Raw genomic sequence first — 55709 nt, 5'->3', positions numbered from 1 at the left:
GATCCGCGCCACCCCGTACGCGAGACCGCCGCCCCGCCCGGACCCACCGGGCGGGGCGGCGTCGTGTCACCAGGTGTACTCGGGGTTGACCTCCATGCAGCTGTCCTCGGAGCCGGACAGGATGTTCTCCTGGTCCACGGCGTCACCGCCGCCCGCGTCGTCCGAGGAGGAACCGGAGTCCGTCTCCCCGCCGGCGGATCCGGAGTCCCCGCCGCCCGAGGACGTGTCGTCGGAGGCCGGCTCGGTGAAGGTCGTGCCCTCGCGCCAGTCGGCGCCGACGACGACCGTCACCTGGTCCACGGTCGTGCCGATCCGGACGGTGCTCGCGGGGAGGCCGAGCGCCTCGGCGACCGCCTCGGCGTTCGCCCGGTCCTCCTCGGCGCCGTACAGCACGCGGGAGGTCGACTCGCTCGCCGTGGTCGCGTCCGTGACCGCCTGGGTGAAGCCGGCGGTCTGGAGCGCCTCGGTGATCTCGGTCGCGCGGCCGTCGACCGGGAGCAGACCGTCGGCGCCCGTGCCGTTGCGGACGGCGACGGGGATCTCGTCGGCGGGATCGGCGCTCTCCGCGGACTCGGACGCGTCCGCGTCGGGCGCCGCGTCCTGGTCGTCCAGCGGGATGTCCTGGCGGACCAGGGAGAACAGCGGCTCGGCCTCCTCCGTGTCGGGGACGACGCGGTTCTCGTCCTCGGGGTCGGGGAGCGTGGGCAGCGTGATGCTGTTCATCCGGTCGCCCGGTATGGACCGGAGGTCCTGGCCCAGGTCGTAGAGCGCCTGGACGCTGCCGAGGGCGTTGTCGACGGTGAGGGCGCTGGTGGCCGCCTCCGCGAGGTCCATCAGCTCGCCCGCGTTGGTCAGGGACGCGCTCTCCTGCAGCTCGTCGACCATGTTGCTCAGGTACATCTGCTGCGCCTTGGTCCGGCCGACGTCGCTGCCGTTGCCGAAGCCGTGGCGCGTCCGCAGCCACTGGAGGGCCTGCTCGCCCTGCACGATGTTGTCGCCGGCTTCGAGGCGCAGGTGGGAGTAGGGGTCGTCCACGTTGGCGTCGACGCAGACGGGGACGCCGCCGATCGCGTCGGCCATGTCCACGACGCCGGCGAAGTCGATCATCATGAAGTGGTCGATGGGGATGCCGGTCATCTCCTCCCACGTGGCCACGACGCAGCCGGGGCCGCCGTGGTCGAGCGCGGAGTTGATCATGGCCTTCTCGGACGCCTCGTAGACCGTGCCCGTGTCGGGGTCGGTGCACTCGGGGATCTCGACCATCGTGTCGCGCGGGACGCTGATGAGCGTCACATTGCTGCGGTCGGCCGAGGCGTGCATCAGGATCTGGACATCGGCGCGGTGGCCGCCCTCGCTGCCGCCGCCGAGGGACTGGTTCTCCTCGCCGTCGCGGGAGTCGGAACCGAGGAGGAGGATGTTCAGCGGGACCTGGCCGTCGGCGTTCGGCTGGGAGCGTTCGAGCTGGTTGCCGCCGAGGTTCAGCTCGTCCTTCTCCAGGTTGCCGTTGAGGTGCTGGATGTAGAGGTACGCGGCCGCGGCGACCGCGACGATCACGAACGCCAGGGACCCGCTGGTCCACACGAGCACGCGCCGCCAGCGCGGCGTCTCCTTCTTGCGGCGGCGCTGCCCCTTGCGGGCGGCGGCTCGCGCCGCCGCGCGGCCGCCGGGACGGACACCGTCCTGTGAGGCGCGCTGGAGCGGAATGGTCCCCGGACCGCCGTCGTCCCGTGCGCCGTCCGCGCGGACGCCGCCACCGGCGGCCCCGTCGTCATCCTCGCCGCGTATACCGCTCCTCCGCACGGGAACCCCCACTCGTCTCTGATCGTCGGTGCCGGTCCGCGCGGGCGGACGTCCTACTCGGCGCACACATCTTCGTCGTCCGCCTGAATGCTCGTGACATCGTCGGGAATCTCGGCCGGGACCTCGATGGGCTCCCCCGCGCCACGGAAGTCGTTGCCGAGAACGAGGACCATGGCCTCCCCCTCGGCGCTGTCACCCGGCTGCTCCTTGAGCGCCGAGTCCGGCAGGCCCATGATCTCGGCGAGGGTCGCGGCCTGGGCTGCCTGGTCGGCACGGTACTCCAGCGTAGTGGTCTCCTGGGACTCCGGGGCATTCCCCCGGTTGCTGGCCAGGGGCATGCCCTCGTCGACCTGGAGCCACTGGAGCGTGTCCTGGGCGGCCCCGATGACGTCACCGCCGTTGTAGATGTCCACGCGCACGTCCTCGGGGGCGGCGGACCCGGCGCCGGCGGAGTCGCCGCCGGCACCGGGCTCTTCCTCCTCCGTCTCCTCGGCCGCGTCGGGATCGATGTCCTCGCGCAGCATCCGGAAGATGGGTTCGGCGCGGTCCTCGTCCACGACGACGGTGGCACGGCGGTCGGCGGGCTCGTCCGGGTTGTCGCGCACCGGGAGTGTGACGAAGTTGACATCGGACATGGGGATGCGGCCCACGTCGGAGGCGAGGTCGTAGAGCTTCTCGATGCTGCCGATGCCCGTGTCGACGGTCAGGGCCTTGGTCGCGGTGTCCGCGAGGTCCCAGAAGTCGGTGAGGCTGGAGAGCATGTCGCCGCCGGTGATCTCGCGGGCCATCGAGGCGAGGAACTGCTGCTGGAGGTGGATCCGGTCGAGGTCGCTGCCGTTCCCGACGCCGTGGCGGGTGCGGACGAACGCGAGGGCGTCCTCGCCCTGGAGTTCGTGGCGGCCCGGCTCCAGATCGAGGCCGGACTTCTCGTCGTGGATCGGTTCGGAGACGCACACCGGGACGCCGCCGACGGCCGTGGACAGGTCCTTCACGGCGTTGAAGTCGGCCATCATGAAGTGGTTGATCTCGACGCCGGTCAGCTCCTGCACCGTGCGCCAGACACAGCCGGGATCACGGCCGAGGGCGCCCATGCTCTGGTTGAAACGGACGCCGTACGAGGCGGGGACGGTCTCCTGGGTGCCGTCCTCGTGGGTGACCTCGCACTCGGGTATGTCGGTGATGAGGTCGCGCGGGATGCTCAGCGCCGTGGCGTGCTCGCGGTTCTTGGAGAAGTGGACGAGGATCGTGGTGTCGTTGCCCTCGCTCGCGTCGCCGCCGTAGGAGTCGTTGCCGTCGCCGGTGCGGGTGTCGGTGCCGATGAGGAGGATGTTGACGGCCTCGTCGTGGGAGAAGCCGTTGTCGAAGCCGGTGTCGACCTTGGTGATGTTGCCGTTGAGGCGTTGGTAGGCGTACCAGGCGGCACCCGCCCCGACCACCAGCAGGAAGGCGAGGCCGCCGCCCGTCCACACCAGGCCCTTGCGCAGCCGGGAGCGTTTCGGCTTCGCCTTGCGGCGGCCGCGCGGGGGGCGGGCCTCCGGGCGCGGGGCGTCGCCCGAGCCGGTGCCGCGGGTGGTGGGGCCGCCCGGCGGGTCCCCGTGCGGATCGCCGCGCCGGGGTGACGGGACGTGCCGGGGCCGCGGCGCGGCGTGCTCGCTGGGGTCCGGTCTCCGGGCTCCCGGGAGGCGGAGTTCATACGTGCCGGTCTCCGGGTTGAACACCCACTGGTCCGCGGGATCGATACCGCCCGCGTCCCCACGTCCCTGCGATTCCACGAAGCCGTGAGCCCTCCGTCGTGCCCGTCGAGAAGTCGGACGGCCACACTAGCGGGCGGGTTCCGGGGTGGGCGATCGCGGTGACGCATTCCACCTTTTCGGGGACGGCGGAACGTTTCCGCCCCGCCTCGCGGGTGGTGTCGCCGGCGGGACGGGGCGCGGATCAGCCGGTGGGTCCGGCCGAGGCGCACAGCCCGGTGTCGCCGGACGCGGGGCCGCCCGTCGTGTCACCGCCCCAGTCGGGATCGACCTCGGTGTCCTCGCGGAGGGCCGCGAAGAGGTGGTTCGCGTCGGGCTGGCGGAGGCCGCCGTCCGCCAGCGGCACGGTCAGGAACGCCATGGCGTCCCGGGGCACGGCCCGGATCGTGCCGATGAGCTGCCACAGCTCGGCGAGCGAGTCGAGCTCGGCGTCGGTGGTGATGGAGGCGGACAGGGCGTTCAGCACGGGGAGGAGGCGGGCCGGGTTGAGGAGGACGCCGCTGCTCGACACCTTCCTGGCCAGGGCGTCCAGGGTGCACGGTTCGACGCCGCCGACGGCGTCGGCGACCTCCCGCAGGGCCTCCACATCGATGATCAGGTGGTGGTCGACGCGGACGCCGGTGAGCCGTTCCAGGGTGCGGATGGCGCAGGCCGCGCCGCCGCTGCCGTAGGCGGCCGCGAGGGAGCCCTCGCGGGGGTCGAGGGCGGTCCCGTCCGTGCCGGCGCAGGCGGGGATGCGTGTCTCCAGGGTGCGCGGGATGCCGAGGGCGGTGGCACTGCTGCCGTCGCCGGCGAGATGGAGGAGGACGAGGCCCTCGGCCCCGGCCGCGCCGTCGGCGGTGTCGTCCCCGTCGCCCGCGGCCGCGGCGTCGGAGCGGATGAGCAGGATGTTGCGGGCCTTCCCCGGGGCGGGGGCGGGACGTTCCTCCCGGTGACGGGCCAGCTCGCGCGCGGTCGCGGTGTCCGTGGTGAGTCCGGTGTCGAGACCGCGCAGCCAGAGCCAGCCGCCCAGGGAGCCGGCGAGGACGAGGACCGTGGAGATCAGCGCGAACCAGCGCAGACCGCGCGCGCGGCGCCGCCGCCGCTCGGGCGGGCCGGCCGGCTCGGCGGGCGGACCTGTGGGCGGGTGGTAGGCAGGCTGTCGCGGCACCCTCATGCGGTCGATCCTGGGGGTGCCGCGGACAGGCGGCCACTGTCAGTCGGCGAAGTGGGTGACGCGCTCACTCTCCCGGCGCGCGGCGAGGGCCGCCGGGTCGAGGTGGCCGCTGTTGCGGCACAGGACGACGGAGGCGCCGGCGGCCAGCGGGGCGAAGAGGCCGGCGGACAGGCCGGGCCAGCCCGCGTAGTCGGCGGTGGACAGCAGCCGGCTGTCGCCGTCCAGGCCGCGTTCGGCGGCATCGGCGCGGGCCAGGGCGATGACCTGGGCGCCGGTGAGGTCGCGGCCGCCGACGCCGATGGCGACGTCGTCCGGACCCGGCGGGTCGTAGGCGTCGAACGTGTCGGGCTGGCCGGGGACGGCGACGGCGTAGTCGGTGAACCCGGCCGGCGGCTCGGGGAAGCGGGCACCGAGAGGACGCAGGCTCAGGGCGACGCGCTCACCGGCGCAGGCGCGGGCCTCGGCGAGCTGGTCGGGACCCGCGACGACGAGGTCGGCGTCGCGGGGGTCGCCGCCCACGTCGGCCACGACGCCGGTGGCGGCGCAGGCGAGGAGCCAGGCGGCGGTCTGCCAGTGGGCGGGGAGGAGGAGGGCGAGGCGGTCGCCGCGCCCCGCGGACAGCTCGTCCTGCAGGAGGTTCGCCGTCTTGGCGACCCAGTTGGCCAGGGTGGCGGCGGACAGCTCGACGCGCTCGCCGGTGGCGTCGTCGTAGTACGTCAGCAGGGGCCGCGCGGGGTCGGCGGCGAGAGCGGCACGCAGGAGGTCGGCCGGGACGCCGGGTTTCGATGTCATCGCGGCCAGCGTAGCCCCGGCCACCGACAGCCGGTCGGGGCGGTGGCGAACCCCGATCGGGCGATCCGGAGAGAAGGGCCTTGACCTGGGCCGGGACCCTGTGGTTACTCTGTGTAGTCAAGTGGGTACGCCATGAATGGACAGGAGTGTTCCGGTATGTCAAAGATCAGTGTTATGCGTGCATTCATTGCTTCCACCGTCGGGGCCGCGTGCTCGGTCGCGCTGGCGTTCCCCCTCGTCCTGGTGCCCGGTGGCACCGCCCACGCGGCCGGTGTCTCCGCCGGCGGGACGCAGTCCCTGCCGCTGCGGCCGCTCGGCGCGCTCCAGCCGCTCGACGCCGATGGCGGGGGCGGCGGGGACGGCACGGCCGAGGCGGGCGGCCAGGGGCTGCCCGCCACGACCACCGAGCCCTTCTCCCTGCTCGGCATCGTCTGGTCCGACGCCGACGCCGAGCTGAACGGCCAGGCCCAGGTCCGCGCCCGCTCGGTCGACGGCGACTGGTCCGGCTGGCAGGACCTCACGGCCGATCCGGCGCACACGCCCGACCCGGACTCGGCGGAGGCGACGGCGCCCGGCGTCCGCGGCGGGACGGCACCCCTGTGGGTCGGCCCCTCCGACGGCGTCCAGGTCCGGGTCCTGCCGGACGACGGCTCGGCCGCCACCGAGGGGCTGCCCGACGGCCTGTCCCTCGAACTGATCGACAGCGGCCCCGATCCCGATCCGGCCGCGGTCACCGAGCCGCAGGAGGTCATCGAGCCAGCCGCGGCGCCGTCGGCGCACGAGGGGCCGCGCCCGCCGATCGTCATCCGTTCCAAGTGGGGCGCGGACGAGAGCCTGCGGGAGAGCGGCTTCGTCTACACCGACTCGGTGAAGACCGTCTTCGTCCACCACACCGCCGGCACCAACGACTACGCCTGCTCGGAGGCGCCGGCGCTCATCCGGGGCATCTACCGCTACCACGTGGAGAGCCAGGGCTGGCGCGACGTCGGGTACAACTTCTTCGTCGACCGCTGCGGCACCATCTACGAGGGCCGGGCGGGCGGCGTCGCCGAACCGGTGCAGGGCGCCCACACCCTCGGTTTCAACCACAACAGCATGGGCGTCGCGGTCCTCGGCACCTACTCCTCCACCGCGCCGAACCGCGACATCACCGACGGCCTCTCGCTGCTCACCGCATGGAAGCTCGGCCTGCACGGCGGCGACCCCGAGGGGACGCGCAACCGCACCTCCAGCGGAGGCAAGTGGGCATCGGGGACCACGGTCCGCATGGACAACGTGTCGGGCCACCGGGACGCCTACAGCACCGACTGCCCCGGCGGCGAGCTGTACGCGGAGCTCGACACCGTCCGCTCCACCGCCGCCCGCCTCCAGGGGAGGTGACGCGCACCGCTAGCCTTCCGGACGTGCCGGACCGCGTATGGGCACCGCCCGAACCGTACGACCTGCACCGCAGCCTGCTGGTGCTGCGGCGCGGGCCGTACGACCCCGCGTTCAGGATCGCCGGGGACGGGGCCGTCTGGCGGGCCACCCGCACCCCCGAGGGGCCGGCGACGCTGCGGCTGCTGCCGGGCCCGCCGGTGCGGGCCACCGCCTGGGGGCCGGGGGCGGACTGGGTCATCGACGGTCTGCCCGCGCTGCTCGGCGCCGAGGACGACCCCGGCGCGTTCACGGCGCACCACCGGGTGGTCGCGCAGGCGCACCGGCGGCACGGCGGGCTCCGGCTCGCGCGGACCGGCCTCGTGTTCGAGTCCCTGGTCCCGGCGGTGCTGGAGCAGCGCGTGACGGCGGAGGAGGCCTACCGGGCGTGGCGGCTGCTGCTGCGGCGCTTCGGCGAGCCCGCCCCCGGTCCCGGTGCGGGCGCCGGCCTGTGGGTGATGCCGGAGCCGAGGACGTTCGCGCTGCTCCCGTCCTGGGAGTGGCACCGGGCGGGCGTGGACCCGAAGCGGTCGGCCGCGGTCGTCCGCGCGGCGCGGCTGGCCCGGCGCATGGAGGAGGCGGCCCGCATGCCGCTGCCCGAGGCGCTGGCCCGGCTCCGCGCCGTCCCCGGCATCGGCCCGTGGACGGCCGCCGAGACCCTGCAGCGGAGCAATGGCGCGCCCGACGCCATCACGGTCGGCGACCTGCACCTGCCGGGGACCGTCGGCTACGCGCTGACCGGGCTGCGCGGCGCGGACGACGACCGGATGCTGGAGCTGCTCGCGCCGTACGCGGGGCAGCGGCACCGGGCGGCCCGGCTGATCCTGCTGTCCGGTGTGGCGCCGGCACGGCGGGCGCCGCGCCAGCGGCACGCGCGGATCGAGCGGCTGTGACCCGCGGCGGCCCGGTCGGGCGCGGGCTCAGGAGGGGGCGCGGCCAGCGCGCAGCTCGGTGATCTCGCGGCGCCTGGCGAGGCGGTGGGTGCGGCGGATCTGCGCCTCCTTGAACCGCCGCCTGTCCCGTTCGCTCTCCGGCAGCACCGGGGGCACGGGGCGCGGCCTGCCCTGTTCGTCCACGGCCGCGAAGACGAGGTAGGCGGTCGCGACGCGGGTGGCCGGGGTCGCCTCGTTCCACCGCTCGGCGAGGACCTTGACACCGATCTCCATGGAGGTGCGGCCGGTCCAGTTGCACTGGGCGCGGACATGGACGAGGTCGCCGACCTTCACCGGTTCGACGAAGACCATCTCGTCCATGGCGGCGGTGACGGCCGGGCCGCCCGAGTGCCGCCCGGCGACGGCGCCCGCGGCGTCGTCCACCAGTTTCATGATCACGCCCCCGTGGACGGTGCCCAGGAGGTTCACGTCGTTCTGGGTCATGATGTGCGACAGCGTGGTGCGCGAGGCGGCGGTGGGCTTGCCCGGTGGCGGCCCGGGCGGCAGTTCGGTCATGGGGCCAGGGTAGGCAGGAGCCTTGTGCATCAGGTTCGCCACAGTCGGTGCACCGGGTTTCCGCTGGGCCCCCGCGGGACGGCACACTGCGGAGGTATGAACGACTGGCCCAACGGATGGACAGACGACCGGGACGACCGCAGCGCGTACGGGCGGGGCAGCGCCGACGCACGGCCCGAGGGCGCCCGGGTCATGCCGCACGTCCAGCCGCCCCGTGCGCCGCGCCCGCCGCGGCAGCGCGGTCCGTACGACGGCGGCGGCGGGGCCGACGCGTACGACTCCGGCTGGAGCGACGGCCAGGTCTACCGGGGTTCCGGCCAGCGGCAGGAGCCCCCGCCGCCGCCCGGGACGGCGCCGCCGGACGGCGGTGCGCCGCGGCCGCGGCCCCGGCGCCGCTGGGGCCGGATCATAGGTTTCTCGACGCTGGCGCTGGCGTTCGTCCTGCTGGTCACCGGCGTCGCGACGTACTTCTGGGCCGACGGCAAGCTGAACCGCGAGGTGGACCTGTCGGCGCTCGAGGACCGCCCGGAGGCCGGCGAGGGCACGAATTACCTGATCGTCGGCTCGGACAGCCGCGAGGGGCTCACGGACGACCAGAAGGACGACCTGCACACCGGTGACGCCGAGGGCGGGCGCACCGACACCATGATCCTCCTGCACGTGGGCGACAACGGCAGCACGATGATCAGCCTGCCGCGTGACTCGTGGGTGACGATCCCCGAGTTCACCGGCTCCGAGTCGGGCCGGCGCATACCCGAGCAGGAGCGGAAGCTGAACGCCGCCTACACGATCGAGGGGCCGTGGCTCCTGGCCCGGACCGTCGAGGCCAATCTGGACATCCGCATCGACCACTACGTGGAGATCGGATTCGGCGGCTTCGCGAACGTCGTGGACGCGCTCGGCGGCGTCGAGATGTGCCTGGACGAGCCCATCCAGGACAAGAACTCGGGCGCCGACTTCGAGGCCGGCTGCCAGCGCATGAACGGCACCGAGGCCCTCGCCTACAACCGGCAGCGCTACCAGGAGGCCATGGGCGACCTGGGACGCACGCAGAACCAGCAGGAGTTCCTGAGCACCCTGGCCGACCAGGCCGCATCGTGGTCGACGGTGCTGAACCCGTTCAAGGTCTACCCGGTGCTCGGTTCCGTCCTGGACGCGCTGATCGTGGACAAGGACATGTCGCTGTGGGACCTGCGCTCCATGTTCTGGGCCATGCGCAGCGCCGAGCGGATGAACATGCCGGTCTCCGACCCGGGCTACGAGACGTCCGAGGGATCGGCGGTCCTGTGGGACACCGAGCAGGTCGACGCGCTGATGGACCAGATCAGGAACGACGAGAAGGTCACGGTCAACGTCTCGGAGGAGTGACCCGTCGGCCGAGCCGCGTGCCGCGCCCCGGCCGACGGGGGCGCGGCTCGCGGCTCAGTCGCGGACGCGGCACAGGCAGAACGGATGCCCCGCCGGGTCCGCGTACACCCGGAAGCCGCGTTGTCCGCCGTCGTCGCCCTGCAGGAGGCGCGCGCCGAGCGTGAGGACGTCCCGCTCGGCCTCGTCGAGGCGTGACTCGGGGACGTCCAGGTCGATGTGCATCTGCTGGGGGTGCTCCGTCCCGGGCCACTCCGGCGGCCGGTACCCCTCGGAGAGCTGGAACGCGAACCGCTCCGCCGGCGCCCCGCCGCGGATCTCGACCCAGCCGTCGTCGCTGTGCTCCTCGTCGATCGGCCAGCCGAGGACGTCGGAGTAGAAGGCCGCGAGCGCCCGCGGGTCCGGACAGTCGAGCACGGTGACGCTGAAGCGGGCGAGAGACACGACGGCACCAACTCCTCGCTCATGCGGCCCGGCACCTGAGCCGGGCCGGTGCCCCGACGAGTACCCGGGCCGCCCGGACCTCAACCCGCGCCGCCGGCGGGGGTGTCCGTCCCACGGCCGCGCGCCGCCTCCCGGGCGGCCCGGCGCGCCAGCACCCGGTCCCGCAGCGCGCCCATCTCGCGGACGGCGGCCTTGCGCTCCCGCGCGGCGAGGCGGTCGACGTACAGGCGGCCGTGGAGGTGGTCGGTCTCGTGCTGGAGGCAGCGGGCGAAGTAGCCCCGCCCTTCGATGACCAGCGGCTCGCCCGCGATGTCCACGCCGCGCACGACGGCGTGGTCGGGGCGGGCCAGCGGGACGTAGGGACCCGGCACGGACAGGCAGCCCTCGGGCTCCTCCAGCAGGGTGCGGCTGGCGGCGGGCACTTCGTCGAGCACCGGGTTCGCGATGTGGCCCACGTGCCGGACGCCCCACTCGTCGGTCATGTCCCAGACGAAGAGCTGGAGGTCGACGCCGATCTGGTTGGCGGCGAGCCCCGCGCCCTCGGCGACGTGCAGCGTGGCGAACATGTCGTCGACGAGCCGGGCGAGGTCCGGGTCGCCGAATCCGGTGACCGGCCGCAGGCGGCGGTGCAGGACGTCCTCACCGATCACGGTGATGCGGTGCGGTGTCCCCCGGACGGCCTCCGGTGTGGGGTGCGGGTGGTCGTCGGCGGCGGGCCGGCCCTGGACGAGTACGGGCATCGCGTGCTCTCCTCTCCCGATCGCGCGGGTACTTGACCCGGGAGTTTGCAAAGTACCAGACTTTGCAAAGTGATTGGAGGCGCGATGACCGAGGACGAACTGCGGGACGACGGCGTGCGGGCCGGCCATCCCGTACGGGCCGCCCTGCTCGACCTGCTCGCCGAACGGGGCACGCTCACCTCGGCGGAGGCGGCGCGCCGGCTCGGGCGGAGTTCGGGTGTGTGCTCGTTCCACCTGCGCCAACTGGCGCGCCACGGCCTTGTGGAGGAGGCGCCGCGCGCGGCGGGCGCCGGTCGCGTACGGCCGTGGCGGCTCCGCGCCGACGCCGGGCCGGCCGCGGCGGTGAGCCCGGAGGAGGAGGTCTTCGGGCAGCTGAACCGGGCGCTCGAGGACGAGAGTCACCGGCGCTGGCTGGAGCGGCGCGACGAGGCACCCGCCCCCTGGCGGCACGACGAGGCGTTCAGCGCGGTCGTGCATCTGACGCCCGGTGAGCTGACCGAGGTCGCCGACGCCGTCCGCGCCGTCCTCGCGCCGTACCTCGACCGCCGCGGCCGGCCGGCCGACGCGGCGCCGGTCGCCGCCGTGGTGCGCCTGTTCCCGCTGCTGGCCGGGGAGCCGCCGCGTGAGTGCTGAGGAACCCGCGCTGCTGCCCCTCCCGGACGCCGGAAGGCGGCCGGCCGTCACCTGCCGGCTGTGCGGCCGCAGGCTGTACGGGCGGGAGGCCCGCCTGTGGGGCCTCGGCCCCGAGTGCCGCGCGAAGCTGGCCGTCCGCGTCGCACCGCGACCGCCGGAGCGCCCGGTCGAGCAGGACACCCTGCCCGGCGTCTGACAGGGCGTGGGAGCATCTGCGGATGACCATACGATCAACGCCCGCCGTTGTCCGGTCGCGCGCGGCCCGTTCCCGGGCGGCGGCCGCCGTCGCGGTCTGCGTCCTCACTGCCGCGGCCCTCGGCGCCTGCGGTACCGAGCGGGCCTCCGGGGACGGCGACGGCGGGGCGGTGGTGGATCCGGCGGCCGTCGTCCCCACGCCGACGACCCCGCCCTGTCCGCCCGAGGGGATCAGCGTCTCCCCCGGCCTGATCGACGCGGCCATGGGCCTGCGTGCCGGGAACCTCGACGTCACCAACTGCGGCGACGAGCCCGTCACTCTGAACGGCTATCCGGAGCTGACGGTGCTCGACGCGGACGGCGAGCCGCTCGACATCGAGGTGACGCACCGGGGCGCGGACGTCGCGACGGTCGAGGGCTTCGACGACCCGCCCGCCGACGTCACCATCGCGCCGGGCGAGCGGGCACGGGCCGGCCTGCTGTGGCGCAACACCTACACGGACACCACCCGGGACCCCGACCTCGGCGTGACAGTGCTGGTCGTCCCGGCCGCGGGCGCGTCCGAACAGTCGGTGACGCCCGACGGCGGCATCGACCTGGGCTCGACGGGACTGCTCGCGGTGAGCCCCTGGCGGGCGGTGGAGTGAGCGGCCCCGGGAGCGCGGAACGGCCGGCGTCACCACAGCGCCGGTGAAGTAGCTCGATGGGATGATGATCGGTTCCCTGACGGCTGCCCCGGGCCGTCCGGGGTAGCTCCGGTGCGGATCTTTTCCCGAGAGCGAGAGGAGCGCAGCGCCATGAGCACTGCGGTCACGTCCGGTTCCTGGCCGTCCGTCACGGCCGACGCGTCCACATTCAGCGGCCTGGGCACGGACCACGTCAGGTGGGGGAACGTCGCGGACGACGCGAAGAGCGGTTATGTCTTCAGCGGCGGAAGCGTGCCGGTGAAGCTGGACGGCACCGAGTTCACGCTGGGCACCTTCACCCACCGGAACTTCCCCGTCCCCGCCCTGCCGCAGCCGCAGTTCGACGTCGACCTGTCGGTGAAGGTGGTGTTCGAGGACGGCACCGAGAGCGCCTTCTCCTTCCGCTTCCACCACAACGAGACGCCGAACGACGGCCCGGCGCCCGAGGACCTGGTCGACCTGCCGAGCTTCGTCTCGCCGGAGGAGGTCACCGTCGACGGCCGGAAGTACAAGGTCGTCATCAGCGGGTTCAAGCAGAACGGCCAGATCGTCCGGCAGTTCGTGAGCGCCGAGGGCGGGGCGAACAGCGCCGACGTCGTCGCGCTCTTCGCCCCCGCCGGCGAGCCCGACGTGGTGCTGACCGACGTCCGCTTCCGCGGCACGGCGAAGAACCAGGCGGACGAATACGTCGAGATCATGAACCGCGGCAGCGAGCCGGCCGACATCTCCGGCTGGCAGCTCGGCGCCGACGACGCCGGCCAGGACTTCGTCTTCCCCGCCGGCACCGTCATCCAGCCGGGCCAGCGGATCCGGGTCTACACCAACGAGGTGCACCCGGAGTGGGGCGGCCACTCCTACGGCATCAACCGCCCCATCTGGAACAACAAGGGTGACAACGCCCTGCTGCAGAACACCGCGGGGAAGACCGTCTCGGAGTTCCCGTACGGCGACAAGGTCAAGGTCGCCGCGCCCTGATCCCCGAGGACGGGAGCCCGCCCCTGCGCCGGGGCGGGCTCCCGTCCGGCGGGCGGCCGGCACCTCACCCGGCGGGCGGCGGCGCGGAGTCGTCCTTCTCCCGCCGGCCGCCCCGCCCGCGCAGCACGCGGTCGGCCACCCACACGCAGGCCCACAGCCCGATGCCGATCAGCATCAGCCAGCCCGCCACCCGGTAGTCGTCGCCGGACCGCCCGGACAGCGGCGTCGCGAGGTACGCGCAGAGCACGGCGCCGATCACCGGCAGCGCGGTCGGCGCCCGGAAGTGCCGGTGCTCCACCGTGTCGCGGCGCAGCACGAGCACGGCGACGTTGACCACGGTGAAGACGCACAGGAGCAGCAGCGACGTGGTGCCGCCGAGCGCGGTCAGGTCCGCGTAGCCGATGAGGAGGAACGCGAGCAGCGTCGTGAAGACGACCGCGACCCACGGGGTGCGGCGGCGCGGGAGGATACGGCCCAGCGGTGCCGGCAGGACGTGCTCGCGGGACATCCCGTACAGCAGGCGGCTGGCCATCAGCATGTTGATGAGGGCCGAGTTGGACACGGCGAACATCGTGATCCACGCGAACAGGTCGATCGGGAAGCCCGGCGCGCCCGCCTGGACCACCTTCAGCAGCGGTGTGTCCCCCTCGCTCAGCTCGGCCGGGGAGACGAGGGCGATGCTCGCGATCGCCACCAGGACGTAGATCACGCCGGTGACGCACAGGCCGATGAGCATCATCCGGGGAAAAGTGCGCGCGGGATTCTTCGTCTCCTCCGCCATGTTGACGGAATCCTCGAATCCCACCATGGCGAAGAACGCGAGAGCCGTCGCCGCGCTCACGGCGCCGAATGCCGTCTCACCCGACGCAGTATGGAATTCGGTCACACGCCCGAATTCCCCGTCGCCCTGGACGATGGCCCACGCGCCGACGCCGATGACAATGACGAGTCCGGACAGTTCCACCGCGGTGAGGACGACGTTCGCCTTGACGCTCTCGCCGACACCGCGCAGGTTCACCAGGGCGATGAGCGCCATGAACGCGATCGCGATCGTCATCGTGACCCGGCCGTGCTCGCCGTCGGCGTTCAGCGCGGACAGCAGGTTGGCCGCGAACGCCTTGGACGCGCTGGACGCCGAGGTGAGGCCCGAGCACATGACGGCGTAGGTGATGAGGAAGGTGAGGAAGTGGACGGCGAACGCCCGGTGGGTGAACGCCGCGGCGCCGCCCGCCCGCGGATACTTGGTGACGAGCTCCAGATAGCTGGTGGCCGTCAGCAGGGCGACTGTGAAAGCGCACAGGAAAGGCAGCCAGACGGCGCCGCCGACTTCCGCGGCGACCTTTCCGGTGAGCGCGTAGACACCTGTTCCGAGAATGTCGCCGACGATGAAGAGCAGCAGCAGCCCCGGACCCATCACACGGCGGAGTTCCGTGTGTTCCGCCGCTTCCTGCCGCGTGTTCGAGTTCCCCATTGTCTTCGACATGCCCCGGACCCTAGCGCACAAACCGTCGGGCAAATGCGCGGTCGGGAAAGCGCCCCGGGGACCGGCCGGTCCCCGGGGCGGTGGTGTCCGCGGGCGCCGTGCGGCGCCGGTCGTCAGGCGGTGGGCCGCCCGAGGGCGCGGTACGTCCAGCCGGCCTTGCGCCACAGCTCGGGGTCGAGGGTGTTGCGGCCGTCGAGGATGCGGCGTTCGGCGACGACCTCGCCGACGGCCTCCGGGTCGAGCTCGCGGAACGCGCGCCACGGCGTCAGGTGCAGGACGGCGTCGGCGTGCTCGGCCGCCTCGATGGCCGTCCCGGCGTAGCGGAGCGTCGGGAAGACGCGGCGCGCGTTCTCGTTGGCCTTGGGGTCGAAGACCGTGACCTGGGCGCCCTGCAGGTGGAGCTGGCCCGCGATGTTGAGGGCCGGGGAGTCCCGCACGTCGTCGGAGTCCGGCTTGAACGCGGCGCCGAGGACGGCGACGCGCTTGCCCAGCAGGGTGCCGCCGAGCGTCTCCTTCGTCAGCTCGACCATGGCGCCGCGGCGGCGCATGTTGATGGAGTCGATCTCGCGGAGGAACGACACCGCGTCGGCGACGCCCAGTTCGCCGGCGCGTGCCATGAAGGCGCGGATGTCCTTGGGCAGGCAGCCGCCGCCGAAGCCGATGCCGGCCTGGAGGAACTTCTTCCCGATCCGGTCGTCGTGCCCGAGGGCCTCGGCGAGCATCACGACATCGCCGTCGGCGGCCTCGCAGATCTCGGCCATGGCGTTGATGAAGGAGATCTTGGTGGAGAGGAACGCGTTGGCGGCCGACTTGACCAGCTCGGCGGTCGGCAGGTCGGTGACGAGGAACGGCGATCCGGCCGCGATGGGGCGCGCGTACACCTCGCGCAGCAGCGTCTCGGCGCGCTCGCTCGGGCAGCCGGCGACGATGCGGTCGGGCCGCAGGGTGTCCTCCACGGCGTAGCCCTCGCGGAGGAACTCGGGGTTCCACGCCAGCTCGGCCGCCTCGCCGGCCGGGGCGAGTTCGACGAGGCGGCGGGTGAGCCGTGCCGCGCTGCCGACCGGGACCGTCGACTTGCCGACGACGAGGGCCGGCCGGTCCAGGTGCGGCGCGAGCGACTCGACCGCGGCCTCGACGTACGACATGTCGCAGGCGTACTCCCCCGCGCGCTGGGGGGTGTTGACGCAGATGAAGTGCACGTCGCCGAAGGCCGCGAGGTCGGCCCACGAGGTGGTGAACGACAGGCGCCCGGTGGAGTCCGGGAGTCCGGCGACATGGCGGCGCAGCAGGTCCTCGAGGCCCGGCTCGTAGATCGGGGAGCGGCCGCGGGCCAGCTCCTCGGTCTTCTCCGGCACGATGTCGAGGCCGAGGACCTCGAACCCCATCTCCGCCATGGCCGCCGCGTGCGTGGCCCCGAGGTAGCCGAGGCCGATGACCGTGATCTTCGTCGGGCTGTTCACGCGCCCGAGCATAGCCCCAGGGCGCGACCGGGCCACGGGGTGCGCGGCGCCCGTTGCCCGTGGGTGTGACCGTGCGCTTTAGTTACTCGACAGTCATAACGTCGCCCAGGACGTCGGCAGGCGTCAGCAAGGAGTTGGGACCGTGCCAGGAGCCGCAGACTTCGACCTCTACCGCCCCGCCGAGGAGCACGACATGCTGCGGGCCTCGGTCCGCGCCCTGGCCGAGGCGAAGATCGCGCCGCACGCCGCGGCGGTGGACGAGGAGGGCCGTTTCCCGGCGGAGGCGCTGGACGCGCTGGTGTCGAACGACCTGCACGCCGTCCACGTGCCGGAGGAGTACGGCGGGGCGGGCGCGGACGCCCTCGCCACCGTCATCGTGATCGAGGAGGTGGCGCGGGTGTGCGCGTCCTCGTCGCTCATCCCCGCGGTGAACAAGCTGGGGTCGCTGCCGGTGCTGCTGGCCGGGTCGCCCGAGCTGCGGGCGCGTTACATGGCGCCGCTGGCGCGGGGCGAGGCGATGTTCTCCTACTGCCTGTCGGAGCCGGACGCGGGCTCGGACGCCGGCGGCATGCGCACCCGCGCCGTGCGCGACGGCGACGCGTACGTCCTGAACGGTGTGAAGCGCTGGATCACCAACGCCGGCGTCTCCGACTACTACACCGTCATGGCCGTCACGAACCCGGACAAGCGCACGCGCGGCGGGATCTCGGCGTTCGTCGTGGAGAAGGACGACGAGGGGGTGTCGTTCGGCGCGCCGGAGAAGAAGCTCGGCATCAAGGGCTCGCCGACCCGCGAGGTGTACCTGGACCACGTGCGCGTCCCGGCCGACCGGATGATCGGCGAGGAGGGCACGGGCTTCGCGACGGCGATGCGCACGCTGGACCACACGCGGATCACGATCGCGGCGCAGGCCGTCGGCATCGCGCAGGGGGCGCTGGACTACGCCAAGGGGTACGTGCGGGAGCGCAAGCAGTTCGGCAGGCCGGTCGGGGACTTCCAGGGCGTGCAGTTCATGCTCGCGGACATGGCGATGAAGCTGGAGGCGGCGCGGCAGCTCACGTACGCGGCGGCGGCTAAGTCGGAGCGGAACGACGGCGACCTCACGTTCTTCGGCGCGGCGGCGAAGTGCTTCGCCTCGGACGCCGCGATGGAGATCACGACGGACGCGGTGCAGCTCCTCGGCGGCTACGGCTACACGCGGGACTACCCGGTGGAGCGCATGATGCGCGACGCGAAGATCACGCAGATCTACGAGGGCACGAACCAGGTCCAGCGCCTCGTCATGGCGAGGAACCTGCCGTAACGGCGCCTCCGCCGCGGCCCCCCGCCCGGGGGCCGCGGCGCGATCAGCCGGCCGCCGCGCGGGCGGCGAGCGTCGCCGCCACCCCGTCGAGGATGAAGGAAAGACCCCAGAGGAAGTCCTGCTCCGGGGTGGACCGGTCGTCGTCGAAGACACCGCTCCGCACGAGGCGGGCGAGGGCCGGGTAGCGGGGGTCGTCGATGACGCGCCCCAGCATGCGCTGGTACGCCGCGCCCCACTCCTGGTAGGCGACGCCGGTGCGCGGAGCGGCCCGCTTGAGGGAGACCTCCTGGCGCACCTCGTTGAGCGCGAATCCGCTGACGACCATGAGGACGCCGAGCTTCTCGTCCTCGGTGAGGCCCGAGTCCTGCATGCAGGAGAGCGCCGCCTCCATCCACGCGAGGTTGTTCGGCCCCATCGGGGGGCCGCCGATGGGGATGTCGAGCAGCCAGTCGTCGGCCAGCATCAGTTCGCGCATCGCGAGGGCGTAGGCGGCCAGGCCCTCGCGCCAGGTCGTCGGCCAGTCGTCGGCGTCCGGCTGCCCCGTGACCGATTCGAACATGAGGTCGAGCAGATCGTCCTTCGACGGGACGTACCGGTAGAGGGACATGGTCGTGACGCCGAGCCGCTCGGCGACCTTCCGCATCGAGAGGCCGGCGATCCCCACCTCGCGCGCCACCTCGATCGCGGCGGCCACGATCTGGTCGAGCGTGAGGCTGCCGCGCGGCCCCCGCCTCCCCGGCCGGTGCGTGCGCCACAGCAGATCGAGCAGGTACTGCGGGTCCCGTCCGCCCTTCGGCTCGGTCGCCATCCCCGTTCCTTCCCCTCGCCCGGCCGGCGGTCGCCGTTTGACGCCATCCTAAAACTGTGTATGGTGTACACCGAGTCTACGGCATAAACAGTTTCTGCCGTACACAGTTGCTTGGGGGCATCTCATGGCGGATCACGCCATAGCAGCCGATGGGCTGCGCAAGCGGTATGGCGGCAAGAACAAGGGGAACACCGCGCTCGACGGCCTCTCGCTCACCGTCCCGGCCGGCACCGTGCACGGGCTGCTCGGCCCGAACGGCGCCGGCAAGACCACCGTCGTCCGGACACTGGCGACCCTGCTGCGCCACGACGCCGGCCGCGCCGAGGTGTGCGGCTTCGACGTGGCCCGCCGGCCCGACGAGGTACGGGCGCGCATCGCGCTCACCGGCCAGTACGCCGCCGTCGACGAGATGCTCAGCGGCCGGCAGAACCTCGTCCTCTTCTGCCGCCTGCACCGGCTGCGCCCCCGCGCCGCCCACCGCCGGGCGGACGAACTGCTGGAACGCTTCGGCCTCACCGAGGCGGCCGGCCGCAACGCGGGCACGTACTCGGGCGGCATGCGGCGGCGCCTCGACCTGGCGGCCAGCATGGTGCGCACGCCCGAGGTCCTGTTCCTCGACGAGCCGACCACCGGGCTCGACCCGCGCAGCCGCACGCAGGTGTGGGACGCCGTCCGGTCCCTCGTCGCCGACGGGACGACCGTGCTGCTGACCACCCAGTACCTGGAGGAGGCCGACCAGCTCGCCGACCGCATCTCCGTCATCGACGCGGGACGCGTCGTGGCCGAGGGCACGGCCGACGACCTCAAGGCCCGCCTGGGCGGCGACCGGATCGAGGTCGTCGTCCGCGACGCCGCCGACCTCGCCGATGTCGCCGCCCTGCTCGGCCGGGTCACCGCGCCCGGCGAGCAGCCCGAGACCGACCCCGACACCCGGCGCGTGAGCACCCCGGTGACGGACCATGTCCACGCGCTGACCGAAGTCGTGCGCGCGCTGCACGGCACCCGTATCGCCATCGAGGACATCGGGACCCGGCGTCCCACGCTGGACGAGGCGTTCCTGCACCTCACCGGCCACACCACACAGCAGCGCGCGAGCGAGGAGCGGGCGGCATGAGCGCGACGACGGCGAACGAGTCCCTGCGGCGGCGGTCGGCCACCGCGGACGGCCTGATCATGACCCGCCGGTACATGGCCCACGTGGTGCGCCAGCCGGAGGAGGCGGTGCTCTACTTCGCGCTGCCCATCATGTTCGTCCTGGTCTTCGGGTACGTCTTCGGCAGCGGCATGTCGGTGGCGGGCGGAGGCGGATACCGGGAGTTCCTCGTGCCCGGCGTCTTCGCGATGACGATGCTCTACGGCATGGGCGCCACCGGATCGGCGATGGCGGGTGACGTGTCGCGCGGCGTCGTGGACAGGTTCCGCTCCATGCCGATGGCCCGCTCCGCGCTGCTGGTGGGGCGCAGCCTGGCCGACCTGCTGCGCGCGCTCGTGGAGCTGGCGGTCGTGGTGGTCTGCGGCCTGCTGGTCGGCTGGGAGTGGCACCGCGGCGTGGGCCGGGTGCTGCTCGCCCTGGCGCTGGTGCTCCTGCTGCGGGTGGCGATCACCTGGATCGGGATCTGGATGGGCCTGGTGGTGCGCAGCGAGGAGATGGTCGGCGGCATCGTCTTCCCGCTGGCCTTCCCCCTGACGGCCCTGTCGAACGTCTTCACGTCACCCGAGCTGATGCCCGACTGGCTGGGCGCCGTCTCGGAGTGGAACCCGCTGTCCGCCACGGTCACCGCGCTGCGCGACCTGTTCGGCAACCCCGGCGTGGTCGGCGGGACCTGGGCGTCGGACCACGCGCTGCTGCTCGCGATCCTGTGGCCGGTCGTGCTCACGGCGGTCTTCGCGCCGCTGTCCGTGCGCCGCTTCCAGGCGCTCGGCCGCTGACCGGCCCGGCGGCGGGAACGGCGGAGGGGCGGGTGCCGGCGGCTGCCGGAACCCGCCCCTCCCTTTCCCGGGACGGGCGCCGCGCGGGGACGGGCCGCGCGGCGCGCGCGTCACTCAGGCCGTGACGCCGTGCTCCGCGAGGAACGCGATCGGGTCGATGTCGGAGCCGTAGTCGGGACCGGTGCGCACCTCGAAGTGCAGGTGCGGGCCGGTGACGTTGCCGGTGGCGCCGGAGAGGCCGATCTGCTGGCCGGTGCTGACGCTCTCGCCGACCGAGACGGAGATCGACGACAGGTGGGCGTACTGGCTGTAGTGGCCGTCGGCGTGCTTGATGACGACCTGGTTGCCGTAGCTGCTGACCATGCCGGCGGCGACGACCTCGCCGTCGGTGATGGCGGACACCGGGGTGCCGGTCGCGACGGGGAAGTCCGCGCCGGTGTGGTGGCCGGAGGCCCACAGGGAACCGGCGGTGCCGTACCCGGAGCCCTGGACACCGGCCACCGGGGCGGCGTACCCGGTCGAGGCGGTGTCGCCCGCGTCGGCGGCGGTGGTCGAGGCGGTGGCGGCGGCGTCGGCACTGTCGTCCCCGCCGGCGGCGGAGGCGTCGAGCGTCAGGGTCTCACCGGGGTGGATGAGGGCCGGGTCGGTGCCGATCGCGTCCTTGTTGGCGTCGTACAGGGCCTGCCAGCCGCCGTCCACGTCGAGGTCGGCGGCTATGCGGTAGAGGCTGTCGCCGGCCTGGACGGTGTACGTCTCGGGCGTCGCGGCGCTCGCCCCGCCCGCCGCGACCAGCGGCAGGGCGACGCCGGCGCCGCCGGCGGTGAGCAGCAGGGAGACGCGCGAGAGGCGACGGGCGCGCTGGCGGCGGTGACGTCCGCGTGCGGACATAGGTGTGCTCCTCTCCAGCGCCTGCGAGGTGAGCTGTCGGGTTCGGGCCGGAGATGCCCGGCCGCCCCGGACCGGGGCACTGCTGTGCCCGGCGGTCGTCGGCGGCTTCACCCCGAGCCGGTGGCGACGGATCGCACCGGCGGAAGTGGGTCCCCCGCTCCTGTCATACGGAAGGGTTCTGCGTCTCCGCCTCCGGTGACAGGATTCGGCGTCCGGGAGCGGCGCGCCGCGGAGGTGCGGCGCGGCGACACGTTAAGCCGATCAATTCGGACAACACAAGCAACAGGGGCACACAGAGGGCATGACCAACGCCACTCCGCGACACGAACGTTCACCTTGAGCGCGGACAATGTCACTCACGGTCGCGGTCGGGCTCAGTGACGCTGCGTCAAGTCCCCAGGCGGGGCGGCTCGATGGGGCGTTTCCGGTCAACGCGCGTCACGCGGCGACCACCTGCGGGCGAGGGGGCGAGTGAGGTCGGTCACGGGCCGGTCACAGCCGACCACTTGGGGGGTTAATGCCCGATTTGCCCCGAGGTTGTCATGCCCCGGCGGGACGGCCGTCCAGCCGCTCGATGGTCGCGAACGACGGCCCCCTGCGGGCCGACACGTCCCGCGCGACGGCCTCGGCGTCCCGCAGGACCCGGAGCGCGTTGTGCCAGGTCAGCTTCGCGATGTCGGCCGCCGACCAGCGGCGCTCCAGGAGCTCGGCGACGAGCCGCGGATAGCCGGCGACGTCCTCCAGGCCGTCCGGCAGGTACGCCGTGCCGTCGTAGTCGCCGCCGAGACCCAGGTGGTCCACGCCCGCGACCTCCCGCATGTGGTCCAGGTGGTCCGCGACCGTCGCCACCGTCGCGCGCGGACGGGGACGGCGCTCCTCGTACTCCGCGAGCGCGCGCATCGCCGCCGGGGTCGTGTCCAGCGCGCCGAGACCGTGCTCCCGCAGGTGCTCCCGCGCGCCGGCCGTCCACTCGGCGGCACCGGGCAGCACGAACTGCGGCACGAACGTCGCCATGGCCACGCCGCCGTTGCCCGGCAGCGCGGCGAGCACGTCGTCGGGGATGTTGCGCGGGTGATCGCACACGGCGCGCGCCGAGGAGTGCGAGAAGAGCACGGGCGCCTCGCTCACGCGCAGGGCGTCGCGCATGGTGGCGGGCGCGACGTGCGACAGGTCGACGAGCATGCCGAGGCGGTTCATCTCCCGCACGACCTCCTCGCCGAACGCGCTCAGCCCGTCGTGGCGCGGCGCGTCCGTCGCGGAGTCGGCCCAGTCGATCGTGCTGTTGTGCGTGAGCGTCATGTACCGGACGCCCAGGCGGTACAGCCCGCGCAGGGTCCCGAGGGAGTTGGCGATGCTGTGGCCGCCCTCGGCGCCCATGAGGGACGCGACACGGCCCTCGGCCCGCGCCGCCACCACGTCGTCGGCGGTCAGGGCGCGCCGCAGGGCGTCCGGGTACCGCGCGAGCAGGGCGTCGACCGCGTCGATCTGCTCCAGGCAGGCGCTGACGGCGCGCTCCCCCGCGTACTCGGCCGCGACGTAGACCGACCAGAACTGCCCGCCGACCCCGCCCGCCCGCAGGCGCGCGAGGTCCGTGTGCAGCCGGCCGGACGTGTCGCCGGCGATGTCGAGCCGGTCGAGGTCGTACCCCACCTGCTCGCGCAGCGCCCACGGCAGGTCGTTGTGCCCGTCCAGGACGGGGGCGTCGGCGAGCAGCGCGCGGGCCTCCGCCAGCCGGTCCCCGCTCACGCGGCGTCCCCGCCGGCGCGGGCGGCCCGCAGCCGGCGGCCCTTCTCCGTGGCCTGCTCGCGCAGCCCCTCCTGGAAGGCGCGCATGCGGATCCGGAGGCCCTCGTCGTGCGCGGCGAGCATGCGGACGGCGAGGAGCCCCGCGTTGCGCGCGCCGCCGATCGAGACGGTGGCGACGGGCACGCCCGCGGGCATCTGCACGATGGACAGCAGCGAGTCCATGCCGTCGAGGTGCTTCAGCGGCACGGGCACCCCGATGACGGGCAGCGGCGTGAGGGACGCCAGCATGCCCGGCAGGTGCGCGGCGCCGCCGGCGCCGGCGATGATCGCCCGCAGCCCCCGGTCGGCCGCCGCCCCGCCGTACGCGAGCATCTCGTGCGGCATGCGGTGCGCGGACACCACGTCCACCTCGTGCGGGACGCCGAACTCGTCCAGCGCGTCGGCGGCGGCCCGCATCACCGGCCAGTCGGAGTCGGACCCCATGACGATGCCGACCAGCGGCGCGGCGCCGCCGTCCGTCGCTGCGGCGCTCATTCGGTGATGACTCCTCGCAGGTAGTCGGCGGCGTGGCGGGCGCGCTCGCGCACCTCGGCCAGGTCGTCGCCATAGCTGTTCACATGGCCGACCTTGCGGCCCGGCCTGACGTCCTTGCCGTACATGTGGATCTTGACGGCGGGGTCGCGCGCCATGCAGTGCAGGTAGCCCTGGTACATGTCGGGGAAGTCGCCGCCGAGGACGTTCGCCATGACGGTCCACGGGGCGCGCGGGCGCGGGTCGCCCAGCGGGAGGTCGAGGACGGCCCGCAGGTGGTTCGCGAACTGGGAGGTGACCGCGCCGTCCTGCGTCCAGTGGCCGGAGTTGTGGGGCCGCATGGCCAGCTCGTTCACGAGGACCCGGCCGTCGCGCGTCTCGAACAGCTCGACCGCCAGGTGACCCGTCACGCCGAGCTCGGACGCGATGCGCAGCGCCAGCTCCTGGGCGGCGAGCGACAGGCCCGGGTCGATGCCGGGCGCGGGCGCGATCACGGTGTCGCACACGCCGTCGACCTGGACGGACTCCACGACCGGGTAGGCGACGGCCTGGCCGTGCGGGGAGCGCACGACGTTCGCCGCCAGCTCGCGCGCGAAGTCGACCTTCTCCTCCGCCAGGACCGCGACCCCGGCGCGGAACGGCTCGGTCGTGGCCGCGGCGTGCTCCGCGTCGCGCACGACCCACACGCCCTTGCCGTCGTAACCGCCGCGCACCGTCTTCAGCACGACGGGGAACCCGCCGACCTCGGCCGCGAACCGCGCGACGTCCGCCGGGTCCGCCACCACGCGGTGGCGCGGGCAGGGAATGCCCAGCTCGGTGAGGCGGGCGCGCATGACGCCCTTGTCCTGCGCGTGCACCAGGGCGTCGGGCCCGGGCCGGACCGGGATGCCCTCCGCCTCCAGCGCGCGCAGGTGCTCGGTCGGGACGTGCTCGTGATCGAAGGTGATCACGTCGCAGCCCTTCGCGAAGGCACGGAGCGTGTCAAGATCGCGGTAGTCGCCGATGACGACGTCACCGGCCGCCTGGGCCGCCGAGTCGTCCGGGGTGTCGCTGAGGAGTCGGAACCTGATGCCGAGCGGAATGCCCGCCTCGTGCGTCATACGGGCGAGCTGACCGCCGCCGACCATGCCGACCACGGGAAATGTCACACACCCAGCGTATCCGCCCCACCCGGGAGGCCGGGTACCGGGCGCCTGGTTACGATGGCCGCTATGAGCGATGGGAGCGCAGGGCTCACGCTCCGCGACCGGTTGCGGGGGATCGCCCGCGAGGTCGTGAAGTTCGGCGCCGTGGGCGCGCTCGGCCTCGTCGTCAACGTCCTGGTGTTCAACGTGTGCCGGCAGTCGGCCTCCCTGGCGCCCGTGCGCTCCGGCGTCATCGCGACCTCGGCGGCCATCGCCGCCAACTACCTCGGCAACCGCTACTGGGTGTACCGCCACCGCGACAAGACGCGCGCCAGCCGCGAGGCGGGGCTCTTCCTGCTCTTCTCCGGCGTCGGCATGGTGATCGAGAACGGCGCGCTCGCCCTGTCCCACTACGGCTTCGGCTTCACCTCCCCCCTCGCCGACAACATCGCGAAGAACGTCGTCGGCCTCGGGCTCGGGGCGCTGTTCCGCTTCTGGTCCTACCGGACGTGGGTCTTCCGCGCCGCGGGCGACACGGTCGGCGCCGCCGCCACGGCCGCCCCCGCGCCGGACACGTCACGCGCCGGCTGACCGGCCCCGCCCCGGATCACTGCGGGCACTCCGCGGCCTCGCGGCTCAGGAACAGCGCGAACACCGGCGGCCGCCCCTGGAGCAGTTCGAGGCGCCCGCCGTCCGCCTCGGCGAGGTCACGGGCCACGGCGAGCCCGAGCCCCGTGGAGTTCCGGCCGCTCACGGTGCGCTCGAACACGCGGGAGCCCAGCTCGGCCGGGACGCCCTGCCCCTGGTCGGTGACCTCGATGACGGCCTGGTTGCCGGTGGTGCGGGTCCGCAGGGCGACCGTGCCGGCGCCGTGCATGAGGGAGTTCTCGACCAGGCAGGCCAGGACCTGCGAGACCGCGCCCGGCGTGCCGACCGCGCGCAGCCCGGCACGCCCCGAGTGCACGATCGCGCGGCCCGCGCCCCGGTAGGCGGGCTTCCACTCCTCGATCTGCTGGACGACGACCTCGTCCAGGTCGAAGGCGACGGCCGAGCCGAGCCGGGGGTCGCGCGAGTTCGTCAGCAGCCGCTGGACGACGTCGGTGAGGCGCTCGACCTGCGTGAGGGCGATCGTGGCCTCCTCCTGGACCGTGTCGCGGTCCTCGGTGGCGATGATCTCCTCAAGCCGCATCGACAGCGCGGTCAGCGGCGTCCTCAGCTGGTGGGACGCGTCGGCGGCGAGCCGGCGCTCGGCGGTGAGCATGCGGGCGATGCGCTCGGCGCTGGCGTCCAGCACGTCCGCGACCCGGTCCAGCTCGGCCACCCCGTAGCGGCGGTGCCGGGGGCGCGGGTCGCCCGAGCCGAGGCGCTCGGCCGTCTCCGCCAGGTCGGTGAGGGGCGCGGCCACGCGGCGGGCCTGCCGCACCGCGAGCAGCACCGCGGCGGCGACCGCGAGCAGCGCGACGACGAGGATGATCGTCACCATGCGGCCGATCTCCTCGCTGATCTGGCTGCGCGGCTGCGAGACGGTGACCGTCTCGCCGTGCACGCCGGTCTGCTCGGAGGCCATCACCTCGCCGTCGGGCCGCTCCCCGACCCGCACCGGGGACCGTCCGGGCAGGACGATCTCCACGAAGCGGTCGGCGGGGACGGAGGCGCGCATCGCGTCGGCGGTGACGTCCTCGCCGTTCGCGATACGGCTCTCCACGTCCGCCAGCGTCCGGGCCGCCTCGGCCTCCAGGCGGTCGCGGGCGCTCGACTCGATGGTCTGTGCCTCGACGAAGAACAGGGACAGGCCGAAGACGGCCAGCACGACGAGGACGACGGCCAGCGTGGAGCTGATCAGGCGGCGGCGCACGGCTCCCCGTCAGCTCTTCTCGAAGCGGAACCCCACGCCCCTGACGGTGGCGATGTAGCGCGGGTTCGCGGCGTCGTCGCCGAGCTTCTTGCGGAGCCAGGAGATGTGCATGTCGAGGGTCTTGGTCGACGACCACCAGGTGGTGTCCCACACCTCGCGCATGAGCTGCTCGCGGGTGACGACCCGGCCCGCGTCCCGCACCAGGACCCGCAGGAGGTCGAACTCCTTCGCCGTGAGGTGCAGCTCGTCGTCCCCCATCCAGGCGCGGTGCGACTCGACGTCGATCCGGATGCCGTGCACGGCGGGCGCGGGGCCCGCCGTCTCGACCGTGCCGCGCCGCAGCAGCGCCCGCACCCGGGCCAGCAGCTCGGCCAGCCGGAACGGCTTCGTCACGTAGTCGTCGGCGCCCGCGTCGAGGCCCACGACGGTGTCCACCTCGTCCGCGCGGGCCGTCAGGACGAGGACGGGCAGCGTCAGACCCTCGGTGCGCAGCCGGCGGCAGACCTCGAGACCGTCCATCCCCGGCAGCCCGAGGTCGAGCACGACGACGTCGACGTCCCCCGCGAGCCCGGCGCGCAGAGCGGCCGGCCCGTCCTCGCGGACCTCCACCTCGTAGCCCTCGCGGCGCAGTGCCCGGGCCAGGGGCTCCGAGATGGAGGCGTCGTCCTCAGCGAGCAGTACTCGGGTCATGGCCCGATGGTAGACGCCCCCGGGAGCGCTGCCCGGAATACGGGGTATCCCGTACCGGCCGGTGCGCGGGCACGCCCGTGGTCAGGCGAGGCCGGGCGGTGCGGCGACCTCGGCCCACACGGTCTTGCCGCCGGACGCGCCGTCGTGCGAGACGCCCCAGTCGAGGCACAGGCGCTCCACGATGAACATGCCGTGGCCGCCGGGCCGGCCCGCGCGGCGGGTGGTGCGCAGCGCCGGGTCGGCGGCGGAACCGTCGACCACCTCGATGCGCAGCCGCTTCGCGCCGCGCCCGACCAGCAGCTCCTGGGGGCCGTCGGCGTGCAGGCAGGCGTTGGTGACCAGCTCGGAGACGACCAGCAGGGCGTCCTCCGCGCTCGCGCGCTGCTCCTCGGTGCGCGACGGCATCCAGCCCCAGTCGTGCAGCGCCTCGCGGAGGAACTCGCGCGCGCGTGCCACGACGCCCGCGGTGTCCACCAGGTGCAGCCTGCGGACCTGGAGGAGCGGTTCGGCGGGGCCGCGGCCGTCGTCGGACGGGCCGGCCTGCGGATCCCCGTCCCGCGGGTCCGCGGCCTGCCGCACCTGTTCGGCCGGGGCCTGCTCCTCCAGGACCGGTTCCGCCCCGTCTCCCGTGCCGTCCGTGGCCGGATTCCGCGGTTCCGGGCCGTGGTCGCCACCCGCAGGGAACGGCCGGGTCGCATTCATGCCCACGCCTCCCCTCACCATGTCCCCACGCTGCTGAAACGTTCGTCCGCCGGCGCGCGGAAAGCTCCGCAGGCCCGGTCTGTGTGGTCTCCTGCCCGGCGGGACGGACGCCACACCCCCGCGGCCCTGGCAATAGTGTGACGCGCCCGCGGGTGCTCGCGGGGCGCGCTGCGCACGGCGTTCAATCCGCCGGGAGCGCCGCGAGGGCGTCGTCCAGGGTGTCGTGCACCGTGAAGACCGAACCGGCGCCCGTTATCTCGAAGACACGGGCGACGATCGGGCGCATGGCGGCCAGATGGATCTGGCCACCGGCCGACTCCGCCGTCAGACGTGTGGCGAGGAGCACGTTCAGCCCGGTGGAGTCGCAGAACTCCAGGGCCGAGCAGTCGATGACGATGCGCCGCACGCCGTCGGCGAGGCACTGCTCCAGCGAACCGCGCAGGGTGTCGGCGGAGTGGTGGTCGAGCTCGCCGGCCGGCGTGACCACCGCGCCGGCCTCCGTGCGCCGGACGTCGATGGTCAGCTGTTTCCGGCGCGCACCGTCCGGTGTCCCGCGGTCCATGCAGCCCCCTCATCTCCTCGGAGCCATCGGCTGGCTGGGTCCGGAAAACCTTAGCCCGTGCCCAGTGCTCCGAACAGCTTCTCTTCTCGGACATACGTCCGATCAGGAGCGTACCGGACTTGCCTTCGGGCCCCGATCCCCGATAGGCGTAGAGGTCGAAGGTTTTCCGACAGACGGCTTTGGAGGCGCCGCACACCGCAGTGCACGTCACGGCTTCGGCAGCCATATGCCGAGACACTTACGGAGGACACCCGATATGTCACCCGCCCCTCGATCGCACGTGAGACCGGCCGAGGACTCGGCCGCAGCGGCGTTCGTACCCCAGCAGCGCGGACCGGCCGACGCCCGGTCCGGCGAGGGGGACGACGTCCTCGCGTCGCTGACCGGGATACCCCGCTTCGACGAGGTCGCGCCGGACGACGCCCGCGCCCTGTCGAAGTCCCTCTTCGCGCGGCTCGGCGAGCTGGAGGAGGGCACCCACGCGTACGCCTACGTGCGCAACACCCTCGTCGAGCTGAACCTCGCGCTCGTCCGCTTCGCGGCCTCCCGCTTCCGCTCCCGCAGCGAGCCGATGGAGGACATCGTCCAGGTCGGCACGATCGGCCTGATCAAGGCCATCGACCGGTTCGACGCCGACCGCGGTGTGGAGTTCCCCACCTTCGCGATGCCGACCATCATCGGCGAGATCAAGCGGTTCTTCCGCGACACGTCCTGGTCGGTGCGCGTCCCGCGCCGGCTGCAGGAGCTGCGCCTCGACCTGGCCAAGGCCGGCGACGAGCTGGCGCAGCAGCTCGACCGCTCCCCCACCGTCGCGGAGCTCGCGGCGCGCCTCGGCGTCCCCGAGGACGAGGTGGTCGAGGGCATGGCCGCGTCCAACGCGTACACCGCCAGCTCGCTCGACGCCCAGCCGGAGGAGGACGACAGCGAGAGCGCCCTCGCCGACCGGCTCGGCTACGAGGACCACGACCTGGAGGGCATCGAGTACATCGAGTCCCTCAAGCCGATGATCGCCGAGCTGGCCCCGCGCGACCGGACGATCCTGTCGCTGCGGTTCGTGGCCAACATGACGCAGTCCGAGATCGGCGAGGAGCTGGGCATCTCCCAGATGCACGTCTCGCGGCTGCTCTCCCGCACCCTGACGCGGCTGCGCAAGGGGCTGCTCGCCGAGGAGTGACGGCGGCCGGGGCACGGTCCCCGGTGTTTCACCAAGGGCCTGCCCGGTGTCGGCGTGTGCGCACGCGCCGTCACCGGGCGGGCCTTCGTCATGCCGGGCGCCGCCTCAGCGGGCCGTCCCGGGTCCCGCGATGAGCGGCGCCACGGCCGGCAGGGCGTCGAACGCCTCGCGCATGCGGGCGTGCAGGGCGGGCCGGTCCGGCGTCCCGCCCTCGGACCAGCGGGCCAGCGCCCAGTGCCAGGCCGCGAGCAGCACGTCGAGGAGGACGCGGCGCAGCAGCTCCGGCTGCCCCGCGGGCTCGCCGGCGGCCACGAGCCGGTCGGTCACCTCGGCGCAGTGCCGCAGGCTGTGGGCGGTCAGCGCGGGCGTGCGGTCGCACAGCGCGCGGCTGGCGAGGAAGCGGTCCTCCCAGCCCTCCGTCATGTCGTCGACGGCCGCGTGGAGCGCCGCGACGTAGCCGGGCAGCGGGGAAGGCCCCGGCGGTTCGGCCGCGATCCGGGCGGTGAAGGCGGCCCACAGCTCCTTCTCCGGCGCGAGCGCGACGTCCTCCTTCGAGGAGAAGGTGCGGAAGAACGTCCGCTGCGAGACCTCGGCCGCCTCGACCACCTCGTCGAGCGTGGTGGCGGCGAACCCCCGCTCGGTGAACAGGCGCAGCGCCTCTTCCACCAGGGTGCGGCGCGTCCGGATCTTCTTGCGCTCCCGCAGGGTGAGCCCGGTGCCGTCGTCCGTCATGCGGGAATCCTACTGCCCGCTGGTCACCCGCGATTGCCTGTGGCAGGCTTCTGCCGGTCACCGGCACTTCGGTGGTGCCGGCTCACCGTTCCCGACCGGAGGACCGTGCCATGCGCGCCTGGACCATCGACCACTCCGCACCCGGACATCTCGCGCTCGCCGAGGCCCCCGACCCCGAGCCGCGGCCGGACGAAGCGCTCGTGCGCGTGACGGCCTTCTCCCTCAACCACGGCGAGGTCGTCCACCTCCTGCCGGACGCGGCGCCCGGCACCGTCCCGGGCTGGGACGCGGCGGGCGTCGTCGTCCGCGCCGCCGCCGACGGCTCGGGACCCGCCGCCGGCACGCCCGTCGTCGGGGTCGGCGCGGACGGCGCGTGGGCGGAGCTGCGGGCCGTCCGCACCGGGCTGCTCGGCGTCCTCCCCGGCGGCGCCGACCACGGGGCCGCGAGCACCCTGCCCGTCGCCGCCGGCTCGGCCCTGCGGGCGCTGCGCCGGCTGGGTGCCGTGATCGGACGGCGGGTCCTGGTGACCGGCGCGGGCAGCGGCGTCGGCCGGTTCGCGGTGCAGCTCGCCGCGCGCGCCGGGGCCGAGGTGATCGCGACGACGACCGACCCGGGCAAGGAGCCGCTGCTGCGCTCCCTCGGCGCGGACGGCGTGGTCATCGGCGCCGGCGGGCTGCGGGACCTGCGCGGCCCGGTGCACGGGGTGATCGACACGGTCGGCGGGGACCACCTGGTCGCCGCGTTCGCCGCGCTCGCGCCCCACGGCACGCTGGTCGCCCTCGGGCACACGGCGGGGCAGCCCGAGACCTTCCCCGTCGGCGCGCTCGAGGGCCCGCTCGGGCACGACCGCGCGATGACGACGTACTTCCTGCTCGACGACACGGCGGGGCTGGCCGGCGACCTGACGTGGCTCGCCGGGCTGGTCGCGCACGGCGCGCTCGACACCGGCGTCGGGTGGCGCGGTCCGTGGGAGCGCGGCGCCGAGGCGGTCGCCGCCCTCGCCGCCGGCCGTGTCGCGGGCAAGGCGGTCCTGGACGTCGGCGACGCCGCGCGGGCCTGATTCCCGGCGGCCCCGGCCGTATCCTCGGCAGCATGTCCCTCTCCCCGGGCGCGCCCCGCGTGCCGATGCCCCGTGTGCTGCCCCCGACCGTGCTCAGCGTGAACGTGGGCCGGGCCGGCGCCGTCGCGCGCACCGACGCGCCCTCCGGCCTGACCGGCATCGACAAGCGGCCCGTCGGCGGACCGGTCGCCGTCGCCGCGCCGGGGCCGCGCGGCACCGGCGGCAGCGGCCTGGCCGGGGACACCGTGGCCGACCTGCGCTTCCACGGCGGGGACGACCAGGCGGTGTACGCCTACGCGCGCGAGGACCTCGACCGGTGGGAGCCGGCGCTGGGCCGGTCGCTGGCGAACGGCGTCTTCGGCGAGAACCTGACCACCGTGGGCGTCGACCTGGCCGAGGTCCGGATCGGGGAGCGGTGGCGCGTCGGGCGGGACCTCGTCCTGGAGGCCAGCCTGCCCCGCATCCCCTGCCGGACGTTCGCCGACTGGCTGCGCGAGGAGGGCTGGGTGCGGCGGTTCACCGCCGAGGCACGGTCCGGCACGTACTTCCGGGTCATCGCCCCGGGCGAGGTGCGGGCCGGGGACGGCATCGAGGTCGTGCACCGCCCGGACCACGAGGTCTCCACGGGCTTCCTGTTCCGCGCGCTGACGACGGCGCCCGAGCTGCGGCCCCGCGTCGTCGCCGCGGGGGACGCCCTGCCCGCCAAGGAGCTGGCGAAGGCCCGCGCGTGGGCCGCCGCCGCCCCCGCCTGACCGGCCCCGCTCCGGCTCAGGCGCCGCCCGCCCCGGCCAGGGCCGCGTCGATCGACCGCTGCCGCAGGTGGCGCCGCATGTAGAGCGCGAGTACGGCGACCGCGGCGAGCGTGACGGCGTACGGCGCCCGCAGTCCCGCCTCGCGCCCGGCGAACGCCTCGACCGCCCCCACGAGCACACCGGCCGCCGCCATGCCGAGGGGCATGGTGCCCCAGCCGAGGAGGCGGTAGACGCTGTTGACCCGGCCGAGGAGGTGGTCGGGGATCAGCGTCTGCCGCAGCGAGACCGTGACGACGTTCCACATGACGACGCCGAAGCCCGACACGCCCGTCATCACGGCGACCGGCCAGGCGTCCGAGACGACCGCGGCCGTCGCGTACACAGCGGCCTCGACGCCGAGCAGCGCGAACAGCGACCGCGCCATCCCGATCCGCCGCGTCACCCGGCTCGCGAACAGCCCGCCCAGCAGCCCGCCCACGCCGCCGGCCGAGGTGAGGACGGCGAAACCGAGCGAGCCGAGGCCGAGGATCTCCCGCGCGTAGAGGACCTGGACGGCGGCGACGCCCGCGCCCGCCATGTTGAAGACGGCCAGGGAGACGGCGAGCGGGCGCAGCAGCGGGTGCCGCCACAGCCACCGGACACCCTCCGCGATCTCGGCGCGCGCCGACCGCCGGGCGGCGGGGACGCCCGTGCCGCCGGCCCGGAAGCCGCCGCGCAGGGTCAGCAGCAGCACGGCGGCGACGGCGGCCGTCGCGGCGTCGAAGGCGAACGGCAGGGCGAGGGCCACGCCGAGCAGCACACCGGCGACCGGCTTCGCGAAGAAGTCCTCGGTGACGATCTGCCCCGCCATCAGCCGGCCGTTGGCGGCGGCCAGCCGGGCGCGGTCCACGACGGCCGGCAGCAGGACCTGCGAGGTGTTGTCGAAGAGCACCTCGGTGAAGCCCAGCAGCAGCGCGCAGGCGTACAGCAGGGGCAGCGACATGGCGTCGGCGGCGACCAGTGCGGCGATGGCGCCGACGGCCAGCGCGCGGACGGCGGCCATCGCCAGCATGATGCGGCGGCGGTCGAGACGGTCGGCGAGCATGCCCGCCGGGAGGCTGAACAGCAGCCACGGCAGGCGGATCGCGACGCCGACCAGCGCGATGGCGAGGGCGTCGCGGGTCAGGGTCGCGGCGAGCCACGGCAGCGCGACAGCGGTGGCGCCCTGGCCGAGGTTCGCGACGGTGCCGGCGGCCCACAGCCGCAGGAAGCGGGAGCCGAGCCCGCCGCCGCCCGCCGCCGGGACCCGCACGGTCTCCGGCAGGGTGCCGTCCACCGGGGTGTCACGCACGTTCTCGGTCATCGCCGCCTCCCTGGCCGCCTGTCGCGGCGTCGAGGAAGTCAAGCACCAACGGGTTCACCTCGTCCCGCCGTTCCTCGAAGTACGCGTGCCGCGCGCCCGCCACGAGATGCAGGACCGCGCCGGGGATGCGGCCGGCGAGCAGCGGGGCGTTCGCCGCCGGGTTGAACGTGTCGTCCGTCCCGTGCAGGACGAGGGTGGGCGCCGTGACGCGCGGCAGGGCGTCCCACGCGTCGTGCCGCTCGCTGGCCGTGAAGTGCCGGCGGCGCGCGTACAGCGGCATGCCCGGGTCGCCCAGCGTCCCGTACGGGCCGGGGTGGGCCGCGCGCCAGCCCGGCGTGTACATGAGGTCGGCGAGGATGCGGGCGGCCTCGTGCGGGCTCGCGGCGGCCAGGGAACGGCTGATGGCCGCGTCGCGCGGCACGCTGTGCGGGCCGCCCGGCGTCGTGCAGCCGAGGACCAGCCGGCGGACGCGCCCGGGGTGCCGTACGGCGACCCACTGCGCGACCCGGCCGCCCATCGACGTGCCGTACACGTCGGCGCGCTCGACGCCGAGATCGTCGAGGACGGCGATCACGTCGTCCGCGAAGCCCTCGGTGCTGTACGGGTCGCGGGGCTTGTCGCTGTCGCCCGTGCCCCGGTAGTCGAGGACGATCGTGCTGCGGGCGGTGTGGAAGTCGCGGCGGACCGAGTCCCACCAGTGGTGGCTGTTGGCCTGCCCGGCGAGCAGGACGAGCGGCGGTCCCTCGCCCTCCGTCCGGTACGCGATGCGGCAGCCGTCGGACGCGGTCGCGCGGAGCATGGTGTGCCTCTCCCCCGTGGTCGTGGTTCCGCCGTGGATGGTGGCACACCGCCCGCCGCGGCCCGTGGTGCGGGGAACACCTCCATGGGAAGGGGGGCTAGCCCCCGTGTGCAGGGGTGGCGGGCCACCGTAGCGTTGGCCGTATGACGAGTGGCAGTGACCGCGATCCCGATCTCCGCACCGACCTGGACGCAGCGCTCCAGACCCGCAAGGAACTGGGCGAGGCGTACGAGGCGGAGTTGGTGGACGGGTTCCTGGAGAAGGTGGAGCAGCGTGTCGACGCGACGGTGGACAAGCGGGTCCGGCGTCAGCTCGCGGAGCAGCAGATGGTGATCGCGCGGGGCGGCCGGCCGCAGACGCCGGACCAGTACCGGGGGCCGGGGTCCGAGTTCGTCCTGGCGGCGATCTCCCTCGTGCTCGCGATCCCGCTGTCGGCGATCGCCGCGGCGAACTCCGGGCTGAACGGCCTGCTGACGTGCTGGGCGGGCATCGTGGCGGTCAACGGGTTCTACGTCCTGCGCCGCGACCGCCGTCACCCCCCGCAGAACTGACCGGCGCCCCGGCACCGCGGCGGGGAGGAGGAGACGGCGGGGACCGCCGCACCCCGGCGCGAGCGCCAGGGGCGGGACGACGGCGGTCCCCGCGAGGACGCCGGCCGGGTCGGGGCCTGGCGTCCGGGCGACCAGGGAGGTCCGGGAGCCGCTCCGGAGGTCCTTGGTGCCGACACCGACCACTGTGCAGGACCGGTGTTAACGACGCGTTGCCCGGCCGTGACACTTCGGGATCCCCTGCCCGTCCCGCGCGGGTCAGTGCCCCCCGGCGAGGAACGCCAGCAGGTCCTGCCGGCTGACGACGCCCGTCGGCCTGCCGTCCACGAGCACGACGGCGGCGTCGGCGTCCTGCAGGACCGGCATCAGGTCGGCGATCGGCTCGCCCGACCCCACGTGCGGCAGGGGCGCGGCGAGGTGCTGCTCCAGCTTGTCGTCCAGCGCCGCCCGCCGCGTGAACAGGGCGTCGAGCAGCTCCCGTTCCACGACCGAGCCGACGATCTCGGCGGCCATGACGTCCGGATGACCGGCGCCCGGCTTCACCACCGGCATCTGCGAGACGCCGTACTCGCGCAGCACGTCGATCGCCTCGCCGACCGTCTCGTCCGGGTGCATGTGGACGAGGGACGGCAGGTCGCCCTCCTTGGCGCGCAGCACGTCGCCGACGCGCGCGCTCGGCTCGCCGCCCTCCAGGAAGCCGTAGTCGGCCATCCACTCGTCGTTGAAGATCTTGCTCAGATAGCCGCGGCCGCCGTCCGGCAGCAGCACGACGACCACGTCGTCGGGACCGCAGCGGCGCGCGACCTCCAGCGCCCCGACGACGGCCATGCCGCACGAGCCGCCGACGAGCAGCCCCTCCTCGCGGGCCAGCCGGCGCGTCATGCGGAAGGAGTCCTTGTCCGACACGGCGACGATCTCGTCCGTGACGGAACGGTCGTACGCCTCCGGCCAGAAGTCCTCGCCGACGCCCTCCACGAGGTAGGGCCGCCCCGAACCGCCGGAGTACACCGAGCCCTCGGGGTCGGCGCCGACGATCCGCACACGGCCGCCGCTGACCTCCTTGAGGTAGCGGCCGGTCCCGCTGATGGTGCCGCCGGTGCCGACGCCGGCGACGAAGTGGGTGATGCGGCCGTCCGTCTGCCGCCACAGCTCGGGGCCCGTGGTCTCGTAGTGGGAGAGGGGGTTGTTCGGGTTGCTGTACTGGTCGGGCTTCCAGGCCCCCGGGGTCTCGCGGACGAGGCGGTCGGAGACGTTGTAGTACGAGTCGGGGTGCTCGGGGTCGACGGCCGTGGGGCACACGACGACCTCGGCGCCGTAGGCGCGCAGCACGTTGATCTTGTCGGTGGACACCTTGTCCGGGCACACGAAGACGCAGCGGTAGCCCTTGCGCTGGGCGACGATGGCGAGGCCGACGCCGGTGTTGCCCGAGGTGGGCTCGACGATGACGCCGCCGGGCCGCAGTTCGCCGGAGCGTTCGGCGGCCTCGATCATCCGCAGGGCGATGCGGTCCTTCACCGAACCGCCGGGGTTGAAGTACTCGACCTTCGCCAGCACGGTGGCCTGGATGCCGGCCGTCACCGTGTTCAGCTTCACCAGCGGGGTGTTGCCGACCAGTCCGATCATCGACTCGTGATACTGCACCTGGGTATCTCCGCACGTCCGGGGCGCGTGGGCGGGTTCGTCCGCCCCACCGTGAGCACCCTATTGCGTTGCGCGGCGTCCCGCCGTGGGAACCACACAGGTGAGGAATGCGGACGGGACGGACAGGAGGCGTGAGGCTTGCCATGTCGTCAAGGGCGCGGGTGGCACGCAGGATCGCGACCGCGGCGGCGTACGGCGGGGGCGGCGCCGGGCTGCTGGGGGGCGCGGCCGTCGGACTGCTGCTCACCGAGGTCCGGTACGCCCGGCACGCGCTGAGCCGTGGCGCGGACGACGAACCACCGGTCGCCGACGGCCTGTACGGCGCCGCCTTCGCCGCCGCGCCCGGTCCGCCGCTGCGGTTTGCCATGCTCGGCGACTCGACGGCCGCGGGGCAAGGCGTACGGCGCGCGGGGCAGACGCCAGGCGCGCTGCTCGCGGCGGGGCTCGCGGCCGTCGCCGAGCGCCCCGTCGAGCTGCACAACGTCGCGCTGTCGGGCGCCCGTTCGTCGGACCTGGAGCGGCAGGTGTCGCTGCTGCTGACCGAGCCGGGCCGGGCTCCGGTGCCGGACGTGTGCGTCGTCATCGTCGGGGCCAACGACATCACCGGCCGTGTCCCGCCCGCCCGTTCGGTCACCCACCTCACGGAGGCGGTGGCGCGGCTGCGGACCGCGGGCTCCGCCGTGGTCGTCGGCACCTGTCCCGACCTCGGCTCGGTCGAGCCGGTGGCGCAGCCGCTGCGGTGGCTCGCGCGGCGGCTGTGCCGGCAGTTGGCGGCTGCGCAGACGATCGCGGTGGTCGAGCTGGGCGGGCGCACGGTCTCGCTGGGGGCGCTGCTCGGCCCCGAGTTCGCCGCGCACCCGCGGGAACTGTTCGGCCCGGACCGCTACCACCCGTCGGCGGAGGGGTACGCGACGGCGGCCATGGCGATCCTGCCGACGCTGTGCGACGCGCTCGGCGTGTGGCCGCGCGAGGACGAGGCGGCGCTCCCGCCACGGCGCGCGCGCCTGCTGCCGGTGGAGCGTGCCGCGGCGCGCGCCGCGTCCGAGGGGGGTACGGAGGTCAGCGCGGCCGACGGCGGCGAGGGGCGGCACCGGCCGTTCGCGCTGCTGCGGCTGCGGCGCAGGCGGCGGCTGCCCGAGGACGGGGCGGACCGGTGCCCGTCGGGCGCCGCCGGGGAGACCGGGGCCGACGGCCGCGGCGCGTGAGCCCTTCCCCGCCCGCGGCGGGCGCGCGCGAACGCGTCCATCGACCCGCGCCCGGGACCGTACGGCGGTCCTGGCCCCGGGGCGCCGCCACCGGTCCCCGGCGGCGCGCGGGCACGCGGAACCGCTCCCGGGGGCACCGGCTCACCCTGCCGGTGCCTTCCCCGGGCGCGGCGGCGGGCGGCCGCTCGTCAGCGGTCGGACGGCGCTCCTGGGACAGTCGTCCCGCCGCCGGAAGCGTCGGTCCGGCACGTCCGGGCTCGTGCACCCGTTCGGCATGACGGGCGCCCGCATCGGCACTACGCTGATCAACGCGCTGCGGCGGCACGACAGGCAGCCCGGTCGGGAGACCGTGCGGGTCGGCGGGGGCAGGGGCACGGCCCCCGCACGGACGCGGCACCGGTCGGGGCCGGCCGCGGTGACGTACGTCACCGCCGTATATGCAGGCGATACCGAAGCGGCCCCGGGATGTGATGCATCCCGGGGGCACGGAGAAAAGCGCAGCTCACAGCGGTGGCGGGGAGCGCGGATGGACCAATGTCCCGGCCGTCCGATGACGTTCCGCACTGCACGCCGTGGCCCCGCCCCGGAAACCTGGGATAAGAAGTCAGGGACTGAAGAGCACTGGGAGCGAGTCCGTGAGCGCCATATCCGTCATCCTGCTGGTGGCCGCAGGCACCGCCGTGGCCCTGGGCGCGGGAGCCCTGATCACCGCGCGCGGTCTGCGGGCCGATCTCGCCGCGCTCCGCGCCGAGCTGTCCGGCCGCCGTGTGCCGGGCGCCCGGCCGGTGCCGCCCGAGGAGATCCGCCGAGCCGTCGCGGCGGCGCTCGCCGACGAGCGGGAGCGCGAGCTGGCCGAGGCGCGGGCGTACTGGGCGGAGCACGAGGCGGGCGACACGACGGCCACCGGCACGCTCCTCGCGGGCGGCGGCCCCATCGGGCAGGGGACGGGGAGCGCCGACGAGGAACTGCTCGACGCCCTTTTGGAGCGCTACCTGCTGAGCGACTCGGGGCTGCCCGGCGGCCGGGACGGCGCCGCGTTCATCCCGCGCCAGGCGGCGGACGCGCCGGACGCCGCGGACGACCCGGCCGAGCCCGACGACCGGGAGGCGCAGGAGGGCGGCGAGTCCCCCGAGCTGGCGGCCGCCCGCAGGCGGCACCCGTCGCACCCCGGCTACACGCTGTCCGGCGAGCCGGTGGACCGCGCGGCGGCGGCCGAGCGCGCGGCCCGCGAGGAGCACCGGCGCACGGCGGACCGGCTCACGCGGCTCGCGGAGGCACGCACCCCGCTCGCGGACGTGCGTCCCGGGCCGCTCGGGACGCTGGACGTCTTCCTCTTCGCCGACGGCACCACGCTGTGCCTCTCGCCGAGCCACCAGGAGGCCGCGGCCCGGCTGTCGGAGGCCGTGCGGTCGGGGGAGCCGCCGGTGCTCATGGGCGGCTCCGGCGTCTCCGGCGCGTACGCCCTGACGTTCTCCTGCGGCAGCGACAGCGTCTACCTGCTGGCCGACCGCGTGGTGGCGTCCTCGTACCTCAATGAGCACGAGCAGAACGACTAGGCGGGACACCGCATGACGGAGACACCCTCCGCGTCCGCCGGCGCCCCCGGGGACGGGGGCGCCGACGCGCTCGACGCCGCCGTCGACCGGGTCGCCGACCGGCTGCGGACCCTGCCGGAGAGCACGCTGCGCCGCGGGGCCGCGGCGCGCGGCCTGGAACTGGCCCGTGAGCTGGCCCGCCGGGCGCAGGCACTGGAGCGGCCCGGCGCTGCCCCGCGCGAGATGCCCGACGAGGGCCTGTACGTCGTCGGGGACCAGGTGGCCGTCGCGGGTCACGACCTGGCGCACGCCGTGCGCGCCGCCGGGCCGGACCCCCGGGCGGCGCGCGACCTCGCCGCGGCCCTGGAGCTGCTGCGCTCGTTCACGCCGTGACGCCGCCCTGACGCACGACGGCCGGGGACCCCGGCGGAAGACGTGCCTTCCGCCGGGGTCCCCGGCCACTTCGTTCGGAGGTGTACCCGCGCGCGGGCACACCGGTCATTCCCCTTGCAGGATGGCGATCAGCCGGAGGAACTCCAGGTAGATCCACACCAGGGTGAGGGTCAGCCCGAAGGCGGCGAGCCACGCCTCCTTCTCGGGGGCGCCGTAGGCGATGCCGTCCTCGACCATCTTGAAGTCGAGGGCGAGGAAGCAGGCGCCGAGCACGACGCCGATGACGCCGACCACGATGCCGATCGGGCCGGAGCGCAGGCCCAGGCCGTCACCGCCGCCGATCATGGCGGCGATCGCGTTGACCATGCAGAGGACCACGAAGCCGAGGCCCGCCGCGATGGCGAACTGGGTGAAGCGCTGCGTGACCTTGATGATCCGCTGCTTGTACATGAACAGCACCGCGGCGAAGACCGCCATGGTGCCGATCACGGCCTGCATCGCCGCGCCGGGCGCGTACTGGTTGATGGCGGCGCTGATCGTGCCGAGGAACAGGCCCTCGAAGACCGCGTAGGCGACGATCAGGGCCGGGGACGCCTCGCGCCGGAAGGACTGCACCATGCCGAGCCCGAAGGCCACCAGGGCGAACACGACGCCGAGGCCGATCGGCATGTCGGTGAGCCAGGCGGCGGCCGCCGCGATGACGACCGTGCCCAGGGTGATGGCGGTGCGGGAGACGACCGCGTCGATCGTCATCACACCGGGGCGCGCGGGCGCCTGCGGCGGCATGAGGCCGCCGGCGGGGGCGCCCTGCGGCTGGGCGTAGGGGTTGGCCGGCTGCGCATACGGGTTGCCCGGCTGCGCGTAGGGGGTGCTGGGGCCGCCCGCGTAAGGATTCCCGGTCTGCGGCTGCGGTCCGGCGTTGAAGCCGGCGTAGCCGCCGTCCCGACTGAACCCCCGACGCGTGAAGACCGGGTTGCTACTCCTCATCTCACTCCTCCATGGCCGCACGGCACGGCCTTGACTACCAGAGTAATGCGTTGGCAAAGAACGCACGGTAGTGCAGTGAGGCAAACGAACGGAAGGCCGTGGGTGTTCCCGTACGGCATCGATACGCCGGACACGCCGCCGGAACGCCGCGCCCGCGGGTGGGCGGCATCGGGACCCGTCGCTTGGGGATGCCCGGAGCCGGATTCGAACCGGCACGACCCGAAGGCCAGCGAGTTTTAAGCTCACCGTGTCTGCATTCCACCATCCGGGCACAGATCCCGAAGCCGTACCGGGCACATGCGCGCCAGCGCTCCCGACGAGCTTATCCGGCCGGTTCGCCCGAACACCTTTGCCCCGTACGGTTGTTGTCTGATTTTATGAGCCGCTGACGCTTCATCAGGCCCGGACCGTGTGGCCACGGGCCGTTTCGGTCCGGTCACCCGGACGGCTGACCGTCCGAGGAATGACGCAAATCAACCCTCCGCGTCCCTCCGCGCACTCAGGGGTGACTACGACTCCAGGAGGAGACGACGGCCTCCGGAGTCCATCCGAAGAACTCATGGAAAGAGCACGATGACGGATCGCGCTGCGTGCGGGCCGTGGCCGAGGATGGAGCGTGTTGTCACCGTGCCGGTCGTGGCGCGGTGTCCGGAAGAACCGCAGGCCCCACGTGTCAGGAGTACCCGTGTCCACGTTCACCACCGCCACCACCCCGGCGTCGACCGCGGCGGTGGCCGCCCGCGCCGTCGACCTGACCAAGGTCTACGGCCAGGGCGAGACCCAGGTCGTGGCGCTCGACCATGTGTCGGTGGAGTTCCGGCGGGCCGAGTTCACGGCGATCATGGGGCCGTCCGGCTCCGGGAAGTCCACGCTCATGCACTGCATGGCGGGTCTGGACACCGTGTCGGGCGGCTCGGCCCGCATCGGTGACACGGAGATCACCGGGCTGAAGGACAAGAAGCTCACGCAGTTGCGGCGGGACCGGATCGGCTTCATCTTCCAGGCGTTCAATCTGCTGCCCACGCTGAACGCGCTGGAGAACATCACGCTGCCGATGGACATAGCCGGCCGCAAGCCCGACCGGGAGTGGCTGGACAAGGTCATCTCCACCGTCGGTCTCGCCGACCGCCTGAAGCACCGGCCCGCCCAGCTCTCCGGCGGACAGCAGCAGCGCGTCGCCGTCGCCCGCGCCCTCGCGAGCAGGCCCGAGATCATCTTCGGCGACGAACCCACCGGCAACCTCGACTCCCGCGCCGGCGCCGAAGTCCTCGGCTTCCTGCGGAACTCCGTCCGCGACCTCGGCCAGACCGTCGTCATGGTCACCCACGACCCCGTCGCCGCCTCCTACGCCGACCGCGTCGTCTTCCTCGCCGACGGCCGCATCGTCGACGACATGGCCGACCCCACCGCCGAGGCCGTCCTGGAGCACATGAAGCGCTTCGACGCCAAGGGCCGCACGAGCTGATCCGGCCCCCGGACCGCCCCCACCCCGCCCCGCAGCCACCACCTTCCGGAAGACCACCATGCTGAGAACCGCCCTGCGCAACGTGCTCGCGCACAAGGCGCGCCTGCTCATGACGACGCTCGCCGTGCTGCTCGGCGTCGCGTTCGTCGCGGGCACCCTCGTCTTCACGTCCACCCTCTCCGAGGCGTTCCAGCGCAGCGCGGAGAAGGGCCTCGACGACGTGGACGTCGCCGTGCAGCCGGACGACGACAGCGACGCCGCCGAGGAGACGCCGGGAGCGGCCTCCGACCTCCCCCAGGAACTGCTCGACTCCCTCGGCGCGCTGCCCGGCGTGGCGTCGGCCACCGGCAGCGTCAACGGCTTCGCCGCCCTCGCTGACAAGGACGGCGACCTCGTCGGCGCCGGCTGGGACACCACCGGCACCAACTACTACGCCGGCCCCGACGGCACCGGCACGGACGACCGCTACCCGATGGACGAGGGCCGTGCCCCGGCCGGCGAGGGCGAGATAGCCATCGACGCCAGGACGGCCGAGCGCACCGGGTACGCGGTGGGCGACACCGCCCGGCTCTCGGTGGACGGCCCGGTCCGCGAGGAGACGATCACCGGGATCTTCACCACGGACGACGGCGCGGTCGCGGCCGGCGGCGCGATGGTCCTCTTCGACACCGCCACCGCGCAGCAGCTCTACACCGCGCCCGGCGAGTACAGCCGCATCGTGCTGCGGGCCGAGCAGGGCACCTCACAGGAGGAGCTGAAGACGGCCGTCGAGCCGCTGCTGCCCGCCGACGCCGAGGCCATCACCGGCGACCAGGCGGCGAAGGACCAGGCCGACAGCATCGAGGCGGCCACCAGCGGCATGCGGACCGCGCTGCTCGGCTTCGCCGGGGTGGCGCTGTTCGTCGGCATCTTCATCATCGCCAACACGTTCACCATGCTCGTCGCCCAGCGGACGCGGGAGCTGGCGCTGCTGCGCGCGGTGGGCGCGAGCCGGCGGCAGGTCACACGGTCGGTGCTGATCGAGGCGTTCGTCGTCGGCGTCGTCGCCGGCGCCGTCGGCCTCGCCGTGGGCATCGGGGTGGCGGCCGGCCTGCGCTCCCTCATGGGCTCGGCCGGCATCACGGTCCCCGACGGGCCGCTGATCATCTCGGGCTCCGCGGTGGCCGCCTCGCTGATCGTCGGCGTCGGCATCACCATGCTCGCTGCCTACCTGCCCGCGCGGCGGGCCGCGAAGATCCCGCCGGTCGCCGCCATGAACGCCCTGCACGCCGTGCCCACGGCGCGCGGCCTCCTGCTGCGCAACACCATCGGCGCCCTGTTCGCGGCCGCCGGCGGCGCGCTCGTCGTGGTCGGCATCGGCGCCGACGACAACGGCGCCACGATGGGGCTCGGTGCGGCGCTGCTGGTCGTCGGGGTCTTCGTCCTCACGCCGCTGCTGTCCCGCCCGGTGATCGCCCTGGCCGCTCCCCTGGTCCGTGTCTTCGGCGTCTCCGGCCGCCTGGCCCGGCTCAACGCGGTCCGCAACCCGCGCCGCACCGCCGCGACCGCGTCGGCGCTGATGATCGGGCTCACCCTGATCACCGGCATGACCGTGATAGCGACCTCCCTCTCCCACGCCATCGACAAGCTGGCGGCCGAATCCCTGAAGAGCGACTACGTCGTCTCCATGGCGAACTTCACGCCGTTGTCCCCGGAGATCGGGGAGACCCTGGCCGAGCTGCCCGAGGTGACCGCCATCAGCGGCCTGCGGAACTCGCCGGCGCTCTACGAGGGCGACGACGACACCCAGTACCTCACCGGTGTCGACGGCTCCGCCATGCCGGACCTGGTGAACCTCGACTTCACCACCGGCTCGTGGGACGACCTCCGCGGCGACGCGGTGGTCGTCGACACCGACACGGCGGAGAAGCACGGCTGGTCGGCCGGCGACACGTTCACGGCCACCTTCGAGGACGGGGAGACGGGCACGCTGACCGTCGCCGGCCTCTACGAGGGCAACGCGATGATCACCGGCGTCATGATCGACACGGCCGCGCTCGACCCGCACCTGGACCGCGTGTGGGACATGCAGGTCATGCTGCGCATGGACGACGGCGTCAGCGACGCCGCGAAGGACCGGCTGGAGAGCGCCCTCGGCGACAACCCGGCGATCCTCGTGCAGGACCGCGACGACATATCCGAGGACATCGCCTACATCTTCAACCTCCTGCTGAACATGCTCTACGGCCTGCTGGCCATGGCGGTGATCGTGGCCGTCCTCGGCGTCATCAACACCCTCGCCATGTCGGTGTTCGAGCGCCGCCAGGAGATCGGCATGCTGCGGGCGATCGGCCTCGACCGGCGCGGCACCAAGCGGATGGTGCGGATCGAGGCGGTCACCATCGCCCTGTTCGGCGGCGTGATGGGCGTGGGGCTCGGCGTCTTCTTCGCCTGGGCGGTGGGTCAGCTGATCAGCGACTCCCTCGCCACCTACACGCTGACCATGCCGTGGACACGGCTGATCGTCTTCCTCGTGCTCGCCGGCGTGGTGGGGGTGCTGGCCGCCCTGTGGCCGGCGCGCCGCGCGGCCCGGCTGAACATGCTGGAAGCCATCAAGGCCGACTGAGGCCCGCTTCGCCGCCTCCCCGCCCGGCGCCTCCGGCGACCGGACGGGGAGGCGGCGCGTGAGGGCCGGGGTCTGCCCCAGCGGACCCTAGGGCCTAGCCGGGGCAGGACGAGTCGTCCTGCGCGATCTTCCAGTCCCGGCCGCTGACCTCGACGGTGATCAGGTCGGACATCGGCCACGCGGAACCGCTCTCCGTCGGCTCGGCGGCGAACGGTTCCGCGGCGCGGAGGGCCGCCGCCGCTGTGCAGACGAGCTGCCGCATGGCGGTCCTCGACAGCGGAGCGGCGCCGGGGAGCACGATGGACACGGTGAAGACGCCCGTCGTGACGGTCGCGTCGCCGGCCAGGTCGGGCAGCCGCGTGACGACCCGGCCGCTCTCCTCGGCGCGGGGACCGTCCAGGAGGAGGGCCACGACGGTGGACACACCGGCGGGCCCGTCGGTCCCGCGGGGCGTGGCCACCAGCGACCCGTCCGTCGGCGACACGAAGTACACGAAGGTCTCGGCGAGCATGCCCGTCGCCGGGGCACCGGCCTGGATGACGCCGGACGGCGGCACACCGCACGCCGCGAGCAGCGCGGCGGCGGGCAGGCAGCCCAGCGGCGCGAGTGAACGGGAGCGGGGGCGTCTCATGCGCGCCGCACCGGGAGTTCGACGGTGAAGACGGCTCCGCCCCGCGGCCTGTTCGCCGCGTGGACCCGCCCGCCGTGCAGGTGGACGTTCTCCGCGGTGATGGCCAGGCCGAGGCCGCTGCTCTCGCTGCGCGCCCGGGTGGCGTCCGCCTTGTAGAAGCGCTCGAAGATGTGGGGCAGGGCCTCCTCGGGAATGCCGCGCCCCTCGTCGGCGACCTCGATGATCAGCCACGCCCCTTCCGTACGGTCGTGCCGGACGCCGAGCGAGACCCGCACGGGCGCGGCGCCGTGCCGCAGCGCGTTGCCCACCAGGTTCGCGACCACGACGTCGAGCCGGCGCGGATCGAGCCGGGCCCGCAGCGTACCGGGCGCGGGCAGCCGGGCCACCACCCGCTCGTCGGTCCAGCCGCGCGCGGCCAGCGTGCGGCGCAGCGACTCGGCCACGTCGATCTCGTCCAGGGCGAGCGCCGCGGCGCCCGCGTCGAACCGGGACATCTCCATCAGGTCCTCGACCAGTCTGCTGAGCCGCGCGGTCTCCTCGCTGATCAGCCGCACCGCGTCCCCGGTCTCCGGGTCGAGCCGGGGCGCCCCCTCGTCCAGCACATCGGTGACGGCCGCCATCGCGGCCAGCGGCGTCCGCAGCTCGTGCGACACGTCGGCCGCGAAGCGCCGGGCCTGCACCTCCAGCCGCCGCAGCTCGGCGACCGACTGTTCGAGGGCCGCCGCCGTGTCGTTGAACGTCCTTGAGAGTTCGGCGAGTTCGTCGGACCCCTGCACGTCGAGCCGCACATCGAGGTGGCCCTCGGCCATCCTGCGGGTCGCCCCGCGCAGCGCGCGCAGGGGCCGCAGCACCCCCCTGGCCGCCAGCAGCGCGAGCAGGACGGCCCCGCCGAGCGCGTACACCGTGGCGTGCTCGACGGCGGCGATGATGGCCTGCACATACGCCTCTTCCGTGTCCTGCGGGACGACGAGGTAGAACGCGACCCCGGAGAGGTACGACCCGCCGGACGCCGACGCGTAGGTGACCGGCAGCCCGACGACCAGGAAGGGCCGGCCGTCGGCGTCCACCCGCTGGAAGACGGCCGAGGCCCGCTCCGCCACCGCCTCGCGCAGCTCGGGGCTCAGCCTCGCGAAGGCGCCGTCGGGACCCGAGGCGGCACGGGTGTCCTCGTAGGTGGCGAGCACCTGCCAGCCCTGCGACCGGTGCGCCCGCGCCACGGAGTCGACGAGGGCGGTCAGCTCCTCACCGGTCGGGGCCGAGGGCACGCCGGGCGCGAAGGCGTCGATGCTGTCGCGGAACTGCTCGATCACCACGTCCTGACTGCGCTGCAGCACCCCCGTGCGCGCCTCGCGGAAGGCCAGCAGCCCGGTGCCGAGGGCGCTGACGGCGGCGACGACGGCGAAGCCGACGACGAGGCGGACCCGCAGCCCGCGCAGGAACCGCACCGCCTTCGCCCACATGCCGCCGCCCCCGGGGCTCACGAGGTCCGGAAGCAGTAGCCGAAGCCGCGCACCGTCCGGACGTACCGGGCGGCGCTGCCCAGCTTCCCCCGCAGCCGCTTCACGCAGGCGTCCACCAGCCGTATGTCGCCGTGGTAGTCGTGCTCCCAGACGGCTTCGAGGAGCTGCTGGCGGCTCAGCACCTGGCCTGGCGACGCGGACAGCGTCAGCAGCAGGCGGAGTTCGGAGGGGGCGAGTTGCAGCTGTGCGCCCTCGTGGGAGACGACGAGGCCGGTCCTGTCGATCGTCAGCGTGCCGTGCGTCTCGGGCAGGGGCCGTATGCCCTCCGCGACGGTGGGGCCGATACGGCGCAGCACCGCCCGTATCCGCGCGTCGAGCACCCGCGCCCGCACCGGCTTCACCACGTAGTCGTCCGCGCCCGCCTCCAGGCCGACCACCATGTCGACGTCGTCGCCCCGCGCCGTCACCATGATGATCGGGACCTGGTCGCGCTCCCGGATGCGGCGGCAGACGTCGAGGCCGGAGAGCCCCGGCAGCATCAGGTCGAGGACGACGACATCGGGGCGCGCGGACGCCAGCCGCGCCAGTCCCTCCTCGCCCGTCGTGGCGGCGATCACGTCATATCCCTGGTGGCCCAGAGCCAGTTCGACGCCCTTGCGGACGGCTGGGTCGTCTTCGACGAGCAGGACTCGGGGCATGCGCCCCAGTATGCGGGGCGTCCGGGGCGGCGGACGGAGGCGGGGTCGGCTGCCCGCACGGCACCGCTGTTGCGTTTCCGTGACCTTCCGATCCAGGAGTGATCATGTGGAGGGCGCAGGCTCGGGAGCATGCACTCCCGGAAGAAGCGCAAGAACGCCCCGTCGGCACCCGTGGGCCGCCGCGCGTCGCAGGGCCGCCGCCGTGCGCGTGCCCGCCGGCGGCGCCTGGTCACCGTGCTGCTCGCGGCCTGCGCTGTCTGCCTCGCGGGGTCGGCGTTCATGTACCTCCGGGACGGCGGCACGGGCACCGCCGCGTCCGGCCCGTCGGCGACCGGCGGCACGGCGACGACGCCGGAGGCGCGTATCGAGGGCGTGGAGAGCAGCCCGGAGGCCGATCCCGAAGGGAGCGCGGACGCACAGGAGGACGTCACCCCGAGTGACGACCCCACGGACGAGGACCCCCGGAGGACGACATACCCGACGAGGAGGACATACCGACCTCGGGGACCGGCGAGTTCCTCACGGCCGAGGCGTCGGGCGAGACCGTGGGCAGCGGCAGCACGCTCCGCCGCTACAAGGTCCAGGTGGAGGACGGCGCGGGGGTCGACCCCGAGGAGGCGGCGGCGGAGATCGAGGGAATCCTCGCCGACCCCCGCGGCTGGACCACGGACGGCGTCAACTCGTTCCAGCTCGTCTCCGGGGACAGCTACGACTTCGAGGTGAAGATCGCGACCGCCGACACGGTCGACACGATCTGCGGCCAGTACGGCCTCGACACGCACGGCGAGGTCAACTGCGCGGTCGGCGACCAGGTCATGGTCAACCTGAAGCGCTGGCTCACCGGCTCGCCCCAGTTCGACGGCCCGCTGCACGAGTACCGGGCGCTCATCATCAACCACGAGGTCGGCCACCGCATCGGCCACGGCCACGAGACCTGCCCGGGCGAGGGCATGCCGGCACCGGCGATGATGCAGCAGATCGACGGCCTCAAGGGCTGCGTCGCCAACGCCTGGCCGTACGACGAGAACGGCAACTACCTCTCCGGCCCGTCCGTCCCCTGACCGCGCGCCGCGGCCCATCGGGCCCTGGGCCGGGTGGCGCTTCGCGCGGCTGCCGCCGGACGAACAGGTGGTCGAGGAGATCGTCTTCGAGACGGACGCCCCGGCCCGCGCGGCGCGTGCCCGCGCGGGCCGGGGCGCCGGATCAGGCGGCCCGTTCCACCCAGGCGCGGGGCCGCAGCGGGAGGACGGACGCCCCACCGGCCGGCGGCCGGACCGCGAGGACCTGGTTGACACCGATCCTGCCGCGCTCGAACGCCTGGGCCGACGCCGCCATGTACAGCCGCCACACGCGGGCGCGCCCCGGGCTGGTGAGGCGCACCGCCTCGTCCCAGCGCGCCTCCAGGTTCCGCACCCAGTGGCGGAGCGTCAGGGCGTAGTGCTCGCGCAGCGCCTCGGCGTCCCGCACTTCGAAGCCGGCGCGTTCCAGCAGCGACACCGTCCGCCCCACGGGGGCGAGTTCACCGTCGGGGAAGACGTAGGCGTCGATGAACGGGTCGGCCCGGTAGGTCCGTTCGTCCTCCAGCGGGCGGCGGGCGATCTGGTGGTTCAGCAGCCGGCCGCCGGGCCGCAGCAGCCCGAGGAGGCGGTCGGCGTACTCGCGGTAGCGGGCGGCGCCGACGTGCTCGGCCATGCCGATGGAGGAGATCGCGTCGTACGGGCCGTCCGCCGTCTCGCGGTAGTCCTGCACGCGGATCTCGACGCGGTCCTCGAGACCCTCCTTGGCGACGCGTTCGCGCGCGTACGCCGCCTGCTCGGCGGAGAGGGTGATGCCGACGGCCCGCACGCCGTACTCGCGCGCGGCGTGCAGGACCATGGAGCCCCAGCCGCAGCCGACGTCGAGGAGCCGCTGCCCCTCGCGCAGGCCGAGCTTGCGGCAGATGAGGTCGAGCTTCGCCGCCTGGGCGTCCTCAAGCGTCGTGTCAGGGGTGCCGAAGACGGCGCACGAGTACACCATCGACGGGCCGAGGACCAGCTCGTAGAAGTCGTTCCCCACGTCGTAGTGGTGGCTGATGGCGGCACGGTCGCGGCGCAGGGAGTGCAGGGCGCCGGTGCGGCGGGGCACTTCCTCCGGGGGCGGCGGCAGCGGCACGGGGACGACGGGGCCGATGAGGGAGATCAGTTCGCGGGCGATGGCGGCCCTGCGGCCGGCGGGGAGGGTGAACGGACGGGCGCCGACGAGGTCCGTCATCCGCTCCAGCGCGTCGTACAGGTCGCCCTCGACGTCGAGTTCGCCGGCGACCCAGGCGCGGGCGACGCCGAGTTCGCCGGGCCGGAAGAGGAGGCGGCGCAGGGCGCGCCGGTGCCGTACGACGAGGACCGGGCCGTCCTGCGGTCCCGCGGTGCTGCCGTCCCAGGCGCGCAGACCGATGGGTGGCGGTCCGCCGAGAACCTGTTCGATGAGCGCGGCCAGCCGAGGAGCTACGGACATCCGGACACACCTCCATAAAAGGGAACGATCAGATTCTCTGCATCTCCGAGCACTCAGATGATCCGAAACGCCCGGGGAAACAGATGCATTCCACACCTATGGACCGTCCGGAGGAAGGACGCGTGACGACGACGGAGGGGGCGGAACGGCGTGTCGCCGTTCCGCCCCCTCGGGGTCGTGCGTACCGCGCGGACGCGGCGGGCCGTCAGCCGGCCTTGGCGGTGGCCTTCTCGGCCGAGCCGGCCTGCTCCGCCTCGGCGGCGGCGCGGCGCTTGGCCTCGGCGGCGGCCGTCACCGGCGCCGCGGCCTCGTAGAACTCCTCGCGCGGGTGCTCCATCGCGCCGAGGGAGACGACCTCGCGCTTCAGGAACAGGCCGAGCGTCCAGTCGGCGAAGACCCGGATCTTCCGGTTCCACGTCGGCACGGCCATGCCGTGATAGCCGCGGTGCAGATACCAGCCGAGCCGGCCGCGGAAGCGGAACGTCAGCTTGCCGAGCTTGATCATGGCGACGCCCTTGCGCAGGCCGAGGCCGGCGACGGCGCCCATGCTGGCGTGCTTGTACTCCTTCTGCGGGAAGCCGCGCATGCCGGAGATCACGTTGTCGCCGAGCACCTTGGCCTGCCGCAGGGCGTGCTGGGCGTTCGGCGGGCACCAGGCGTTCTCGACCCCGGCGGCGCGGGCCGCGAGGTCGGGGACCTGGGCGTTGTCGCCGGCCGACCAGATGTAGTCGGTGCCCTTGACCTGGAGCGTCGGCTGGGTGTCGACGTGGCCGCGCGGGCCGAGCGGGAGGCCGTACTGGGCGAGCACCGGGTTGGGCTTGACGCCGGCGGTCCACACGATGGTGTCCGAGTCGGCGGTGACGCCGTTGCTCAGCTCGACGTGACCGTCGACGCAGGTGTTCACGGAGGTCTTGAGGTGCACCTCGATGCCGCGCTTCTTCAGGTGCTCAAGGCCCCACTCGCCGAGCTTCGGGCCGACCTCGGGGAGGATCTTGTCGGCCACGTCCACGAGCAGGAAGCGCATGTCGTCGCGGCTGACGCCCGGGTAGTACTTGGCGGCGTCACGGGCCAGGTCCTCGACCTCGCCGATCGTCTCGGCACCGGCGAAACCACCGCCGACGAACACGAAGGTCAGCGCCTTGCGGCGGATCTCCGGGTCGGTCGTGGAGTCGGCCCGGTCCATCTGCTCCAGGACGTGGTTGCGCAGGCCGATGGCCTCCTCCACGCCCTTCATGCCGATGCCCTGCTCCGCGAGACCGGGGATGGGGAAGGTCCGGGAGACGGCGCCGAGCGCGACCACCAGGTAGTCGAACGGCAGCTCGTAGCCCGGGCCGTCGAGCGGCGCGACCTGCGCCACCTTGCGGTCCTGGTCGATGGAGGTGACGCGGCCGGTGAGGACCTCGGCCTTCGGGAGCACGCGCCGCAGCGGCACCACCACGTGGCGCGGGGAGATGCTTCCGGCCGCCGCCTCGGGGAGGAAGGGCTGGTACGTCATGTACGAGCGAGGATCGACGACGGTGACGGTCGCCTCGCCGTACCGCATCTTCTTCAAGATCCGGCGGGCTGCGTACAGACCGACGTACCCGCCGCCTACGACGAGAATACGGGGACGCTCCGTGGTGCTCATGCCATCGAGTATCCACCCACCCCAGGGGGGTAGCTCGTGAGGGGCTTCACAAGCAAGGTCGGCTCTTCTGCTACACTGCGCCCCTTTTTGCGCCGGGTGGAACGGGCTCCCCTGGGCGGTTCCCGGACCCGCGTGCGCGACGGGGACGAACGCCGCAGTTCGCGAGGGGTGCGGCCATCCCGCCACCGCCCCGGCCCGCGTCTCGCGGCACCGGGACGGCAAGGGGCCGGACGGCCCCGGGGCGGCGTTTTCCGGCCTCCGGGGACCCGGATCGGCCCGTTCGGGGCCGCCGCACGCCGTGCGTCATGTGAAAAACTTCACGAACTGGATCGCGGGGCCTCCCCGGCCCAACGAACGGCCTCCCTCCCCGAGTTCCCGCACCCCGCCGTCACCTGCGTTTTTCCTCGGCACGGCCGGTACCGGCCAGGTCCGCCATGAGGGCGGCGGCCGAGACGGCGGCGTCGCCGCAGCACGTGTTGAACAGGACGTGCACGGCCCCGGCCCGCCGCGCCAGGGCGCGCGCCCGTGCCACCCAGGGCACCAGTTCGTCGCGGGTGTACCGGTGGCGGAACCGGTCCTCCTTGGTGCCGCTCCCCCAGTGCGGACTGCGGCCGTGCAGCCGGATCACGGCCAGCCGGGGCGCCGTCACCTCGGCGACCGGCGGCACCGAGGTGGGCAGCCCCTGCGCGGTGTCGACGGCGACCAGACTCATGCCGTGGTCCCGCAGCAGGGCGAGGGTGCGGGGCAGCCGTCCGCCCGTGAGCCACCCGGCGTCGCGGAACTCCACGGTCAGCGGCATGTCGCCGGCCAGCTCCCGGCAGCGGGCGAGCCGCCCCTCGGCCCGCTCCCCCGGCGCGAACCACGGCGGGAACTGGAGGAGCACGCCGCCGAGCCGCCCCGCGTCACGCAGCGGCGCGATCCCCTCGGTGAACGCGCGCCACACCTCCCGTTCGCCGTCCGCGCCGAGGTCGGCGGCCCGTACCCGCGCGCCGGACGGCACCCCTGCCGGCCGCAGCCTCGCCGGCAGGGCACCGGCCCGCGCGGGGTGGCCGGTCATCAGCGCGAACGCCTTCACGTCGAAGACGAACCCGGGCGGCGTGCGCTCCACCCACCGCCGGCTGCGCTCGGCGGCCGGCACCCCGTAATAGGTGGCGTCCACCTCGACGACCGCGAAACGGGACGCGTAGTGCCCGAGCCGCCCCGCCGGCGTCCGGGCGCCGGGCGGGTACCAGCCGGAGGCCACGAGCGCGGGATCGGTCCAGGAGCAGGTGCCGATGAGAATGTCGCCCATTCCCACCGGCTGCCCCGCGGACAGCCGCGCGCCGCACATCCGGCCCCGGCGGGCGGCCGTACGGCGGCGCGCTCACCCGGCCAGCGCGGTGGCCGCGGCGTACGCCGCGGCGAGGTGGTCGGGACCGGCGCCGCCCAGGCTCACCACCAGGGGGGCTTCCTCCTCCTGCCCGAGGACGTACGGCCCGGCGTAGTCCGCCACGTCGCCGGCCCCCGTGACGATCCGGTCGAAGTGCGTCGATTCGAGCGCCAGGACGCCGGGACCCCCCACGCCGAGGCGGCCGTCCACGATCCCGGTCACCTGCTGCTGGAATGTCCGGAACGGGAAAGTGCGGATCGCCCGGAAGCTTCCGCACGAGGCACTTCGCCCGTACGTCGGCCGTCAGGAACGGATTGTGGAACTGAAGGTAGGCGAGAAGGTGATCGCAACGGTGGAAACCCATACTGACATCGAAGAAATCCGTCTGGAGAGTCCCGGGTTCCAGGAATTCCTGGCACCTGTTCTTCTCCTTGCAGTAGCGGTGCTTGACCAGCAGCTCCGCGACGTCGCCGAAGAGCGAGGCCATGCGGGTCTTCACCTTGGCCGGCGAGTCGTCGTCCCCTGCGCCCGGCGTGAAACAGGCACTCACCCGGTGCTCCTCCCGGTCGGGAACCATTGTCGGCCCGGACGCGGTGGACCGCATTTCCACGAGTGGCGCACCCATATCGGCGCGGTTATTTTCGGAAGTACGGGGACCGCGCTCCGAGAAGGGAAACTCTCCATGGGGCAAGCCGTCACGCGCGCCGGGATCGTGCAGTTCCGGCTCAAAGGGTTCATCGAGAACGATTCGACCGACGACTTCCTGCAGGGCGCGAACGACGAGGTGTTCCTCTCCGCGCTCACGCTGGACTCCTCGGCGGTGAAGGCCGGAGCGGACGGCAAGCCCGTCGTGGACGTCGGGCGCACACCCACCCTCGGGGACATCTCCGACAACAGCGTCCGCGGCCCCTGGGCGACGAACCCGCATGTGCTCGCCGAGTTCGACCTGCGGAAGCCCGGTGACTTCCCGCGGACGTACACCGTGACACTGCTGTTCGTCGAGCACGACAACGGCAATGTGGCCGAGGCGTTCCGGCAGCTCGAATCCCAGGTGGGGGACAAGGTCAAGCAGCAGGTCATCACGGTCGCCTCCGCCGCGGCGGCCGGTGCCGTGGCCGGCGCGCCCATCCCCGGCATCGGCCCCGTGGTCGGCGCGGCGGTGGGCGCGCTGGTCGCCGTGGCCTTCGACGGCATCGTCACCGCCATCGACCAGGGGCTGAGCGACGACGTCTTCCAGCCGATCCCCGTCACCCTCACCGTGCCCGGCCCCGCGGAACTCATGACGCACCCGGACGTCGGGGTGCAGAAGTCGCTGAAGATCGCGCAGCACGGCGGTGACTGGGACCTGTTCTACGACTGGCACGTCATTCCGGAGACGGCCGCGCCGCCCCTGCCGCCGCCCGCCGAGGAGCCGGACGCGGACGGCGGCGGCAGGCCGGGGCGTCCTCCCGGCGGTCGCCCGGGCGGCGGCGGTCATGGCGGTCATGGCGGTGGTGGCCACGGCGGCGGCCACGGACGTCCCCACGGCGGCGGCGGTCACGGCCGTCCCCACGGCGGGGGGCGCGGCGGCGGGGGTCGGCCGCACCGCTGAGGCCCGCCGCTACCCGCGGCCCGTGCTCCGCTCGGCGCCCCGCCGGGCGAGCACGGCGTTGCCCTGCCGGTCCACCATGCGCGTGACGGACTCCTGGAGGATGCCGAACGCCACCGCCCACCCGACGATCTGGGAGCCGCTGTCCAGCCGCGTCAGCCCCGGGATGAACTGGGCGTTGACGAGGAAGATCCCGAGGAGCGCTGCCAGCGCGCCGACCGGCAGCCGCAGGAGGATCAGCATCATGGGCACCGAGTACGGCATCGACGTGCCCTGGATGGAGCGGATGGACACGGCCCCGGCGAGCGCCGCCGCGCTCAGGCCGGCCGCCTCGACGACCGCGACGTCCCCGCCGCCCGGACGCGACGCGGTGGGGCACGTCTCGGCGGCGCACAGGTGCGGCGGCAGCGCCGAGGGGTTCGCGTAGGCCCACACCACCATGAGGATCGCGATCAGTCCGGTCAGGGCCACGGCCGCGGCGAGGATGTTGCGGAAGCTGCGGATCCTGGCCGTCTCCTCCTCCTGCGCGGCGTGGGCGGCCAGGAGGGTGGTGACGGCCAGGTCCCGCAGGGGCGGCTCCAGCCGGTCGCCCGAACCGGCGAGCCGCCCCTCCAGCAGCCGCAGCCGCGGATCGGACGCGGCGAGGTGCCGCCGCGCCCGCGCGAGCACGACGGCGCCGCGCCACGCCAGGTCGGATTCCGGGGTGAGACGCAGCAGGTGCACCTCGGCCCGGTGGATGTTGGCGAACGCCCGGTCCGTGGCGGCCCCGGTGAGCCGCGCCCACGGCCCGCCCCGTTCGTCGACCGCCTCCCTGGCGGCCCGCAGATGGGTGCGGGTCTTCTCGGCGATGGCCGCGTCGGGCGCGCTCAGCCCGACGCACTCGATCCGGTTGAGCTGCGACTGGAGCTCGGCGATGGCGGCGCCGGCACGCTGCGCCCACGCGGCACGCCCTCGCCCCGCGACATCGGCGTCCTCGTCCTCGACGGCACGACCGGCTCCCGGCATGGCCTCTCCTCGCAAGCGGATCCCCACTGGCCAGTAGAAGACAGCTCCCCCACCCCCGCAAACGAACCACCGCGCCGGCCCCGTCGACCTCGTCGCCGCCACGGCCGGGTTGCAGGGCCTC

The 55709-nt window shown here is 73.8% G+C and carries 53 protein-coding genes, 1 tRNA gene, 1 pseudogene and 1 riboswitch (1 of these 56 cut by a window edge); of the genes and pseudogenes, 23 read left to right on the top strand and 32 right to left on the bottom strand.

From position 1 onward, the window contains the following. Nucleotides 1-66: 66 nt before the first annotated feature. The 4 genes from EMA09_RS19400 to EMA09_RS19385 all read right to left on the bottom strand — a co-directional run bounded on the left by EMA09_RS19400 (nt 67) and on the right by EMA09_RS19385 (nt 5499). Nucleotides 67-1800: an LCP family protein gene (locus tag EMA09_RS19400; protein WP_129842279.1), complete on the bottom strand. Its 1734-nt coding sequence runs from the start codon at nt 1798-1800 to the stop codon at nt 67-69. A gap of 53 nt (nt 1801-1853) precedes the next feature. Then, nucleotides 1854-3572, bottom strand: coding sequence for an LCP family protein (locus tag EMA09_RS19395; protein WP_129842278.1), 1719 nt, complete (start codon nt 3570-3572; stop codon nt 1854-1856). A gap of 163 nt (nt 3573-3735) precedes the next feature. After that, nucleotides 3736-4707 (bottom strand): LCP family protein, encoded by a 972-nt coding sequence (locus EMA09_RS19390; protein WP_129842277.1) that lies wholly within the window; start codon nt 4705-4707, stop codon nt 3736-3738. 39 nt (nt 4708-4746) lie between these two features. Further along, nucleotides 4747-5499 (bottom strand): TIGR03089 family protein, encoded by a 753-nt coding sequence (locus EMA09_RS19385; RefSeq protein ID WP_129842276.1) that lies wholly within the window; start codon nt 5497-5499, stop codon nt 4747-4749. Nucleotides 5500-5673: 174 nt separating this feature from the next. On the opposite strand from EMA09_RS19385, the gene EMA09_RS19380 reads away from it, so the two are divergent. Together EMA09_RS19380 and EMA09_RS19375 are read left to right on the top strand one after the other, a co-directional pair. Continuing rightward, on the top strand, nt 5674-6879 hold the full coding sequence (locus EMA09_RS19380; protein ID WP_129842275.1) for an N-acetylmuramoyl-L-alanine amidase: 1206 nt from the start codon (nt 5674-5676) through the stop codon (nt 6877-6879). Between the two features lie 23 nt (nt 6880-6902). Next, the gene (locus tag EMA09_RS19375; protein WP_129842274.1) at nt 6903-7808 is read left to right on the top strand and encodes a DNA-3-methyladenine glycosylase 2 family protein; all 906 of its coding nucleotides are present in this window, start codon (nt 6903-6905) and stop codon (nt 7806-7808) included. 27 nt (nt 7809-7835) lie between these two features. Here the strand turns inward: EMA09_RS19375 and EMA09_RS19370 are convergent, their stop codons facing one another. Then, nucleotides 7836-8363, bottom strand: coding sequence for an acyl-CoA thioesterase (locus EMA09_RS19370; protein ID WP_129842273.1), 528 nt, complete (start codon nt 8361-8363; stop codon nt 7836-7838). A 96-nt stretch (nt 8364-8459) separates the two neighbouring features. On the opposite strand from EMA09_RS19370, the gene EMA09_RS19365 reads away from it, so the two are divergent. Continuing rightward, entirely contained in the window at nt 8460-9731 is a 1272-nt protein-coding gene (locus EMA09_RS19365; RefSeq protein WP_129842272.1) for an LCP family protein, read from the top strand. Nucleotides 9732-9785: 54 nt separating this feature from the next. Here EMA09_RS19365 and EMA09_RS19360 read toward each other — a convergent pair whose 3' ends face one another. Further along, a complete protein-coding gene (locus tag EMA09_RS19360) occupies nt 9786-10172 on the bottom strand; it encodes a VOC family protein (protein ID WP_129842271.1) in 387 nt (128 codons plus the stop codon). 80 nt (nt 10173-10252) lie between these two features. Beyond that, nucleotides 10253-10912, bottom strand: coding sequence for a peptide deformylase (gene def / locus EMA09_RS19355; RefSeq protein WP_129842270.1), 660 nt, complete (start codon nt 10910-10912; stop codon nt 10253-10255). A gap of 84 nt (nt 10913-10996) precedes the next feature. Here def and EMA09_RS19350 point away from each other — a divergent pair, with 84 nt between their 5' ends. The 4 genes from EMA09_RS19350 (at nt 10997) to EMA09_RS19335 (ending at nt 13401) form a co-directional block, all read left to right on the top strand. Next, complete coding sequence (locus EMA09_RS19350) at nt 10997-11545, top strand: helix-turn-helix domain-containing protein (RefSeq protein WP_129842269.1); 549 nt, start codon at nt 10997-10999, stop codon at nt 11543-11545. Next, a complete protein-coding gene (locus EMA09_RS19345) occupies nt 11535-11741 on the top strand; it encodes a DUF6011 domain-containing protein (protein ID WP_129842268.1) in 207 nt (68 codons plus the stop codon). The genes EMA09_RS19350 and EMA09_RS19345 overlap by 11 nt, the downstream gene beginning before the upstream one ends. 22 nt (nt 11742-11763) lie before the next feature. Further along, the gene (locus tag EMA09_RS19340; protein ID WP_129842267.1) at nt 11764-12387 is read left to right on the top strand and encodes a DUF4232 domain-containing protein; all 624 of its coding nucleotides are present in this window, start codon (nt 11764-11766) and stop codon (nt 12385-12387) included. 150 nt (nt 12388-12537) lie between these two features. Continuing rightward, nucleotides 12538-13401 carry a lamin tail domain-containing protein gene (locus EMA09_RS19335; protein ID WP_129842266.1) on the top strand — a complete coding sequence of 288 codons (864 nt, stop codon included), beginning with the start codon at nt 12538-12540 and terminating at the stop codon, nt 13399-13401. Nucleotides 13402-13465: 64 nt separating this feature from the next. Here the strand turns inward: EMA09_RS19335 and EMA09_RS19330 are convergent, their stop codons facing one another. Beyond that, nucleotides 13466-14884: an APC family permease gene (locus tag EMA09_RS19330; RefSeq protein ID WP_206305973.1), complete on the bottom strand. Its 1419-nt coding sequence runs from the start codon at nt 14882-14884 to the stop codon at nt 13466-13468. A 113-nt stretch (nt 14885-14997) separates the two neighbouring features. Beyond that, nucleotides 14998-16344: a UDP-glucose/GDP-mannose dehydrogenase family protein gene (locus tag EMA09_RS19325; protein WP_276324192.1), complete on the bottom strand. Its 1347-nt coding sequence runs from the start codon at nt 16342-16344 to the stop codon at nt 14998-15000. Nucleotides 16345-16486: 142 nt separating this feature from the next. Between EMA09_RS19325 and EMA09_RS19320 the strand changes: the two genes are divergently transcribed. Next, nucleotides 16487-17647, top strand: a complete 1161-nt coding sequence (locus EMA09_RS19320) for an acyl-CoA dehydrogenase family protein (protein WP_129842264.1) — start codon at nt 16487-16489, stop codon at nt 17645-17647. A 43-nt stretch (nt 17648-17690) separates the two neighbouring features. On the opposite strand, the gene EMA09_RS19315 is transcribed toward EMA09_RS19320, so the two are convergent. Further along, the gene (locus tag EMA09_RS19315) at nt 17691-18455 is read right to left on the bottom strand and encodes a TetR/AcrR family transcriptional regulator (RefSeq protein ID WP_129842263.1); all 765 of its coding nucleotides are present in this window, start codon (nt 18453-18455) and stop codon (nt 17691-17693) included. A gap of 124 nt (nt 18456-18579) precedes the next feature. Between EMA09_RS19315 and EMA09_RS19310 the strand changes: the two genes are divergently transcribed. After that, complete coding sequence (locus EMA09_RS19310; protein ID WP_129842262.1) at nt 18580-19569, top strand: ATP-binding cassette domain-containing protein; 990 nt, start codon at nt 18580-18582, stop codon at nt 19567-19569. After that, complete coding sequence (locus EMA09_RS19305; protein WP_206305972.1) at nt 19566-20384, top strand: ABC transporter permease; 819 nt, start codon at nt 19566-19568, stop codon at nt 20382-20384. Before EMA09_RS19310 ends, EMA09_RS19305 begins: the two co-directional genes overlap by 4 nt. Before the next feature lie 114 nt (nt 20385-20498). Here EMA09_RS19305 and EMA09_RS19300 read toward each other — a convergent pair whose 3' ends face one another. The 4 genes from EMA09_RS19300 to EMA09_RS19285 form a co-directional block, all read right to left on the bottom strand. After that, nucleotides 20499-21272, bottom strand: coding sequence for a LysM peptidoglycan-binding domain-containing M23 family metallopeptidase (locus tag EMA09_RS19300; RefSeq protein WP_129842261.1), 774 nt, complete (start codon nt 21270-21272; stop codon nt 20499-20501). Nucleotides 21273-21275: 3 nt separating this feature from the next. Then, nucleotides 21276-21493, bottom strand: a riboswitch (cyclic di-AMP (ydaO/yuaA leader). A gap of 319 nt (nt 21494-21812) precedes the next feature. Continuing rightward, entirely contained in the window at nt 21813-23018 is a 1206-nt protein-coding gene (locus tag EMA09_RS19295; RefSeq protein WP_129842260.1) for a dipeptidase, read from the bottom strand. Then, a complete protein-coding gene (purE, locus tag EMA09_RS19290) occupies nt 23015-23551 on the bottom strand; it encodes a 5-(carboxyamino)imidazole ribonucleotide mutase (protein ID WP_129842259.1) in 537 nt (178 codons plus the stop codon). The genes EMA09_RS19295 and purE overlap by 4 nt, the downstream gene beginning before the upstream one ends. Continuing rightward, complete coding sequence (locus tag EMA09_RS19285) at nt 23548-24696, bottom strand: 5-(carboxyamino)imidazole ribonucleotide synthase (RefSeq protein ID WP_129842258.1); 1149 nt, start codon at nt 24694-24696, stop codon at nt 23548-23550. Before EMA09_RS19285 ends, purE begins: the two co-directional genes overlap by 4 nt. Nucleotides 24697-24759: 63 nt before the next feature. On the opposite strand from EMA09_RS19285, the gene EMA09_RS19280 reads away from it, so the two are divergent. Next, a complete protein-coding gene (locus EMA09_RS19280; protein ID WP_129842257.1) occupies nt 24760-25263 on the top strand; it encodes a GtrA family protein in 504 nt (167 codons plus the stop codon). A gap of 16 nt (nt 25264-25279) precedes the next feature. On the opposite strand, the gene EMA09_RS19275 is transcribed toward EMA09_RS19280, so the two are convergent. From EMA09_RS19275 to EMA09_RS19260, 4 genes are all read right to left on the bottom strand, one after another. Continuing rightward, nucleotides 25280-26527 (bottom strand): ATP-binding protein, encoded by a 1248-nt coding sequence (locus EMA09_RS19275; RefSeq protein ID WP_129842256.1) that lies wholly within the window; start codon nt 26525-26527, stop codon nt 25280-25282. A 9-nt stretch (nt 26528-26536) separates the two neighbouring features. Next, entirely contained in the window at nt 26537-27217 is a 681-nt protein-coding gene (locus EMA09_RS19270) for a response regulator transcription factor (protein WP_129842255.1), read from the bottom strand. Nucleotides 27218-27298: 81 nt separating this feature from the next. After that, entirely contained in the window at nt 27299-27919 is a 621-nt protein-coding gene (locus tag EMA09_RS19265) for an ATP-binding protein (RefSeq protein ID WP_129842254.1), read from the bottom strand. 181 nt (nt 27920-28100) lie between these two features. Then, entirely contained in the window at nt 28101-28481 is a 381-nt protein-coding gene (locus tag EMA09_RS19260; protein ID WP_129842253.1) for an STAS domain-containing protein, read from the bottom strand. 256 nt (nt 28482-28737) lie between these two features. On the opposite strand from EMA09_RS19260, the gene EMA09_RS19255 reads away from it, so the two are divergent. After that, the gene (locus tag EMA09_RS19255; RefSeq protein ID WP_129842252.1) at nt 28738-29655 is read left to right on the top strand and encodes an RNA polymerase sigma factor SigF; all 918 of its coding nucleotides are present in this window, start codon (nt 28738-28740) and stop codon (nt 29653-29655) included. A 105-nt stretch (nt 29656-29760) separates the two neighbouring features. Here EMA09_RS19255 and EMA09_RS19250 read toward each other — a convergent pair whose 3' ends face one another. Continuing rightward, a complete protein-coding gene (locus EMA09_RS19250; protein ID WP_129842251.1) occupies nt 29761-30387 on the bottom strand; it encodes a TetR family transcriptional regulator in 627 nt (208 codons plus the stop codon). 110 nt (nt 30388-30497) lie between these two features. On the opposite strand from EMA09_RS19250, the gene EMA09_RS19245 reads away from it, so the two are divergent. Beyond that, nucleotides 30498-31448 (top strand): zinc-binding dehydrogenase, encoded by a 951-nt coding sequence (locus EMA09_RS19245; protein ID WP_129842250.1) that lies wholly within the window; start codon nt 30498-30500, stop codon nt 31446-31448. Nucleotides 31449-31480: 32 nt separating this feature from the next. Next, nucleotides 31481-32200 carry an MOSC domain-containing protein gene (locus tag EMA09_RS19240; protein ID WP_240796468.1) on the top strand — a complete coding sequence of 240 codons (720 nt, stop codon included), beginning with the start codon at nt 31481-31483 and terminating at the stop codon, nt 32198-32200. Nucleotides 32201-32216: 16 nt separating this feature from the next. On the opposite strand, the gene EMA09_RS19235 is transcribed toward EMA09_RS19240, so the two are convergent. Together EMA09_RS19235 and EMA09_RS19230 are read right to left on the bottom strand one after the other, a co-directional pair. Next, nucleotides 32217-33542, bottom strand: coding sequence for an MFS transporter (locus EMA09_RS19235; protein WP_129842249.1), 1326 nt, complete (start codon nt 33540-33542; stop codon nt 32217-32219). Then, a complete protein-coding gene (locus EMA09_RS19230) occupies nt 33523-34341 on the bottom strand; it encodes an alpha/beta fold hydrolase (RefSeq protein WP_129842248.1) in 819 nt (272 codons plus the stop codon). Before EMA09_RS19230 ends, EMA09_RS19235 begins: the two co-directional genes overlap by 20 nt. Nucleotides 34342-34484: 143 nt before the next feature. On the opposite strand from EMA09_RS19230, the gene EMA09_RS19225 reads away from it, so the two are divergent. Continuing rightward, nucleotides 34485-34892, top strand: coding sequence for a hypothetical protein (locus EMA09_RS19225; protein ID WP_129842247.1), 408 nt, complete (start codon nt 34485-34487; stop codon nt 34890-34892). Nucleotides 34893-35147: 255 nt separating this feature from the next. Here the strand turns inward: EMA09_RS19225 and EMA09_RS19220 are convergent, their stop codons facing one another. Then, nucleotides 35148-36530 (bottom strand): cystathionine beta-synthase, encoded by a 1383-nt coding sequence (locus EMA09_RS19220; protein ID WP_129842246.1) that lies wholly within the window; start codon nt 36528-36530, stop codon nt 35148-35150. Between the two features lie 161 nt (nt 36531-36691). Here EMA09_RS19220 and EMA09_RS19215 point away from each other — a divergent pair, with 161 nt between their 5' ends. The 3 genes from EMA09_RS19215 to EMA09_RS19200 all read left to right on the top strand — a co-directional run bounded on the left by EMA09_RS19215 (nt 36692) and on the right by EMA09_RS19200 (nt 39663). Beyond that, nucleotides 36692-37735, top strand: coding sequence for an SGNH/GDSL hydrolase family protein (locus EMA09_RS19215; protein ID WP_129842245.1), 1044 nt, complete (start codon nt 36692-36694; stop codon nt 37733-37735). Between the two features lie 635 nt (nt 37736-38370). Beyond that, nucleotides 38371-39291: a hypothetical protein gene (locus EMA09_RS19205; protein ID WP_129842244.1), complete on the top strand. Its 921-nt coding sequence runs from the start codon at nt 38371-38373 to the stop codon at nt 39289-39291. A gap of 12 nt (nt 39292-39303) precedes the next feature. Next, nucleotides 39304-39663, top strand: a complete 360-nt coding sequence (locus tag EMA09_RS19200; RefSeq protein ID WP_240796467.1) for a hypothetical protein — start codon at nt 39304-39306, stop codon at nt 39661-39663. A gap of 105 nt (nt 39664-39768) precedes the next feature. On the opposite strand, the gene EMA09_RS19195 is transcribed toward EMA09_RS19200, so the two are convergent. Together EMA09_RS19195 and EMA09_RS19190 are read right to left on the bottom strand one after the other, a co-directional pair. Further along, nucleotides 39769-40650, bottom strand: a complete 882-nt coding sequence (locus tag EMA09_RS19195) for a Bax inhibitor-1/YccA family protein (RefSeq protein WP_129842243.1) — start codon at nt 40648-40650, stop codon at nt 39769-39771. A gap of 189 nt (nt 40651-40839) precedes the next feature. After that, nucleotides 40840-40921, bottom strand: a tRNA-Leu gene (locus EMA09_RS19190). Between the two features lie 414 nt (nt 40922-41335). Here EMA09_RS19190 and EMA09_RS19185 point away from each other — a divergent pair. Beyond that, nucleotides 41336-42115 (top strand): ABC transporter ATP-binding protein, encoded by a 780-nt coding sequence (locus tag EMA09_RS19185; RefSeq protein ID WP_129842242.1) that lies wholly within the window; start codon nt 41336-41338, stop codon nt 42113-42115. A 58-nt stretch (nt 42116-42173) separates the two neighbouring features. Beyond that, nucleotides 42174-44720 (top strand): ABC transporter permease, encoded by a 2547-nt coding sequence (locus EMA09_RS19180; protein ID WP_129842241.1) that lies wholly within the window; start codon nt 42174-42176, stop codon nt 44718-44720. A 94-nt stretch (nt 44721-44814) separates the two neighbouring features. Here EMA09_RS19180 and EMA09_RS19175 read toward each other — a convergent pair whose 3' ends face one another. The 3 genes from EMA09_RS19175 to EMA09_RS19165 are packed head-to-tail and all read right to left on the bottom strand — an operon-like array spanning nt 44815 to nt 47509. Next, nucleotides 44815-45351 (bottom strand): hypothetical protein, encoded by a 537-nt coding sequence (locus tag EMA09_RS19175; protein ID WP_129842240.1) that lies wholly within the window; start codon nt 45349-45351, stop codon nt 44815-44817. Next, nucleotides 45348-46811 (bottom strand): HAMP domain-containing sensor histidine kinase, encoded by a 1464-nt coding sequence (locus EMA09_RS19170; protein WP_129844130.1) that lies wholly within the window; start codon nt 46809-46811, stop codon nt 45348-45350. The genes EMA09_RS19175 and EMA09_RS19170 overlap by 4 nt, the downstream gene beginning before the upstream one ends. Nucleotides 46812-46828: 17 nt before the next feature. Next, a complete protein-coding gene (locus EMA09_RS19165) occupies nt 46829-47509 on the bottom strand; it encodes a response regulator transcription factor (RefSeq protein ID WP_129842239.1) in 681 nt (226 codons plus the stop codon). 473 nt (nt 47510-47982) lie between these two features. Here EMA09_RS19165 and EMA09_RS19160 point away from each other — a divergent pair, with 473 nt between their 5' ends. Further along, nucleotides 47983-48570 carry a DUF3152 domain-containing protein gene (locus EMA09_RS19160; RefSeq protein ID WP_168220854.1) on the top strand — a complete coding sequence of 196 codons (588 nt, stop codon included), beginning with the start codon at nt 47983-47985 and terminating at the stop codon, nt 48568-48570. A 142-nt stretch (nt 48571-48712) separates the two neighbouring features. Here the strand turns inward: EMA09_RS19160 and EMA09_RS19155 are convergent, their stop codons facing one another. The 4 genes from EMA09_RS19155 to EMA09_RS19140 all read right to left on the bottom strand — a co-directional run bounded on the left by EMA09_RS19155 (nt 48713) and on the right by EMA09_RS19140 (nt 53217). Continuing rightward, complete coding sequence (locus tag EMA09_RS19155; RefSeq protein WP_129842238.1) at nt 48713-49999, bottom strand: cyclopropane-fatty-acyl-phospholipid synthase family protein; 1287 nt, start codon at nt 49997-49999, stop codon at nt 48713-48715. 205 nt (nt 50000-50204) lie between these two features. Next, nucleotides 50205-51626 carry an NAD(P)/FAD-dependent oxidoreductase gene (locus EMA09_RS19150; protein WP_129842237.1) on the bottom strand — a complete coding sequence of 474 codons (1422 nt, stop codon included), beginning with the start codon at nt 51624-51626 and terminating at the stop codon, nt 50205-50207. A gap of 388 nt (nt 51627-52014) precedes the next feature. Beyond that, complete coding sequence (locus EMA09_RS19145) at nt 52015-52917, bottom strand: DUF72 domain-containing protein (protein WP_129842236.1); 903 nt, start codon at nt 52915-52917, stop codon at nt 52015-52017. A 72-nt stretch (nt 52918-52989) separates the two neighbouring features. Next, a complete protein-coding gene (locus EMA09_RS19140) occupies nt 52990-53217 on the bottom strand; it encodes a hypothetical protein (RefSeq protein ID WP_129842235.1) in 228 nt (75 codons plus the stop codon). A gap of 460 nt (nt 53218-53677) precedes the next feature. On the opposite strand from EMA09_RS19140, the gene EMA09_RS19135 reads away from it, so the two are divergent. Next, nucleotides 53678-54586, top strand: coding sequence for a hypothetical protein (locus EMA09_RS19135; RefSeq protein WP_129842234.1), 909 nt, complete (start codon nt 53678-53680; stop codon nt 54584-54586). A gap of 9 nt (nt 54587-54595) precedes the next feature. Here EMA09_RS19135 and EMA09_RS19130 read toward each other — a convergent pair whose 3' ends face one another. Beyond that, a complete protein-coding gene (locus EMA09_RS19130) occupies nt 54596-55588 on the bottom strand; it encodes a hypothetical protein (RefSeq protein WP_129842233.1) in 993 nt (330 codons plus the stop codon). Between the two features lie 67 nt (nt 55589-55655). Between EMA09_RS19130 and EMA09_RS19125 the strand changes: the two are divergent. Beyond that, nucleotides 55656-55709 (top strand): annotated as a pseudogene (locus tag EMA09_RS19125) (VapC toxin family PIN domain ribonuclease) (its annotated part continues 90 nt past the right edge of the window); the annotation flags it as partial.

The organism is Streptomyces sp. RFCAC02 (assembly GCF_004193175.1).
Classification (GTDB): domain Bacteria; phylum Actinomycetota; class Actinomycetes; order Streptomycetales; family Streptomycetaceae; genus Streptomyces.
Note: the sequence above shows the minus strand (reverse complement) of the source record. Positions and strands in the feature narration are given on the sequence as shown.

Coding starts and splice junctions, on each gene's coding strand:
- EMA09_RS19135 (WP_129842234.1), top strand. CDS start 53,678: ATGGGGCAAGCCGTCACGCGCGCCGGGATCGTGCAGTTCCGGCTCAAA.
- EMA09_RS19300 (WP_129842261.1), bottom strand. CDS start 21,272: ATGTCCGCACGCGGACGTCACCGCCGCCAGCGCGCCCGTCGCCTCTCG.
- EMA09_RS19260 (WP_129842253.1), bottom strand. CDS start 28,481: ATGGACCGCGGGACACCGGACGGTGCGCGCCGGAAACAGCTGACCATC.
- EMA09_RS19255 (WP_129842252.1), top strand. CDS start 28,738: ATGTCACCCGCCCCTCGATCGCACGTGAGACCGGCCGAGGACTCGGCC.
- EMA09_RS19280 (WP_129842257.1), top strand. CDS start 24,760: ATGAGCGATGGGAGCGCAGGGCTCACGCTCCGCGACCGGTTGCGGGGG.
- EMA09_RS19310 (WP_129842262.1), top strand. CDS start 18,580: ATGGCGGATCACGCCATAGCAGCCGATGGGCTGCGCAAGCGGTATGGC.
- EMA09_RS19380 (WP_129842275.1), top strand. CDS start 5,674: ATGCGTGCATTCATTGCTTCCACCGTCGGGGCCGCGTGCTCGGTCGCG.
- EMA09_RS19250 (WP_129842251.1), bottom strand. CDS start 30,387: ATGACGGACGACGGCACCGGGCTCACCCTGCGGGAGCGCAAGAAGATC.
- EMA09_RS19335 (WP_129842266.1), top strand. CDS start 12,538: ATGAGCACTGCGGTCACGTCCGGTTCCTGGCCGTCCGTCACGGCCGAC.
- EMA09_RS19390 (WP_129842277.1), bottom strand. CDS start 4,707: ATGAGGGTGCCGCGACAGCCTGCCTACCACCCGCCCACAGGTCCGCCC.
- EMA09_RS19235 (WP_129842249.1), bottom strand. CDS start 33,542: ATGACCGAGAACGTGCGTGACACCCCGGTGGACGGCACCCTGCCGGAG.
- EMA09_RS19225 (WP_129842247.1), top strand. CDS start 34,485: ATGACGAGTGGCAGTGACCGCGATCCCGATCTCCGCACCGACCTGGAC.
- EMA09_RS19150 (WP_129842237.1), bottom strand. CDS start 51,626: ATGAGCACCACGGAGCGTCCCCGTATTCTCGTCGTAGGCGGCGGGTAC.
- EMA09_RS19315 (WP_129842263.1), bottom strand. CDS start 18,455: ATGGCGACCGAGCCGAAGGGCGGACGGGACCCGCAGTACCTGCTCGAT.
- EMA09_RS19385 (WP_129842276.1), bottom strand. CDS start 5,499: ATGACATCGAAACCCGGCGTCCCGGCCGACCTCCTGCGTGCCGCTCTC.
- EMA09_RS19175 (WP_129842240.1), bottom strand. CDS start 45,351: ATGAGACGCCCCCGCTCCCGTTCACTCGCGCCGCTGGGCTGCCTGCCC.
- EMA09_RS19155 (WP_129842238.1), bottom strand. CDS start 49,999: ATGTCCGTAGCTCCTCGGCTGGCCGCGCTCATCGAACAGGTTCTCGGC.
- EMA09_RS19145 (WP_129842236.1), bottom strand. CDS start 52,917: ATGGGCGACATTCTCATCGGCACCTGCTCCTGGACCGATCCCGCGCTC.
- EMA09_RS19370 (WP_129842273.1), bottom strand. CDS start 8,363: ATGACCGAACTGCCGCCCGGGCCGCCACCGGGCAAGCCCACCGCCGCC.
- EMA09_RS19245 (WP_129842250.1), top strand. CDS start 30,498: ATGCGCGCCTGGACCATCGACCACTCCGCACCCGGACATCTCGCGCTC.
- EMA09_RS19195 (WP_129842243.1), bottom strand. CDS start 40,650: ATGAGGAGTAGCAACCCGGTCTTCACGCGTCGGGGGTTCAGTCGGGAC.
- EMA09_RS19365 (WP_129842272.1), top strand. CDS start 8,460: ATGAACGACTGGCCCAACGGATGGACAGACGACCGGGACGACCGCAGC.
- EMA09_RS19200 (WP_240796467.1), top strand. CDS start 39,304: ATGACGGAGACACCCTCCGCGTCCGCCGGCGCCCCCGGGGACGGGGGC.
- def (WP_129842270.1), bottom strand. CDS start 10,912: ATGCCCGTACTCGTCCAGGGCCGGCCCGCCGCCGACGACCACCCGCAC.
- EMA09_RS19230 (WP_129842248.1), bottom strand. CDS start 34,341: ATGCTCCGCGCGACCGCGTCCGACGGCTGCCGCATCGCGTACCGGACG.
- EMA09_RS19265 (WP_129842254.1), bottom strand. CDS start 27,919: ATGAATGCGACCCGGCCGTTCCCTGCGGGTGGCGACCACGGCCCGGAA.
- EMA09_RS19130 (WP_129842233.1), bottom strand. CDS start 55,588: ATGCCGGGAGCCGGTCGTGCCGTCGAGGACGAGGACGCCGATGTCGCG.
- EMA09_RS19240 (WP_240796468.1), top strand. CDS start 31,481: ATGTCCCTCTCCCCGGGCGCGCCCCGCGTGCCGATGCCCCGTGTGCTG.
- EMA09_RS19330 (WP_206305973.1), bottom strand. CDS start 14,884: ATGTCGAAGACAATGGGGAACTCGAACACGCGGCAGGAAGCGGCGGAA.
- EMA09_RS19165 (WP_129842239.1), bottom strand. CDS start 47,509: ATGCCCCGAGTCCTGCTCGTCGAAGACGACCCAGCCGTCCGCAAGGGC.
- EMA09_RS19350 (WP_129842269.1), top strand. CDS start 10,997: ATGACCGAGGACGAACTGCGGGACGACGGCGTGCGGGCCGGCCATCCC.
- EMA09_RS19305 (WP_206305972.1), top strand. CDS start 19,566: ATGAGCGCGACGACGGCGAACGAGTCCCTGCGGCGGCGGTCGGCCACC.
- EMA09_RS19180 (WP_129842241.1), top strand. CDS start 42,174: ATGCTGAGAACCGCCCTGCGCAACGTGCTCGCGCACAAGGCGCGCCTG.
- EMA09_RS19170 (WP_129844130.1), bottom strand. CDS start 46,811: ATGTGGGCGAAGGCGGTGCGGTTCCTGCGCGGGCTGCGGGTCCGCCTC.
- EMA09_RS19270 (WP_129842255.1), bottom strand. CDS start 27,217: ATGACCCGAGTACTGCTCGCTGAGGACGACGCCTCCATCTCGGAGCCC.
- EMA09_RS19340 (WP_129842267.1), top strand. CDS start 11,764: ATGACCATACGATCAACGCCCGCCGTTGTCCGGTCGCGCGCGGCCCGT.
- purE (WP_129842259.1), bottom strand. CDS start 23,551: ATGAGCGCCGCAGCGACGGACGGCGGCGCCGCGCCGCTGGTCGGCATC.